Annotated in this window: 62 protein-coding genes (1 of these 62 running past the window's edge); 13 read left to right on the top strand and 49 right to left on the bottom strand. The window is 36.0% G+C overall.

Going from position 1 to position 57,671, the window contains the following annotated elements; all coding sequences use genetic code 11:
* From SKM54_RS00310 to acnD, 15 genes are all read right to left on the bottom strand, one after another.
* A protein-coding gene (locus SKM54_RS00310) for a nuclear transport factor 2 family protein (protein WP_321089487.1) crosses the window boundary here: on the bottom strand, positions 1–4 show its 5' portion. It extends 410 nt beyond the left edge of the window; the window shows 4 of its 414 coding nt (coding positions 1–4); it begins with the start codon at positions 2–4; its stop codon lies off the left edge, out of view.
* Between the two features lie 203 nt (positions 5–207).
* Positions 208–540 (bottom strand): YegP family protein, encoded by a 333-nt coding sequence (locus SKM54_RS00305; RefSeq protein ID WP_154772709.1) that lies wholly within the window; start codon positions 538–540, stop codon positions 208–210.
* Positions 541–747: 207 nt separating this feature from the next.
* Positions 748–1,116, bottom strand: a complete 369-nt coding sequence (locus tag SKM54_RS00300) for a 5-carboxymethyl-2-hydroxymuconate Delta-isomerase (protein ID WP_321093528.1) — start codon at positions 1,114–1,116, stop codon at positions 748–750.
* 146 nt (positions 1,117–1,262) lie between these two features.
* Positions 1,263–1,607: a zinc ribbon domain-containing protein YjdM gene (locus SKM54_RS00295; protein WP_321093525.1), complete on the bottom strand. Its 345-nt coding sequence runs from the start codon at positions 1,605–1,607 to the stop codon at positions 1,263–1,265.
* A gap of 171 nt (positions 1,608–1,778) precedes the next feature.
* Complete coding sequence (locus SKM54_RS00290) at positions 1,779–2,159, bottom strand: ribonuclease E inhibitor RraB (protein ID WP_248102030.1); 381 nt, start codon at positions 2,157–2,159, stop codon at positions 1,779–1,781.
* A 116-nt stretch (positions 2,160–2,275) separates the two neighbouring features.
* Positions 2,276–2,941 (bottom strand): pseudouridine synthase, encoded by a 666-nt coding sequence (locus SKM54_RS00285; RefSeq protein WP_321093523.1) that lies wholly within the window; start codon positions 2,939–2,941, stop codon positions 2,276–2,278.
* A gap of 87 nt (positions 2,942–3,028) precedes the next feature.
* Positions 3,029–3,871, bottom strand: coding sequence for a GGDEF domain-containing protein (locus SKM54_RS00280; protein ID WP_248102033.1), 843 nt, complete (start codon positions 3,869–3,871; stop codon positions 3,029–3,031).
* A gap of 620 nt (positions 3,872–4,491) precedes the next feature.
* A complete protein-coding gene (locus tag SKM54_RS00275; protein ID WP_154772703.1) occupies positions 4,492–4,752 on the bottom strand; it encodes a hypothetical protein in 261 nt (86 codons plus the stop codon).
* A gap of 88 nt (positions 4,753–4,840) precedes the next feature.
* Entirely contained in the window at positions 4,841–5,554 is a 714-nt protein-coding gene (locus SKM54_RS00270; RefSeq protein WP_321093521.1) for a hypothetical protein, read from the bottom strand.
* An 84-nt stretch (positions 5,555–5,638) separates the two neighbouring features.
* Positions 5,639–5,845 carry a hypothetical protein gene (locus SKM54_RS00265; RefSeq protein ID WP_248102168.1) on the bottom strand — a complete coding sequence of 69 codons (207 nt, stop codon included), beginning with the start codon at positions 5,843–5,845 and terminating at the stop codon, positions 5,639–5,641.
* 197 nt (positions 5,846–6,042) lie between these two features.
* Entirely contained in the window at positions 6,043–6,621 is a 579-nt protein-coding gene (locus tag SKM54_RS00260; protein ID WP_321093519.1) for a DUF4126 domain-containing protein, read from the bottom strand.
* A 110-nt stretch (positions 6,622–6,731) separates the two neighbouring features.
* Positions 6,732–6,875 (bottom strand): zinc ribbon-containing protein, encoded by a 144-nt coding sequence (locus tag SKM54_RS00255; protein WP_248102045.1) that lies wholly within the window; start codon positions 6,873–6,875, stop codon positions 6,732–6,734.
* Between the two features lie 114 nt (positions 6,876–6,989).
* Complete coding sequence (locus SKM54_RS00250; RefSeq protein WP_321093517.1) at positions 6,990–7,544, bottom strand: hypothetical protein; 555 nt, start codon at positions 7,542–7,544, stop codon at positions 6,990–6,992.
* 56 nt (positions 7,545–7,600) lie between these two features.
* Positions 7,601–8,251 (bottom strand): hypothetical protein, encoded by a 651-nt coding sequence (locus tag SKM54_RS00245; protein ID WP_321093515.1) that lies wholly within the window; start codon positions 8,249–8,251, stop codon positions 7,601–7,603.
* A 96-nt stretch (positions 8,252–8,347) separates the two neighbouring features.
* Entirely contained in the window at positions 8,348–10,951 is a 2,604-nt protein-coding gene (acnD, locus tag SKM54_RS00240) for a Fe/S-dependent 2-methylisocitrate dehydratase AcnD (RefSeq protein WP_321093513.1), read from the bottom strand.
* 259 nt (positions 10,952–11,210) lie between these two features.
* Between acnD and ygfZ the strand changes: the two genes are divergently transcribed.
* The gene (gene ygfZ / locus SKM54_RS00235) at positions 11,211–11,936 is read left to right on the top strand and encodes a CAF17-like 4Fe-4S cluster assembly/insertion protein YgfZ (protein WP_321093510.1); all 726 of its coding nucleotides are present in this window, start codon (positions 11,211–11,213) and stop codon (positions 11,934–11,936) included.
* A 314-nt stretch (positions 11,937–12,250) separates the two neighbouring features.
* The gene (locus SKM54_RS00230; protein ID WP_321093507.1) at positions 12,251–13,054 is read left to right on the top strand and encodes a tetratricopeptide repeat protein; all 804 of its coding nucleotides are present in this window, start codon (positions 12,251–12,253) and stop codon (positions 13,052–13,054) included.
* Positions 13,055–13,155: 101 nt separating this feature from the next.
* Here SKM54_RS00230 and SKM54_RS00225 read toward each other — a convergent pair whose 3' ends face one another.
* From SKM54_RS00225 to SKM54_RS00210, 4 genes are all read right to left on the bottom strand, one after another.
* Positions 13,156–13,401: a hypothetical protein gene (locus SKM54_RS00225; protein WP_154772694.1), complete on the bottom strand. Its 246-nt coding sequence runs from the start codon at positions 13,399–13,401 to the stop codon at positions 13,156–13,158.
* 91 nt (positions 13,402–13,492) lie between these two features.
* A complete protein-coding gene (locus tag SKM54_RS00220) occupies positions 13,493–14,425 on the bottom strand; it encodes an AEC family transporter (protein ID WP_321093505.1) in 933 nt (310 codons plus the stop codon).
* 80 nt (positions 14,426–14,505) lie between these two features.
* Complete coding sequence (locus tag SKM54_RS00215; protein WP_321093502.1) at positions 14,506–15,615, bottom strand: NADH:flavin oxidoreductase/NADH oxidase; 1,110 nt, start codon at positions 15,613–15,615, stop codon at positions 14,506–14,508.
* 104 nt (positions 15,616–15,719) lie between these two features.
* Positions 15,720–16,979 (bottom strand): carbohydrate porin, encoded by a 1,260-nt coding sequence (locus SKM54_RS00210; protein WP_321093499.1) that lies wholly within the window; start codon positions 16,977–16,979, stop codon positions 15,720–15,722.
* Between the two features lie 379 nt (positions 16,980–17,358).
* Between SKM54_RS00210 and mutM the strand changes: the two genes are divergently transcribed.
* Both mutM and SKM54_RS00200 read left to right on the top strand, forming a co-directional pair.
* Positions 17,359–18,198 carry a bifunctional DNA-formamidopyrimidine glycosylase/DNA-(apurinic or apyrimidinic site) lyase gene (gene mutM / locus SKM54_RS00205; protein WP_321093497.1) on the top strand — a complete coding sequence of 280 codons (840 nt, stop codon included), beginning with the start codon at positions 17,359–17,361 and terminating at the stop codon, positions 18,196–18,198.
* Positions 18,195–18,479: a peptidylprolyl isomerase gene (locus SKM54_RS00200; protein WP_321093494.1), complete on the top strand. Its 285-nt coding sequence runs from the start codon at positions 18,195–18,197 to the stop codon at positions 18,477–18,479. Before mutM ends, SKM54_RS00200 begins: the two co-directional genes overlap by 4 nt.
* A gap of 135 nt (positions 18,480–18,614) precedes the next feature.
* Here SKM54_RS00200 and mscL read toward each other — a convergent pair whose 3' ends face one another.
* Positions 18,615–19,049, bottom strand: coding sequence for a large conductance mechanosensitive channel protein MscL (mscL, locus tag SKM54_RS00195; RefSeq protein WP_321093491.1), 435 nt, complete (start codon positions 19,047–19,049; stop codon positions 18,615–18,617).
* Positions 19,050–19,201: 152 nt separating this feature from the next.
* On the bottom strand, positions 19,202–21,040 hold the full coding sequence (gene typA / locus SKM54_RS00190) for a translational GTPase TypA (protein WP_154772688.1): 1,839 nt from the start codon (positions 21,038–21,040) through the stop codon (positions 19,202–19,204).
* A 174-nt stretch (positions 21,041–21,214) separates the two neighbouring features.
* Between typA and SKM54_RS00185 the strand changes: the two genes are divergently transcribed.
* From SKM54_RS00185 to SKM54_RS00175, 3 genes are all read left to right on the top strand, one after another.
* On the top strand, positions 21,215–22,585 hold the full coding sequence (locus SKM54_RS00185; protein WP_248102083.1) for a uracil-xanthine permease family protein: 1,371 nt from the start codon (positions 21,215–21,217) through the stop codon (positions 22,583–22,585).
* 63 nt (positions 22,586–22,648) lie between these two features.
* Positions 22,649–23,674, top strand: coding sequence for a class I SAM-dependent methyltransferase (locus tag SKM54_RS00180; protein ID WP_248102087.1), 1,026 nt, complete (start codon positions 22,649–22,651; stop codon positions 23,672–23,674).
* Positions 23,675–23,683: 9 nt separating this feature from the next.
* Complete coding sequence (locus SKM54_RS00175) at positions 23,684–25,153, top strand: amino acid permease (protein ID WP_321093487.1); 1,470 nt, start codon at positions 23,684–23,686, stop codon at positions 25,151–25,153.
* Between the two features lie 75 nt (positions 25,154–25,228).
* On the opposite strand, the gene SKM54_RS00170 is transcribed toward SKM54_RS00175, so the two are convergent.
* On the bottom strand, positions 25,229–25,690 hold the full coding sequence (locus SKM54_RS00170) for an OmpA family protein (protein WP_248102092.1): 462 nt from the start codon (positions 25,688–25,690) through the stop codon (positions 25,229–25,231).
* Between the two features lie 121 nt (positions 25,691–25,811).
* Positions 25,812–26,861, bottom strand: coding sequence for an outer membrane protein Omp38 (omp38, locus tag SKM54_RS00165; protein WP_321089469.1), 1,050 nt, complete (start codon positions 26,859–26,861; stop codon positions 25,812–25,814).
* 474 nt (positions 26,862–27,335) lie between these two features.
* Between omp38 and SKM54_RS00160 the strand changes: the two genes are divergently transcribed.
* Together SKM54_RS00160 and SKM54_RS00155 are read left to right on the top strand one after the other, a co-directional pair.
* Entirely contained in the window at positions 27,336–27,755 is a 420-nt protein-coding gene (locus SKM54_RS00160) for a GspH/FimT family protein (protein ID WP_321093484.1), read from the top strand.
* 109 nt (positions 27,756–27,864) lie between these two features.
* Complete coding sequence (locus tag SKM54_RS00155; protein WP_321093481.1) at positions 27,865–29,040, top strand: thiolase family protein; 1,176 nt, start codon at positions 27,865–27,867, stop codon at positions 29,038–29,040.
* A gap of 154 nt (positions 29,041–29,194) precedes the next feature.
* Here SKM54_RS00155 and SKM54_RS00150 read toward each other — a convergent pair whose 3' ends face one another.
* The 10 genes from SKM54_RS00150 to rpe all read right to left on the bottom strand — a co-directional run bounded on the left by SKM54_RS00150 (position 29,195) and on the right by rpe (position 38,746).
* A complete protein-coding gene (locus tag SKM54_RS00150; RefSeq protein ID WP_321093479.1) occupies positions 29,195–30,181 on the bottom strand; it encodes a diaminopimelate dehydrogenase in 987 nt (328 codons plus the stop codon).
* Between the two features lie 187 nt (positions 30,182–30,368).
* Positions 30,369–30,860: a DUF934 domain-containing protein gene (locus SKM54_RS00145; RefSeq protein WP_321093477.1), complete on the bottom strand. Its 492-nt coding sequence runs from the start codon at positions 30,858–30,860 to the stop codon at positions 30,369–30,371.
* A complete protein-coding gene (locus tag SKM54_RS00140; protein ID WP_321093474.1) occupies positions 30,853–32,496 on the bottom strand; it encodes a nitrite/sulfite reductase in 1,644 nt (547 codons plus the stop codon). The genes SKM54_RS00145 and SKM54_RS00140 overlap by 8 nt, the downstream gene beginning before the upstream one ends.
* A gap of 216 nt (positions 32,497–32,712) precedes the next feature.
* Complete coding sequence (locus SKM54_RS00135; RefSeq protein WP_321093718.1) at positions 32,713–33,339, bottom strand: nuclease-related domain-containing protein; 627 nt, start codon at positions 33,337–33,339, stop codon at positions 32,713–32,715.
* A gap of 58 nt (positions 33,340–33,397) precedes the next feature.
* Positions 33,398–33,877, bottom strand: a complete 480-nt coding sequence (locus SKM54_RS00130; protein ID WP_321089462.1) for a methylated-DNA--[protein]-cysteine S-methyltransferase — start codon at positions 33,875–33,877, stop codon at positions 33,398–33,400.
* Positions 33,878–34,034: 157 nt separating this feature from the next.
* On the bottom strand, positions 34,035–34,352 hold the full coding sequence (locus SKM54_RS00125) for a DMT family transporter (RefSeq protein WP_154772676.1): 318 nt from the start codon (positions 34,350–34,352) through the stop codon (positions 34,035–34,037).
* 232 nt (positions 34,353–34,584) lie between these two features.
* Positions 34,585–35,415: a copper resistance protein B gene (locus SKM54_RS00120; RefSeq protein ID WP_321093473.1), complete on the bottom strand. Its 831-nt coding sequence runs from the start codon at positions 35,413–35,415 to the stop codon at positions 34,585–34,587.
* On the bottom strand, positions 35,402–37,174 hold the full coding sequence (locus SKM54_RS00115; protein ID WP_321093471.1) for a multicopper oxidase domain-containing protein: 1,773 nt from the start codon (positions 37,172–37,174) through the stop codon (positions 35,402–35,404). The genes SKM54_RS00120 and SKM54_RS00115 overlap by 14 nt, the downstream gene beginning before the upstream one ends.
* Positions 37,175–37,219: 45 nt before the next feature.
* Entirely contained in the window at positions 37,220–37,663 is a 444-nt protein-coding gene (locus SKM54_RS00110; protein WP_321092106.1) for a hypothetical protein, read from the bottom strand.
* Positions 37,664–38,059: 396 nt separating this feature from the next.
* The gene (rpe, locus tag SKM54_RS00105) at positions 38,060–38,746 is read right to left on the bottom strand and encodes a ribulose-phosphate 3-epimerase (protein ID WP_154772672.1); all 687 of its coding nucleotides are present in this window, start codon (positions 38,744–38,746) and stop codon (positions 38,060–38,062) included.
* A 196-nt stretch (positions 38,747–38,942) separates the two neighbouring features.
* On the opposite strand from rpe, the gene SKM54_RS00100 reads away from it, so the two are divergent.
* Positions 38,943–39,224 carry a DUF2218 domain-containing protein gene (locus SKM54_RS00100; protein WP_321092109.1) on the top strand — a complete coding sequence of 94 codons (282 nt, stop codon included), beginning with the start codon at positions 38,943–38,945 and terminating at the stop codon, positions 39,222–39,224.
* A gap of 73 nt (positions 39,225–39,297) precedes the next feature.
* On the opposite strand, the gene SKM54_RS00095 is transcribed toward SKM54_RS00100, so the two are convergent.
* From SKM54_RS00095 to SKM54_RS00055, 9 genes are all read right to left on the bottom strand, one after another.
* Positions 39,298–40,347, bottom strand: coding sequence for a M48 family metallopeptidase (locus SKM54_RS00095; protein ID WP_154772670.1), 1,050 nt, complete (start codon positions 40,345–40,347; stop codon positions 39,298–39,300).
* 12 nt (positions 40,348–40,359) lie between these two features.
* Positions 40,360–41,466, bottom strand: coding sequence for a YjgN family protein (locus tag SKM54_RS00090; RefSeq protein WP_321093467.1), 1,107 nt, complete (start codon positions 41,464–41,466; stop codon positions 40,360–40,362).
* A 146-nt stretch (positions 41,467–41,612) separates the two neighbouring features.
* Positions 41,613–42,449 (bottom strand): S-formylglutathione hydrolase, encoded by an 837-nt coding sequence (gene fghA, locus SKM54_RS00085; RefSeq protein ID WP_248102133.1) that lies wholly within the window; start codon positions 42,447–42,449, stop codon positions 41,613–41,615.
* Positions 42,450–42,466: 17 nt separating this feature from the next.
* On the bottom strand, positions 42,467–43,876 hold the full coding sequence (locus SKM54_RS00080) for a C13 family peptidase (protein ID WP_321088549.1): 1,410 nt from the start codon (positions 43,874–43,876) through the stop codon (positions 42,467–42,469).
* Positions 43,877–44,001: 125 nt separating this feature from the next.
* Complete coding sequence (locus SKM54_RS00075) at positions 44,002–44,817, bottom strand: class I SAM-dependent methyltransferase (RefSeq protein WP_407060915.1); 816 nt, start codon at positions 44,815–44,817, stop codon at positions 44,002–44,004.
* Positions 44,811–45,635, bottom strand: coding sequence for an undecaprenyl-diphosphate phosphatase (locus SKM54_RS00070; protein ID WP_321088550.1), 825 nt, complete (start codon positions 45,633–45,635; stop codon positions 44,811–44,813). The genes SKM54_RS00075 and SKM54_RS00070 overlap by 7 nt, the downstream gene beginning before the upstream one ends.
* A 12-nt stretch (positions 45,636–45,647) precedes the next feature.
* Positions 45,648–46,310: a tRNA (adenosine(37)-N6)-threonylcarbamoyltransferase complex dimerization subunit type 1 TsaB gene (gene tsaB / locus SKM54_RS00065; protein ID WP_154772664.1), complete on the bottom strand. Its 663-nt coding sequence runs from the start codon at positions 46,308–46,310 to the stop codon at positions 45,648–45,650.
* 136 nt (positions 46,311–46,446) lie between these two features.
* Positions 46,447–46,977: a gamma carbonic anhydrase family protein gene (locus SKM54_RS00060; protein WP_154772663.1), complete on the bottom strand. Its 531-nt coding sequence runs from the start codon at positions 46,975–46,977 to the stop codon at positions 46,447–46,449.
* A 25-nt stretch (positions 46,978–47,002) separates the two neighbouring features.
* Complete coding sequence (locus tag SKM54_RS00055; protein ID WP_321092126.1) at positions 47,003–47,602, bottom strand: CoA pyrophosphatase; 600 nt, start codon at positions 47,600–47,602, stop codon at positions 47,003–47,005.
* Between the two features lie 124 nt (positions 47,603–47,726).
* Here SKM54_RS00055 and SKM54_RS00050 point away from each other — a divergent pair, with 124 nt between their 5' ends.
* Positions 47,727–48,275 carry an NUDIX hydrolase gene (locus SKM54_RS00050; RefSeq protein ID WP_321093716.1) on the top strand — a complete coding sequence of 183 codons (549 nt, stop codon included), beginning with the start codon at positions 47,727–47,729 and terminating at the stop codon, positions 48,273–48,275.
* 157 nt (positions 48,276–48,432) lie between these two features.
* Positions 48,433–49,731: an anthranilate synthase component I family protein gene (locus SKM54_RS00045; RefSeq protein ID WP_321093465.1), complete on the top strand. Its 1,299-nt coding sequence runs from the start codon at positions 48,433–48,435 to the stop codon at positions 49,729–49,731.
* A gap of 77 nt (positions 49,732–49,808) precedes the next feature.
* On the opposite strand, the gene hisC is transcribed toward SKM54_RS00045, so the two are convergent.
* Both hisC and hisD read right to left on the bottom strand, forming a co-directional pair.
* A complete protein-coding gene (gene hisC, locus SKM54_RS00040) occupies positions 49,809–50,897 on the bottom strand; it encodes a histidinol-phosphate transaminase (RefSeq protein ID WP_321093463.1) in 1,089 nt (362 codons plus the stop codon).
* Between the two features lie 184 nt (positions 50,898–51,081).
* A complete protein-coding gene (gene hisD / locus SKM54_RS00035) occupies positions 51,082–52,383 on the bottom strand; it encodes a histidinol dehydrogenase (RefSeq protein ID WP_321093460.1) in 1,302 nt (433 codons plus the stop codon).
* Between the two features lie 170 nt (positions 52,384–52,553).
* Here hisD and SKM54_RS00030 point away from each other — a divergent pair, with 170 nt between their 5' ends.
* On the top strand, positions 52,554–53,183 hold the full coding sequence (locus SKM54_RS00030) for a hypothetical protein (protein WP_321088554.1): 630 nt from the start codon (positions 52,554–52,556) through the stop codon (positions 53,181–53,183).
* Positions 53,184–53,238: 55 nt separating this feature from the next.
* On the opposite strand, the gene hisG is transcribed toward SKM54_RS00030, so the two are convergent.
* From hisG to SKM54_RS00005, 5 genes are all read right to left on the bottom strand, one after another.
* The gene (gene hisG, locus SKM54_RS00025; RefSeq protein ID WP_154772658.1) at positions 53,239–53,934 is read right to left on the bottom strand and encodes an ATP phosphoribosyltransferase; all 696 of its coding nucleotides are present in this window, start codon (positions 53,932–53,934) and stop codon (positions 53,239–53,241) included.
* A complete protein-coding gene (gene murA, locus SKM54_RS00020) occupies positions 53,934–55,190 on the bottom strand; it encodes a UDP-N-acetylglucosamine 1-carboxyvinyltransferase (protein WP_321093458.1) in 1,257 nt (418 codons plus the stop codon). Before murA ends, hisG begins: the two co-directional genes overlap by 1 nt.
* Positions 55,191–55,197: 7 nt before the next feature.
* The gene (gene ibaG / locus SKM54_RS00015) at positions 55,198–55,449 is read right to left on the bottom strand and encodes a BolA family iron metabolism protein IbaG (RefSeq protein WP_154772656.1); all 252 of its coding nucleotides are present in this window, start codon (positions 55,447–55,449) and stop codon (positions 55,198–55,200) included.
* 137 nt (positions 55,450–55,586) lie between these two features.
* Positions 55,587–55,919, bottom strand: a complete 333-nt coding sequence (hpf, locus tag SKM54_RS00010; RefSeq protein ID WP_248102162.1) for a ribosome hibernation-promoting factor, HPF/YfiA family — start codon at positions 55,917–55,919, stop codon at positions 55,587–55,589.
* A 172-nt stretch (positions 55,920–56,091) separates the two neighbouring features.
* Complete coding sequence (locus SKM54_RS00005; RefSeq protein ID WP_321093456.1) at positions 56,092–57,549, bottom strand: RNA polymerase factor sigma-54; 1,458 nt, start codon at positions 57,547–57,549, stop codon at positions 56,092–56,094.
* Positions 57,550–57,671: the final 122 nt, after the last annotated feature.

Genomic DNA, 57,671 nt, shown 5'->3' with positions numbered 1-57,671 from the left:
ACAAAAGATTTACCCCATCCAAATCCTTATTATTTAGTTTAACTTATCAATAAATGCAATAAAAAATATGTTACTTATCATGTATTTTTAAACATCTACGCCAGCCTTATTCTACTTATAAGTAAAACAAAATCTTAAAATATTCATTTCTCAATAATAAAAAAAGCATGCCTAAGCATGCAATTTTCAATTCACTACAACGAATAATCAGGTTAAATCTTTAATAACTGTTTGTATTCCATTATTTTTAACAGAATCTATGCCTTTTTCTCGTGATTGCTCACTAGAATAAAGCTGACTTGTACCAATGACCTGATGATTAGCCGCTTTTAAATTAAAATAAGGTTTTCCATTTTTTGCAGTCAAACGTTCATAACGAGAATCATCTATACAATTTTTTTGAACCGATTCAATACCCACAAGTGCCGATGGCTTTGCTTTATAAAGTTCACTTGTAAGGATAGCTTCTCCATTACCTGCTTTTAAACTAAAGCGATATTGACCATCATTCGCTTGAGTGATTTCAAACCATCCTGACATACCACACCTCTTTTAATTGCTTTTATTTATGTGTATTTAAATAGACTAATCACAATTTATTCTATTCATATGAAATATAAATGACTTTTTATGAATAGAAAAGTAGCTTATTAAAATAAGTGTTTATTACACATCACTTTATTCAATATTTTTATTTATAAATGTCCGAAAAAAGGCAAAACCACCTATAAGTTTTGCCTTTAAATTTTAGTTTGAACTTACAATTTTTTTTGCATAAATATCACGTTGCATTTCCAAAACTTCCACACAAAACTGAACTGTGACATTAGATTGTTTAGGCGCTTTTTCACAAAGAACTTCAAGTAATTTTTCTGCAATTTCTTTTCTTAATTCGGCAGATCGTCCTGTTAACAAAGACAATTTAAGATGCATATATGCCTGATTTTGTTCATTATCACCAATCACATAATCTGTTTGGCAGATTGCACGGCTTTTTATGTCTAATCCCGCTTGAGCATATCCGCCTTGAATTAAGGCCTGATTCAATGAAATTAATAATGGTTTTACTTCTAAATTTTCAATATTGTCTGAATATTCAAGATGAATGTGTGGCATAGGATAATCTTCAAAATATTTTAATTAATTTATACCATGTTCATTTTAGTAAATCTGCATTAAAACCCATATCACTTATTTTATATTTTGATAGGCAATAAAAAAGCACAATGCATTGAATGACTGTGCTTTTTTTTAAAAAAAGCTTATGCTTTTTTCACATATTCTGACTTCAATTTCATTGCGCCAACGCCATCAATTTTACAATCAATATCATGTCCATCAGCAGCATCTGGTAATAGGCGAATATTTTTAACTTTAGTACCAACTTTTACTACAGATGATGAACCTTTAATTTTCAAATCTTTAATTACAGTTACGGTATCGCCATCTGCAAGTACGTTGCCATTTGCATCTTTAATAATAGCGTCAATTTCTGCTTCTGAAGTTTCGCCAGCTTTCCATTCGTGTGAACATTCAGGGCAAATAAGTAGGTCGCCATCTTCGTATGTGTATTCTGATTGGCACTGTGGGCAATTTGGTAAAGACATAAAAAATCTCAAAAAAAGAAGAAAAAATATAAAAATACACTATAACATTTTTATATTTCTTTGATGTAGTGAAAAGTCTTATTTAAAGTATGGTTTTTTATTTTTTAAATATATAAACAAAATAAAAAGCATGTCTATGGACATGCTTTTAATAATACTTAAATTCGCATTTTATGCAGGTTGTTCTGTGTCTAAATCTTCGTCTTCATCATCGTAGACGTAAGCCATACAGCCCCAACCATCGTATTCGCCATTATACTCAGTTCCAATTTTAGTGAACCATTCTTCTAAATCTACAATATCTGAATAGTCTGGTTCCATATAAACATAAATTGTAATGAACCATTCATCTGTTTCTTCGTCTTGGAATAACGAAATTTTTTGCTCTTCATTTAATAAGAAAAGTGCACATTTTTCCGCAGTTTCTTGGTTTTTAAATGCAATTGAATATTCAATTTCATGAGCAACAGTTAAATCATCACCATCTTCAGCCATTTGCCAAAGTACGTTGCCGTTGTCATCATCTGGGAATTGTTGATAATCGCGTGACATTGTTTTTCCTTATTTTGAACATATATTTCTATGGTCTAGATTAGCCTATATATGTTTCAATTTGGAGATTAATTACGACTTCGTACAATTAACTATTGATTTTGCAATGAACAATATCAAAACGGCACATTGCCTTTAATTTCAACTTCTTTACCACTTAATGGCTGCTTAAACGCCAAATAACTTGCATGCAACGCCATTCTATTTAATAAACTTAAATCTGGTTCAGGATGATAAATTTTATCGCCAGTAATAGGATGACCAATATGCATCATATGCACACGAAGTTGATGCGAACGCCCTGTAATTGGCGTAAGTAAAACGCGTGTAATATCTTCTTCTGCATTATATTCCAATGCTTGATATAAAGTTTTTGCAGATTTACCTAACTCAAAATGCACCATCTGACGTGGTCTGTTTTCCCAATCTGTAATTAAAGGAACCTCTACACTTCCCTCACCATCAAGCTTCCCTTGAACCAAAGCAATATAGTTCTTCGTTACAGTTCGCGCTTGAAACATCTTGCTAATAGCCACTTCAGCATCTCTATGTTTAGCAAACATTAAAATGCCCGAAGTTGCCATATCTAAACGATGCGTAATTTTTGCATTTGGATATTTTTCCAAAACACGTAAATATGCACTGTCATGGTGTTCAGGTAAACGCCCAGGTACAGACAACAATTCCGCAGGCTTTTCAATCACTACTAAATCATCATCTTCATAGACAATAGAAAGTGGTTCTTGCGGAGGCATATATACAAATTTATCGTCTAAAGGCATGAAATTACAGCATAGGGAGGAAAAAACGCAAAGTAGCAAGATGCATTTCGACTGTCAATCTTTCAGCTCATTTAGCCCTAACCGTTCTTAAGCAATTTGAATTGTCGTTTGTGATTTACCAAGTGCTTTGGCTTTATACATCAGCATATCTGCTGCATGTGTTGCATCATCTAAATCTTCAGGAAGATGATCGAACAAAATGATTCCCATACTAAAATCTACACCTGACTGTTCTTTTAAACCACTTTCATTAAAAGCGCGTCTTAAACGTGCAGAATACTCTTCAGCACCTTTGGCATCTGTTCTTTTTAATATAACAATAAACTCATCTCCGCCCATTCGCGCAACAATATCAGTACTTCTAGTGGCTTTTTTTAAAATTTCTGCAAACGCAACTAACACGTCGTCACCTTTAGAATGCCCTAAAGAATCATTGATTTTTTTAAAGCCATCTAAATCTATGACACCTACCGCAAAACCATGTGAAGATTTATGTGAATTTCTTCGAATATCATCATATTGCATTTGAAATGCACGAGAATTACTTAAAGCAGTTAGGCTATCTCTCATTGCCATTTTAGTCATTGCAATTAAACTTCCACGTACTTTAAATAGCAAAATAGCCACTACACTAAAAAATGCTAAGCGAACAAAAGCATTCCAATATGGCGCAAGTGTCTGCGTATATTGATGTCCCGAGCTAAAATCTGCATATAACCACATGCACGTTGCGCCTAATATAGAAAGAACAGTTACTTTAGTGTTGTCATACCAAACAGCGACAGAAACGGGAATTAAATAGAACACTGAAAAGGAATATTCATAGCCTGTAGCAAGATCTATCCACCCCATAATAAGCGTGAATAAAATAATAATACTTCGGCGAGTCAATGCACGTCCTGAAAGTAATTTTTCAACCTGAGTAAGCATCTAAAATATCCAGAACACTATCTATTAATCATCATCTTAATGCAATATTTCAAAATACCCTACCCTAATAGCTTAAAATTTAACAACTTAAATGTAACTTAAAAATTAGATATTAAGTTTTCTAGGTATTTAATTTAATTAAGATTTAATGAATGTTTGAATAATAAATTGAGAAATTATTTTTATATTTTATTCGGAAGAATTTTTTAGGGTGTTGGGAAAAACAGTGTTTTGTTTACTTCAACTATCATGACTTTGTAAGTTATGATCTTATAGCCTATAAACTTGTGATCTATAGCGTCCTAAGTCGAATCGAGACCTTTTGGGTAAGTACTGCACTCGCGTTTTGCGCCGCTCACAGCATGCTACTCTTTTCGATTCCCGTCACACCCTTGAAACATATAATAGTGAAAGGTCGCTGAAATTAATTTCCTAAGATCTTTTAATTTCTAGCTTATATAAAAATAATTTCCACAAAACACTCACATATAGAAAATATTTTTCAATAAGAACCCAATTCGACATTTTTTATCTATTTAATGATGCTTATTCAGGAATTCTTACAATCTACACTTACATATATTAATTGATGTATTTATAGAGAATAATCTAACGGGTTTTTAAGAAATTGTACTTTGTACCCACGTTGCAATAAACCACCATAAGCTTATAGCAGACATACCACATAATAAATTTGCCAAAACTTTTTGCAATTTACTTAAGGTTTGAGATTTATAAATTTTAAGATTAAGAATATAAGCGACACAGCCTAAAGCACCGCCAATAGCTCCACCAAACAGAACCAATAATAATGGCCAAGCCGCTATAAAATGTGCCTTTTTAGCTAAAGGGGCTTTTTCTAAAGTTTCTACATATTCCATATTTTACCTACTATTTTTTCATTTATTAAAAGCCAAATATGGTTTTTATATAGCAATTTTTAAGCCATTTATGCTGTGAAAAATGAAGTTATTCCATCATCAATTCATCAAAGTCTTTAATTTTAGATAAATAAATAGGTGCAAAATTAACTTTAGACCATGTTTCTTTAAAACGTGGATCTTCATCACCCACTTCATTCATATTTTTACGATACAGCTTTTTTCCTGTTAATAAATTTATGCTCGTTTCACTTGAAACATAAGGGCCATAATTACTTGAATTTTCATAGCCAATTAAGCGCATATCATTATTTTCTAGTCTAAAACTATAGCCCCACCATCCATAACGCCCGTGTCCATAATGAATAAACAATTTGTTTTTATTAATTTCCACACTAAGTTCAGGTGGGAAATAAACTCCACCTTCTTCATTTTCAGATGAAAAGGCTCTTAAATTTTGCACGATCTTTTTATATGCACCTTTTTCATTTAAAAGCACCAATATGCCACGGCGGTTACGGTCTAATTTCCCTTGATACTCATGCTCTGCCCATTGCTTTGCATCTGTACCTTTTACAATTAAAACTAAATCCTGTTTACCATCTTTATTTAAGTCGCCTTCTATAGCTTCAAATAGTACATAGTTTTTTGGCAAATACGCTTTGTATTTAATATTGTCTTTTTTTAGCTTAATTTCTTCAAAACTTTGCGTAGCTATATTTTCTGATGATGCTTGAGCAAATACCGCCTGCCCTGTAAAACATGTAGCAGCAAGTAAAATGCTTATTGTGATTTTTCTCATTATCTTCATTCTATTCAATTTATAAATTATAGGATTTATATAAATAAAACCCACCAATTGGTGGGTTTAAAATATGTTGTTTTATTAAACATCACAACATTTTTCACATGCTTCTACTTTCTCTCTTGGCCAGTTCATTCTTGCTCTTTTATATGCCAGTTCATAATTTGCAAAATAGCCTATTAAAATTTGGTCGCTTAGTTTTGGTAAGTTTTCACAACCTGCTGTTGCATTATGTATTTTATTAATACCATTTTCCGCAGGCTTTTCATCGACTATAAATTTTATCATCTGCATTTTTTGCCCCCCCCCCAAACACTTTTAAAGTTCAAATATGAACAAATCCATAAAGTTATTATGGTTTATAAATCACATATTAAAAATATGTCTTTTATGGGTGAAAATCAATCATTTTCTTGCATGAAATTTAAACTATTTTTCATGTAAATTTCAAAAAACATGAACAGATAAACATTTGTTTTTATTTACTATGATATTTCTGAATTTACTGTATTTTTCTTTTTCTCTCGAAACCATCTTACTGTAAAAATAGCCAGCACAATAATTAGAACAACCACAAGAACAGGCACAATTAAAGATAATATTGAAAGTAGAAATGCTCCAATCCATTCACCTGTTGATACAAGTGGATTTGCTACTCCGCCTGTTGTTGCTGTTGATACGCCACGAACTGCAACTGTGCTCATTTGTACTGCGCCTGCTGTACCTCCACCAATAATAATGGCTGCTGCCCAACTTGCGAATTGCGACATTTCTCCGCTACTTACTGCCATGGTGGTGAGTGTGCCTGCAATCATGGCAGCGGGAGTTGCTACGGTGTCTAGCATGTTGTCTACCCACGGTATGTAGTAAGCGGCAACTTCACATACGGTTGCGACTGCAAGCGCAATACAGACCGATGGCATTGCAAGCCATTCGAAGCCTTTCATAGGTTCGAACCATCCTAAAAGTGATGCAATACTCATAACCAATAGTGGTACGAATACTCGAAATCCGCAGGCTGCGCTAAGTCCAATACCTATACATAAGCCAAGTATGGTTTCCATGTGGTGTTCCTTTATTTTTCTTTTGCTGTTGTTTTATACGTTAACAAAAAAGCCCCATCGGGTGATAGGGCTTTTATTTAAAACAGTAAGTGCTGTTTTATGCGTGTTGCTTAGGCATTCTTATTGTTAAATTGAACGCCATGGCATTTGGTACACGGGGGTAATCGGTCTGTACCAATTTCTAAGTAGGCGCGGTGTCCGCATTGCACACAAAAATAGAAGCCTGTGCCAGGTTTTTGACCAGCTTGAACCATTTTTGCTCTCCTTGGGTTTAGAAATGGTGAGACCAATATAACCGAATATTTATGACTTTCAATTAGCCATTTAGTCGAATGATGATGTCAGAAAGGCGAAGGATTACCTAAACTTCAATCTATAGATTCTAAATTTATTCCAGCAAATATATAGCGAGCATTCCACTTTTGATACAAATGATCTTGCTCATCGTAATAACCCTGAGGCATTTGAGATGTAAGCTTTTTTGACCGTAGAAGACCATCTTCCTCCTTAGTTATTGTTGTATAGAATATATTTTCATCTAATATCGCTTGCAACTTTTCAATACTAAGTGGGCTAATCTTATGCTCATTTTCTATTATCTTAATGACCACTCTTAACGGAATGGTGTGGTCACGAGTTACCATTCTATCTCTTTCTTTTTTTAAACTATTACGTTTAGTAGTTTCATTTTTATATTTTATTAGTTTTGTTTCATATTCATAAAATACTTTTTTTGCTTCATTCGATATCTTCTGAGTCCAAAGCAAATTTTGCCATTTAGCATTTCCATTTTTATTTATAAAATTATTTGAATAGCAAAAATATGAGTCTATAAAATGTCTCATATGATGTGTTCTATTGCTATTAAGTTCTAATAGTATATGTTGTAGCTCTATTTGTGCATTTTTTAAATGATCTTCCATATTCCCTCATCAAGATTTTTAAATCAATTTAAACTAATTTACATTGATTACATCACTTATTGAGGTATATGAGAAAAAATTAAACTTAATACTTTTATGTTCGAGGCATTTTCAGCATGTCTATACTTATCGGATTCTTTTAAATCATTCCAACCTGTTAATGTAGTCGGATCAATACCCTTATCAATTAAAATATCTTCAGGGGTAAAAGTTACTATTGAGTACTGAAATTTCTTAATCAAATCATCTTGTTGTATATCACGTGAAATAGTTAATGAAGTAAGCGCAACTTTACAGATAATATTAAAAATATAATTTGAGATTAAATCATAAAATAATTCGCAATTATCATTCTCTGTAAATGGATATAACCGATCATTATCTGGAAATTTAAAGTTGTACTTAGATAAATTCTTATGTGCAAAATAATTTCTTAACTTACGAATTCCTATCTGTTCATCATTCAAAAATTTGTATTCTACTTCAGTGATTAAAGACTCTTTATAAGCAAATTTTATTACATTTATAAAATTACATTCATAGTCATCTTTATAAGCAAGAAGAGCATTTTCCAAAAGATTAGTTAGATAAATCAAAGCAACAACAGCATTCTCAGATTTAAGCTGTTCTAAAAAAGTTAATTGGTTTCCGTAATATTTGGAGTATTGCCATACTATGTCTATTACTTCTCCTTTATTTAACTGCATGAAATCATCCTATTTTAAATAGTAAATCCACCCTAACCCTCCTTTAAAAAAGGAGGGAGTTCCCCCTCTTTCTAAAAGAGGGGTTAGGGGAGATTCTTAAACATTCCCCTCTAAAAAATCCTGCGCAAAGCGTTGTAACACCCCACCTGCTTCATACACATGAACTTCTTCTTCCGTATCTAAACGACACGTTACAGGCACTTCCATAATTTGGTTCATACCTTCAGGTGTAGAACGCTCAATCACCAAAGTTAAAGTTGAACGTGGCGCAATGTTCCCAATCACGCTATACAACTCCGTACCATCTAAGCCCAAAGTTTTACGGTCAGTTCCTGCCTTAAACTCAAGCGGTAACACGCCCATACCTACCAAATTGGTACGGTGAATACGCTCAAAACCTTCTGCAACAATTACTTCCACCCCTGCAAGGCGAACACCTTTAGCCGCCCAGTCTCGGCTAGAACCTTGTCCGTAATCTTTCCCTGCAATAATAATTAAAGGCTGTTTGCGGTTCATGTAAGTTTCAATGGCTTCCCACATACGCATTACTTCGCCCTCAGGCTCTACACGCGCTTTTGAACCTTGCTTAATTGTGCCGTCCGAACGAACCACCATTTCATTAAACAATTTTGGGTTAGCAAAAGTTGCACGTTGCGTCGTTAAGTGATCACCACGGTGCGTTGCATAAGAGTTAAAGTCTTCCTCAGGCAAGCCCATTTTTTTCAAATATTCCCCAGAAGCACTGTCTAACACAATCGCATTCGATGGAGATAAATGATCTGTGGTGATGTTATCGCCCAAAATTGCAAGCGGACGCATATTTGCCAAAGTACGTGGCGCAGCCAAAGCACCTTCCCAATATGGCGGACGGCGAATATACGTACTTTGCGGTCGCCAATCATATAAAGGACTTGATGCTTTTTCAGCAACGCCTAAATCGAACATTGGAATATACACTTTCTTAAATTGTTCAGGCTTCACCGCTTCTTTCACCAAAGCATCAATTTCAGCATCAGACGGCCAAATGTCTTTTAAGTAAATTGGATTTCCATCTTTGTCGTTACCTAACGAATCGGTTTCAATGTCAAAACGAATTGTCCCTGCAATTGCATACGCCACAACTAAAGGTGGCGATGCTAAAAATGCTTGCTTCGCATAAGGATGAATTCGACCATCAAAGTTACGGTTACCCGAAAGTACCGCAGTTGCGTATAAGTCTCGATCTATAATTTCTTGCTGAATTTTCGGGTCTAATGCGCCCGACATACCGTTACACGTAGTACATGCATACGCCACAATACCAAAACCAAGTTGTTCTAAATCTTTTAAAACGCCTGCTTCTTCTAAATACAACGCTGCCGCTTTAGAACCTGGTGCAAAAGATGATTTCACCCAAGGTTTACGCACCAAACCAAGTTCATTTGCCTTACGTGCAAGTAAGCCTGCTGCAACGGTATTTCGTGGGTTAGATGTATTGGTACATGAAGTAATGGCAGCAATAATAATTGCACCGTCAGGCATTAAACCATCGGTACGGTTTTCTACAACGCCTGCAATGCCTTTTGCTTTTAAATCGCTTGTTGATACGCGCGCATGCGGGTTCGATGGTCCTGCAATGTTACGTGTAACGGTAGATAAATCAAAACGTAATACACGTGGATACTCAGCTTTAGTCATATCGTTTGCCCAAAGACCAATTTCTTTGGCATAGTTTTCTACAAGTTTCACTTGCTCAGGCTCACGACCTGTTAGAGTTAAATAATCTATGGTGTTTTGATCGATATAGAACATGGCAGCCGTTGCACCATATTCAGGTGTCATGTTGGAAATAGTCGCTCTATCTCCTACAGACATACTGTCTGCACCTTCGCCAAAGAATTCTAAATATGCACCAACTACACGTTCTTTACGTAAAAATTCTGTTAAAGCTAAAACGATGTCTGTTGCAGTAATACCTGCTTGGCGTTGTCCTACAAGTTCTACACCAATAATGTCGGGTAAACGCATCCATGAGGCACGACCAAGCATGACATTTTCAGCTTCTAAACCGCCCACACCAATTGAAATAACACCTAAAGCATCGGTATGTGGCGTATGTGAATCTGTACCTACACAAGTGTCAGGGAATGCAATACCATCTCGGTTTTGAATCACGGGTGACATTTTTTCTAAGTTAATTTGATGCATGATGCCGTTCCCTGCAGGAATCACATCGACATTTTCAAAAGCTGTTTTTGTCCATTCAATAAAATGAAAACGGTCTTCATTACGACGGTCTTCAATGGCACGGTTTTTTTCAAAAGCATCTGGGTCAAAACCGCCAAACTCCACCGCCAATGAATGATCGACAATAAGTTGAGTTGGCACAACAGGATTCACTTTAGCAGGGTCGCCACCTTGTTCTGCAATGGCATCACGCAAACCTGCTAAATCGACCAAAGCCGTTTGTCCCAAAATATCATGACACACCACACGCGCAGGATACCAAGGGAAATCGTGGTCTTGTTTACGGTAAATTAGTTCTTTTAAGGACTGTTCTAATATTGCAGAATCACAACGGCGTACTAACTGTTCTGCAAGCACTTTAGAGGTATAAGGAAGTTTTTCATAAGCGCCTTGCTCAATGCTTTCTACGGCTTGTCGCACGTCAAAATATTCTAGCTGGGTGCCTTGCAGTGGTTTACGGAAGTTGTTATTCATAGCTTGCCTGCCTTTCAATTCAATCTTTTATCAGCTTTTGTTGTTGCTTGTTTTTCAATCCATCTCAGGCATACTACACTGCCAAAACACCATTTCCCAAATGTTATATTTTTCATAAACTTAGGTTTAAAAACTACTGTTTTTTTAATATTTTTGAATATCAATCTCAAAATTTAGCTGTTAAATGTGATTTTTTTCAAAAAATAGCGGAAAATAGACCTCATTCTTTAGTATTAGATATAGTTTTAGAGATTAAAAAATGAGCTTACCTGCATTTTCTTCTTTCACCTTAACAGGTGTAGATGCGCAAAAATTCCTACAAGGTCAAGTGACTTTGAATGTTGAAAAACTTACTGAAGGAACAACTCGTTACACAGGTATTTGTAGCCTAAAAGGTCGTATTCAATACGGTTTTTGGCTAAAGAAAATTAACGCAGAAAGCTTTGAAATTATTAGCCCTGCGAACTTAGCCGAAGCACTAAGTAAACATATTAAAAAGTTTGGTGCTTTTTCTAAAATGAAACTTGAAGAAGCTAGTACGGTTTACCCAACAATTGAGGGTATTCACACTGTATTTGGAAGTGCTGAAACCAATATTGAAGCTTGGCAATTACAAGCTATTGAATCGGGTCAATCTTGGATTGAAGCCAACACATCGGAACTTTTCCAACCTCAAGAATTACGTTTGCATCAACGTGAGGGCGTTCATTACGACAAAGGTTGTTATTTAGGTCAAGAAATTGTGGCGCGCCTTTGGTTTAAAGCAAAACCGAAAAGTTGGTTGCATTTGGTTCAAGGCACAGGAGATGTTCCTGCATTTGCAACTCAGCTAAGTCCAAACACAACTGTTGTAAACAGTATTGGTATAGATGGTGGTTATAAAGCTTTAGTGGTGGCTAAACCTGAAGTTTTAGTTGAGTTAGGTTTAACAGTTTTAGATTTACCTGAAGCTTTAAATGGTGATGTGGCACGCCCGCAGTCATAAATCTAAATGTTTCTAAATATGTAAAAATTAAGCCTCCTTTCAAAAGGAGGCTTTTTTTACCTTATTTTTCAAGGCTTGTTATTAATTCTTATACATTGGAAACAATGTAAACACATTTCAGCCAAACACACGCTAAGAAACATAACATTAATATTCTATTAAGTTTTTTACATTAATTTAACTTGGTAGATATTCCTAAAGTTATTCGCAAACTGAATAATTTTTTACTCTTAATATATATTTCAACGCTATACCATCTTTTATATTAAATACTTAGCTTGGATATTTATCGTTAATTTAAGGTTTTTAATTTTATGAAAAAAATACTTCTAGCAAGTTTAATCGCAGTTTCTTCTCAATTTGCACTAGCAGACAACGCTCCACAAGTTGACCCTGCTTTTGCAAAAATTGAAACTTTAGTAAAAGCAAAAAACTTTAATGAAGCATATAAAGAATTAGACAAGCTTGCTCAAACAGGTAATGCACAAGCGATTTATGATCTTGGTTTTTTAACTCAAGCAGGTCAAGGCACAACTAAAAATGATGCTAAAGCGCTTGAATTATTCAAAAAATCTGCAGATAAAGGCTATCCAACTGCAAACTACCTTTTAGGTAAAACTTATATTTCAGGCGGTTTAGGTGTTAAGCCAGACCAAAAAACAGCAATAAACTATTTAGAAAAAGCTGCAAAACAAGGTATTGAAGAAGCAAATGTAGATTTAGCTGCACTTTATCTTGGTGAAAACAAAGATGCATCAACAAAGAAAGCACTTAAACTTTTAGATCCACTTGTGAAAAAAGGTAATCCTCAAGCGCTTCATCTTCGTGCTTTGTATGACATCAATACAGGTATGAAAGAGAAAAAAGATGCGAGTGTTAAAGCAGGCTTAGACAGCATTCAAGCACTTGCACAAAAAGGTTATGTGCCTGCACTTATGGAAGTAGGTAATATTTTAGCAACAGGTAAATTGGTTAAACAAAACTTACCAGAAGCGAAAAAAATCTTTGGAATGCTTGCAGAAAAAAATGTCCCGCATGCAAAAGAAGCTTTAGATGCCGTAACAAACTTAATGGCTCAACAAGCGAAAGCGCCAGCTTCTACAGCTAAAAAAGGTTAAGTTGAATAAAGTAAATACAATTCAACTTAAATAAGAAAATCCCTTAAGCTAGCAATAACTTAAGGGATTTTTTGCTCATGAGATTTACATATAAAAATAAATTAAAAACCATGAAATAGTTTATTCATATCTTTCACAACATAATCTTTAAAGTGATATGCACGTGCATGTTTTGCATCAAATTTTACAGTTAAGTCGTCTTTTTGGAATACATAAACACGATCTTCAGAACTAATTAAATAATCTTTGCCTAATGCTTTAAGTAAGGCATCAATTTTGTCTTCATCTGCAATACTTTCATCGGCATTAATTTTATCGTAATTGCGTCTAATACCTTTGACAAACATCTTAAAAACTCACTTCTTCACTTTTATCAACAACGTTAAGTTTAACCGAAAGCATTCACTTTGCACGATCATCTAAGTGCAAAAATTATATTTATGCCCACCACATAGCAATTAAAATACTCATCACGACAAATCCAACAATAGTGCTCATAAGTAATGGTGTTAAGGTTTTTTCACTTAAACCATAAGCCTGTCCGAGCATTGCAAATATGGTTGGCATAGGAAGCGATGCGATAATTGTTCCTGCATACACCATTTCTTGGCTTACATTTGTGAAATAAGTTAAACCTAAAAATACCAAAAGAGGGAAAATTAGATTATTTGAAATAACCAAATACACACTTTGCGCATTCACATATTTTAAGCTCAAACCTACTATGCCTCCACCAATTGCAAATAAAGCCAATGGTGATGCAGTTTGTCCAAGCATTAACAAAACTTGGTTTATTTGATGTGGAATTTCAATGTGTAATGCCGAAAATAGTATTCCAAACACAACCGCCATAAATAAAGGATTTTTCACTAAAGTTAAGACTGTATTTTTTATAATTTTAAAAACATTTACAGACTTCGAATTTTTAGAATTTAGCTCTGCCAAAACCAACACAGCAGGAATTAAAAATACACTTTCAATAATAACTACAAGGGAAATATAGGTCATCGCTTTTTGCCCCATTAAAAGTGTAAGCACCGCTGCACCAATTAAGCCTGTATTAGACATAGATGCACCTAATGACAAAATGGCTGTATCGGCTTTAGGATTTTTAAAATAATGCGCAAGAATATAAAAAGCAGCAACATATAATATAAAAGTTGTACCGCCATAAACTGCAAAATATTCAGGAAACCAAATTTCATGTAAATCTTTGGCTGCCAAAGACTGTAACAACAAAGCAGGCAAAGCGATTTTTATAACAAAAGCACCCACCGCAGCAATTTGCAGTTTAGATAATAAGTTCAACTTTACAGACAAATAGCCAAGTGCTAAAAGTAAGAAAATTGGTCCAATTATCGTCATAATCATGAAAAAAGTGTCCTATTAAAATCACTTCAAAAAAAGAAGAGCAGATTTTTAATCTGCTCTCTTTTTAAAAGTAATTCAACTTAAAATGATGTAAATAAATCTTTTAAACCATGTGGGTGGCAACGTAAATATTGTGGTGATACTGCTATTTTTGCACCCAATTCTGCGGCTGCTTGCCACGGCCAATTCGGTTGATACAAAATACCGCGTGCAATGCCAATAGCGTCTGCTTGTTCATATTGTAGCACTCCTTCTGCCTGCATTGGCTCTTCAATTAAACCAACAGCAATCACAGGAATATTCACCGCTTTTTTAATTGCATGTGCAAATGGCACTTGGTAGCAACTGTGAATATCGATGTTTTGTTTGGCATCTAATCCGCCACTTGAAACATGAATATATACAGCACCTAATGCTTCCAAAGCTTTAGATAATTCAACTGAAGATTCCACATTCCAACTTTCTACACCATCCATCCAATCTGTTGCAGAAATACGAATGCCAACAGGATAATCTTGTGGAACAGCATTTTTAATAGCTTGAAATACTTCTAGCGCCAAACGAATACGGTTTTCAAAACTCCCTCCATATTCATCTGTACGTTTATTTGAAATAGGCGATAAAAATTGATGCAATAAATAGCCATGTGCAGCATGTAATTCTATTAAATCGAAACCAACATCTACTGCCCGTTTTGCTGCATCTGCAAAATCTTGAATGAGTTTTTCAATTTCATGCTTTGTTAGTGCATGTGGCACTGTATCTGTTTCATTAAAAGCTAACTCACTTGCAGAAACTGTTTGCCATCCTAAAGTATCCTGCGGGTGTAACTGCCCTTTTCCAGTCCAAGGATAATCTGTAGATGCTTTTCGCCCTGCATGTGCCAATTGAATAGCAAATGGCATAGGTGAAATTGTTCTTATTTTATTCAGTGTCAATTTCATTTTTTCAGCTTGAGTATCGTTCCACAAACCTAAATCTGCATGGCTAATACGTCCTTCAGCTTGTACAGCCGTTGCTTCTACAATAGTTAAACCTGCACCCGATAATGCATATTTTGCCCATTGTTGCTCATGCCAAAATGTCACCTCTGCATCTGAAGTTGCAGAATATTGACACATCGGTGCAATAATAATTTTATTGCTTAGGTTAAGTGTTCCAAATTGAATTGGCTGAAATAACAAAGACACTAAAATCCCCTCATTTTAATCATTCATTTTTCAAATTTTACTCTAGCTTAGAAAAACAAAAACAGGCTCCGAAGAACCTGTTTATTTTTAGATTATTTTATAACTTAGAAAACAACTTTAGTGCTTAAACCCAATACAAATGCATCATCTACATTATTTGTAGAACCTGGATTAATCACATATTGTAAGTTTGGTCTTAACATCAACCATTTTGTTGGATTGTAGCTATAGTTCAACTCAACATTATATTCAGCGTTTGCATTAAATGGTTCTTTCACACTTGAAAGACGATTATTTACGTGTACGCGGTTTACAGCCAAACCAATATAGTCATTTGGCAATGCAGTAGATAAACCTACATATTTCAAACCAATTTGTTGTGTGTTATCTACTTTATTTGTTGTGCGATCATGCCATGTAAAGTTTGCAAAACCATGTAAACCTTGTTTGCCAGAACCTGTAGATGTTAATTGCTGTTCTACAGCCAACCAACCTGCAAATGTACGGTCTTCAGGTGCGCCTGTTTGAATATCTTTTTGGTTTTCAGGATTATCCGCTGTGTTATACATTGCACCTAAACGGTAACTACCAGCTAAACCATTCACCAATGATTTTGGTTGCCAGATTACTTCTACAGGAATTGTCACACCATCTGCATTATTTGTATCTAAATTCCAACCATGACGTTCTTTCGCATTTTCAGGGTTAAATTCATAAACACCTACTTGAACCGCAACGTCAGTGGTTAATTGTTGTTTTACACGTAAGCCCCACTGTGAAACAGGTGTATTCATCCAAATGCCGCCCTGCCATTTACCCATTTGCGCAGCACAAAATGCAGTATTAGCAAAATCACACGCCATTACGTTAAAGTCCATGCCTAGACCTAAACGACCAGCTTTAATACTTAAACCTTGATCTTTAAAATTCTTTTCAACAGATAATTCACTTAAACGACTTTTTTGATTACCACGTCCATAAGTACCTTGAACGTTTGCCATTTGTGGAACTTCACCTGAAATATCATCTACGGATGTACTTTTACCTTGACGTGCGGTCATTACCGCACGAACAGTTACACCGTTCCATCCTGCAAGCTTTTCCATATCTAAAGCTGTGCCTAACCACAATTGACCCGCAGTAGTAGGATCAGCATGTTCATTGCGTCCACCATTTGCCAAATAAGCAGTGTCTGTTGCAATATTCGCTTCAAACTTAACACCTTGTTGTGCAAACTCGGTACGTTTACCCGACCAATCCCCAAGCATATATTGACCTTTCGAATCAAAAGCATCTTCTGAATGAGCCTGAGACATAACTGTCATTAAAACAGTTGGCAGAATTGCTAAACTAATTTTCTTCATGATGGGAACCTAGTAGGATAAATACCTGTTACAAAAGACTTTCTTTGTAAATTTCACGTGAAAACTACCTAATTTTTCTATTTTTTGCTCAGCTTTATTTTTATTAGTCTGCATACTTTTATTTATATAATTGATTAAAAGACTAAATTTACTTTCATAAAACCATTAATTTACATATATTTCAGCAACTTAAAATTAAAACTTATCACTATTAACGATTAAGCATTTTGAATAAATAAATTTACAACATCTAAAATTTACTCTTTATTTTTATTATTTAAGTACTTACATTCACTTATCTTCAGTCATTTTTAATTTAGGCTTGTAATCTGAAAGCGATAACCCGATATTAGTCACATCCTCATATATTTAATGTCAGATGCCTGAATTACCTGAAGTTGAAACCACAAAAACCAGTTTATTGCCTCTTTTGAATGAAAAAGTCATTCGTGTGACTGTTCATCAATCGAGTTTAAGATGGCCAATTCCAAATGATATTCAAAAGTTAATTGGGCAAAAACTCATTAAACTCTCTAGACGCTCCAAATATATTTTGGCGGAGTTTGAACAAGACTCTATGCTTTGGCATTTGGGTATGTCAGGAAGTTTCCGTATTTGTGAAACCACTGAAGAATTACGCAAACACGACCACCTCATTATTCAATTTGAAGATATGGAGCTTCGTTATCACGATCCGCGTCGTTTTGGTTGCATTCTTTGGTTAGATGACCAATCCCAAACTAAACTCATTGATACGCTAGGGCCAGAACCTTTAAGCGATGTCTTCAATGCAGACTATTTAGCAGATAAATTAAAGTCTAAAAGTACAGCAATTAAAGTTGCCATTATGGACAACCATGTTGTTGTTGGCGTTGGCAATATTTATGCAACAGAAAGCTTATTCAATTTAGGTATTCATCCTGCACAACCTGCATCATCACTGAGCAAAGTTCAAATTGAAAAGCTTGTGATTGAAATTAAGCGAATTTTGAAACAAGCCATAGATTTAGGTGGTTCAACCTTACGTGATTTCACGAATGCAATGGGTGAAAATGGCTATTTCCAACAAACACTTTTAGCGTATGGACGGGTTGGTGAAATGTGTGTGAACTGTGAAACCACCCTAGAAAATATCAAGCTAGGTCAACGAGCAAGTGCATTTTGTCCACAATGTCAGCCATTAAAGAAAGTAAAACAGATTCAACGAGGTAAAAAATGAAAAGCGCAATTGCTCGCCACATTTTAGTGAAAGATAAAGAACTTGCAGAACAGCTCAAGAAAAAAATTAAAGATGGTGCCGATTTTGCAAAAATTGCAAAGCAACATTCAACTTGTCCATCTGCTAAAAAAGGCGGTGAATTAGGCGATATCAAAAAAGGTCAATTGGTTGCTCCAATTGATAAAGCTGTTTTTACTTTAGCTGAACGTGAATTACACGGCCCTATTAAAAGCCAGTTTGGTTGGCATTTATTAGAAATAAAATTCCGAATAGATTTTTAAGTTCCTTTAATATCCCCTCTCCTTTTAGGAGAGGGTTAGGGAGAGGTAAATCTCTAGAAGTAATGCTACTCATCTCTCATCAGGCTGAAAATAAAAAAACGGTGCATTTCGCACCATTTTTTTATTTTGAATGAATTAACCTTTACGTTTTAACTCATCGCGAATTTCACGAAGTAATTCAATATCTTCTGGTGTCGCAGTTGGAGCTAGTTCTTCTGCCGCTTTTTCACGACGCATTTTATTCATTAACTTAACTAACCAAAATACAACCCAAGCCAATAAAATAAAGTTAATTAAAATTGTGAGAAAGTTACCATAAGCAAATACATTCAAACCTGCTTCTTTTGCAGCAGCTAAATTCGTAATGCTATTTGGATTATCACCCAACACTAAGAACCAATTTGAGTAATCAACATCACCGCCCAAAGTCCAAGTAATTAATGGCATAAGTAAATCAGCAACTGCTGAATCGATGATTTTTCCGAAGGCACCACCAATAATTACACCAACAGCCAAATCCATTACATTGCCTTTTACAGCAAATTCTTTAAATTCTTGAATAACGCTCATATGTTCTCCAATTTTTTGTTATCAAATTTAATGTGACTAAGCATACATTATTGATTCAATTATTTCCGTGCAAATTACTTGGATTTAATTATTTTTAACAAAAAAACCGCCAACATACGTTAGCGGTTTTTTTAATTACTTAAAAAGTAAAATTATTTACCAGAACGGTTACGTTTACGTTCGTTCTCAGTCAAGTGACGCTTACGGATACGAATTGACTTAGGTGTTACTTCAACTAATTCATCATCTTCAATGAATTCAAGCGCTTGTTCAAGCGTGTATTCAATTGCAGGAACTAGCGTTAACGCTTCGTCAGTACCAGATGCACGTACGTTTGTTAACTGTTTCGCTTTAGTTGGGTTAACAGTCATGTCGTCAGAACGTGAGTTAATACCAATAATCATACCTTCGTAAACTTCTAACTGAGGTTTAGCGAATAGACGACCACGATCTTGAAGTGTAAACAATGCATAGCCCAAGCAAGTACCTTGAACCATAGAAATCAACACACCGTTTTGACGTTTCGCAACAGTACCTTGTTTCATTGGACCGTAATGCGAGAAGCTTGACGTCATGATACCAGTACCAGAAGTCATCGTAAGGAATTCTGAACGGAAACCAATTAAGCCACGTGAAGGAACAGTTGCTTCAATACGGATACGGCCTTTACCGTCAACTTCCATATTTGTCATTTCGCCTTTACGGTGACCCATTTGTTCCATTACAGAACCTTGATGCTGTTCTTCAACGTCAAAAGTAACGTTTTCGTACGGCTCTTGTTTTTCGCCATCAACTTCTTTCAAGATTACTTGTGGACGTGATACGCCCATTTCGAAGCCTTCGCGACGCATGTTTTCAATAAGAACTGAAAGGTGAAGTTCACCACGACCAGAAACTTTGAAACGGTCTGGACTATCAGTATCTTCAACACGAAGTGCTACGTTGTGAATTAATTCGCGGTCTAAACGTTCACGGATGTTACGTGAAGTTACGAATTTACCTTCTTTACCAGCAAACGGTGAGTTGTTTACTTGGAATGTCATTGTCACTGTAGGTTCATCTACAGAAAGTGCTGGAAGTGCTTCAACTGCTTTCGGATCACAAATTGTGTCAGAAATATTAAGCGCATCAATACCTGTTACACAAACGATATCACCTGCAGATGCTTCTTCAACGTCTACACGGTCAAGACCATGGTAACCCATGATTTTTAAGATACGGCCGTTACGTGTTTTACCATCTTTATCGATAACAGTTACTTGAGTATTCAATTTAACTGAACCGCGCTGGATACGACCAACACCGATAACACCAACGAAGCTGTTATAGTCAAGTGAAGACACTTGCATTTGGAATGGACCATCAACGTCAACAGCAGGTGGTTCAACGATGTCTACAATTGTTTGGAACAATGGAGTCATATCTTCAGCTAATTCTTCTGGAGAAGGACCCGCTACACCACGTAAACCTGATGCATATACAACTGGGAAGTCTAACTGTTCGTCAGTACCGCCTAGGTTATCAAATAAATCGAATACTTGGTCAATAACCCAGTCTGGACGCGCGCTTGGCTTGTCTACTTTGTTAATAATTACGATTGGTTTTAAACCACGTGCGAACGCTTTTTGCGTTACGAAACGAGTTTGTGGCATTGGACCTTCTTGAGAGTCTACAAGAAGAAGTACGCAATCTACCATCGACATTACACGTTCAACCTCACCACCGAAGTCGGCGTGTCCTGGGGTATCTACGATGTTAATGCGATATTCAGTGTTTGTACGTGCATCAGTCCATTTAATTGCAGTGTTTTTTGCAAGAATGGTAATACCACGTTCACTTTCAATAGCGCCCGAATCCATCACACGTTCGATCTCGCCTGCGCGATCACCAAGAGCACCTGATTGTTGTAAAAGTTTGTCTACAAGAGTGGTTTTACCATGATCGACGTGCGCAATAATGGCGATGTTACGGAGAGTTTTAATATCTGACATGTAAATTCAATGCATATGTAATTTGAGGGCAAATTATACAGAAAAATAATCAGTTTTTATAGTGACAGTTTATTGACATTACCGATTTTTTTTAACATTCCATCGTTATTTGGTTTTGATATGCTGTCTATCTCGATTAGAATAGCGCCATCTTGCCACTATTTGCCTTGATTCATGTCCGATTTAAATCATTCTCCTGATCAAAAAGATCAACTCGATTTAGTCTACGGTCTAAATGATCGACCTAAACCATTCATCGCTTTTCTTGCCGCTTTCCAACATCTTCTTGCAATTATTGTCCCAATTGTGACCCCTGGCCTACTTATTTGTTTGGCTTTAGGAGTTTCAAAAGAAGATACCAACATGATTTTATCGATGTCTTTGGTAATTTCAGGGATTGCAACCTTCCTTCAATGTAAAAAAGTTGGCCCGTTTGGCGCAGGTTTGCTCATTGTTCAAGGTACAAGTTTTAACTTTATCGGTCCAATTATTGGTATTGGTTCTGCAATGGTTGCAGCAGGCACGCCTGTTGAATCTGTTATGGCTGCTATTTTTGGTGTTGTAATTGCGGGCTCATTCATTGAGATGGGTGTGTCCCAAATTTTACCTTGGGTAAAAAAACTGATTACACCATTAGTGACAGGTATTGTTGTTCTTCTTATTGGCTTAACGCTTATTAAAGAAGGCTTAATTAGTATGGGCGGTGGTTATCAGGCAATGGGCGATAAAACTTTCGCAAATGCTGACAACCTTATTATGTCTTGTACAGTTCTTGCCCTCATTATTATTTTGAACCGTATTCGTGTGACTTGGGTAAAAAGTTCGGCAATTTTAATCGCATTAGTTGTTGGTTATATTCTTGCAGGCTTTATGGGACATTTAAACTTTGATGGTTTAAAAGATGCACCGTTAGTTCAAATTCCTACACCTATGCATTTTGGTTTAAGCTTCTCTTGGAGCTTATTCATTCCAATGGCATTCATTTATATTGTTACTTCATTAGAAGCAATCGGTGATATCACCGCGACATCTAAACTATCTAACCAAGCTGTAGATGGTCCAAAATGGATGGAACGCATTAAAGGCGGTGTACTTGTAAATGGTGCAAACTCTTTCCTAGCGGGTATTTTCAACACATTCCCAAGTTCTGTATTTGCACAAAATAATGGTGTAATTCAGTTAACCGGTGTTGCTAGCCGCTATGTTGGTATCTGGATTGCGGTATTATTAATATTATTAGGTTTATTCCCTGCTGTTGCAGGCATTATTCAAGCTGTACCTCAAGCTGTACTTGGCGGTGCTGTTATGGTGATGTTTGGCGCAGTAGCAGCATCTGGTATTAATATTTTATCAGGTGTTCACTTAGACCGTCGCGCACTACTTATTATTGCAATCTCTTTAGCGCTTGGTTTAGGTGTTGCTCAAGTTCCACAAATTTTAGAGCATCTTCCTGAATTATTCCGCAACATCTTCAGTTCTGGTGTTGCAACAGGTGGTATTGCAGCCTTGTTATTAAACATTATTCTTCCTGAAACGAAGAAATAATTTCATTTCAGTATCAACTATGCCCAGCATTGTCTGGGCATAATTGTTCGATGGAGAGACAAAATGGATCCAAGAAGTGAAGTTGTCATTCGACAGCATGAATATCTTTCTGGTCGCATATTATTAGTTAACGCTCCCACAGATGATTTGCTTTCGAATTTAGATAAAGATATCGAGCCGATTGTTTGGACTTGGAACTTTAACGAATTCCAATACTTTCAAAATCAACAAGCCAACGTTCATTTTGGTGTTGATCTCCCAGAAAGTACGTTCGATCAAGCAATTGTTTTCGTACCAAAATCTAAAGAATTACTCAATTACGTTTTACATAATGTGGTAAGCCGTTTAAATGCTGGTGCATCTATTTTCTTAGTTGGTGAGAAAAAAGGTGGTGTTGAGCGCGCAGCAAAACAATTACTTCCTTTTGGTTCTGCATTAAAACTTGATAGCGCACGTCATTGCCAAATGTGGCAAATGACAGTTGAAAAGTCAGTTATCGCAAAATCATTGGCAGATTGGGCTCAAGAATATAAAGTACCAACACCAAATGGTGATTTAACTATTTGCGCTCTCCCAGGCGTATTTAGTCAAAAAAGCTTAGATATTGGTACTGCTGTTCTACTTCCATATTTATCTCAAGTAACCTCAGGGAAAATTGCTGATTTTGGATGTGGTGCAGGTGTAATTAGTGCTTATTTAGCAAAACTTAATCCTAAAAATCGTATTTTTGCGATGGATGTAGATGCTTTTGCACTTGAATCTACACGTATGACTTTTGCTAAAAATAATTTAGTCACTGAACAACTTGAAGTAAAAGCTGTTACAGGAATTGAGGATGCACCTCTCTTCTTACATGCTATTGTAAGTAACCCTCCTTTTCATCAAGGAATTAAGACCGACTACAATGCGAGTGAAAACTTATGTAAAACTGCGCGTCGTCATCTTAAATCTGGTGGTGAATTATGGGTGGTTGCAAACCGTTTCTTAAACTACCCAATATTGATTGAACAGAATTTTGGTCAATGTACAACAAAAGCCGACCAACAAGGCTTTAAAGTGTTATTCGCTAACACTCAAAAAAAATCATAAGGAAATTCAATGAGCGAAACAGGTCAAACACAGCAACTAAAGCGCAAGCTTAGTGCACGCCATCTGAATATGATCGCCATTGGTGGTTCTATTGGTACAGGCTTATTTTTAGCATCTGGTGCAACCATTGCCAATGCAGGACCAGGCGGTGCTTTGCTTGCTTATGGTCTAATTGGCATCATGATTTACTTTTTAATGACAAGCCTTGGCGAATTAGCAACGCACAACCCTACTGCTGGCGCATTTTTTACTTATGGTACTAAATACGTTGAAGGTGGTTTTGGTTTTGCCTTAGGTTGGAACTATTGGTACAACTGGGCAATTACCGTTGCTTTTGAATTGGTTGCTGTCCAATTTATTATGAAGTTCTGGTTTCCAGACATTCCAGGTTTTTACTGGAGTGCTATCTTCCTTGCTATTCTTTTTGGAATTAATGCACTTACTGTCAAAGGATTTGGCGAAAGTGAGTTTTTCTTCTCCCTCATTAAAGTTCTAGCAATTATTGTATTTATTATTATTGGTATCGCCATGATTGCAAAAATCATGATGACACCGGGTATGAGCACTTTTGCTAACTGGACTAAAGGCGATGCACCTTTTGTTGGCGGCTTTCAAGCACTGATTGGTGTTGCAATGATTGCCGGATTCTCGTTCCAAGGAACAGAGATGGTTGGTGTTGCCGCAGGTGAATCTAAGAATCCGAAAAAGACTATTCCTGTTGCCATTAAACAAATTTTTTGGCGAATCTTATTGTTTTATATCGTGTGTATTTTCATTATCGGTACTTTAGTTGCTTATGATGATCCACGTTTATTACAAGCTGCTGCAAGCGAAGATATTGCACTTTCACCATTTACACTGCTATATGAACAAGCTGGTTTTGCTTTTGCTGCAAGCTTAATGAATGCTGTAATTTTAACGGCAATTCTTTCTGCTGGTAACTCTGGCATGTATTCATCTACACGTATGCTATTTAGTATGGCACGTGAAGGACGAGCACCTAAACTATTTGCAAAATTAGATTTACGTGGCGTTCCAATGAATGCACTTTACGCAACAACTGCTGTAGCAGCACTATGTTTCTTGACAACTTTCATTGGTGAGCAAGCCGTATTTAACTGGCTTCTTAACATGTCAGGCATGTGCGGCTTTATTGTATGGTTAGGTATTGCGATTTCACATTACCGTTTCCGTAAAGGCTACCTTGCTCAAGGTTACAAGTTAGATGACTTAGCTTATAAAGCAAAATTCTTCCCATTTGCACCTTGGTTTGCTTTCATTTTATGTTCAATTATTATTCTTGGACAAAACTATGAAGCACTTATTGGCGGTAAAATTGATTGGTTAGGCTTACTTTCTACTTATATTAGTATTCCACTATTCCTTGCTATTTGGTTTGGTTATAAATGGAAGTATAAGACAAAATTTGTGCCTTACCATGAAATGGATGTTCAACCAGCCAATTTAGATCGTGAATAATCCTTGAACATAAAAAAACAGCCAATTGGCTGTTTTTTTTATGTCTGTGATTTTATCTAAAATAATAAATGTTATTTAAGGTGTCACTAAGGTTACTGTTGCTCGACGATTTGTTGCACGCCCTTCTGCTGTCGAATTTGAAGCAATCGGTTGTGTTGAACCAAAACCTTCTGTGATTAACTGATCTGAGTTAACACTGTGTTCTGTAACTAATACTGTTGCAACAGAATTTGCACGTGCAAGTGACAATTTTTGATTTACTGCCTTAGTACCAGAACCATCGGTATGCCCATCAATTTTAAGTTTAAAATCTGGACTTTGCGCTAAACCTTTAGCAGCTGATAAAAGATAAGGTTGATATTGAGGATCAATTTGACTTGAGTTGTTTGCAAAATGAATAGAAACCCCATTTTTTAATTCTGTTAAAGCATTTTGTACTTCTGCTTTTTCATCCGTAGTATTTTTATTTCCTGAAGTTGTAGCACACCCCACAAAAAAAGCACTACTTACAATTACAGCTAATATTTTCTTATTCATATTAATACTCTACTTTTAGTTGATTAATTAATAACCAAAAAAAATATAACATACTTTTACAACTTTACAAATTTTCCAAAAAAAAACGACTCCGAAGAGTCGTTTTTTTTACTTTAACAGATTATTCAGCTGTTACAGTACGGCTGCCAGAAATAGTCGCGAATACACGACGGTTCATAGCACGACCTTCTTTAGTTTTGTTGTCAGCAATCGGTTGATCCCAAGCGAAACCTTGAGTAGACAAACGAGCTGGATCTACGTTGTATTCGTTTACAAGAGAAGTTTTAACAGAGTTAGCACGAGCTAGAGATAAACGTTCGTTTAATGCACGTGGACCAGTGTTATCTGTGTGGCCTTCGATGTTTGCAGTAGCGTTTGGATATTCAACTAACTTTTCAGCAACTTTAGCAATTTCTGGCTTGTATTGATCTTTGATGTTTGATTTGTTTGTATCAAAGAAAACACGAAGTTCCATGCTTAGGTCTTCAGTTAACTCTTGTGGAGCAACTGGAGCTACAGGAGCAACTGGAGCAACGTCAACAACAGGAGCAGCTGGCTTCAAGTGACCGCCTAAAACTACGTTAAGACCAGCTAAAGCTGTGTAGTTCCAGAAAGATTCGTCGAAGTTATAAGTACCACGAGCTTCTGTACGAAGAGATAAAACGTCATTTAAACGGTAGAATGCACCGATACCAGCATTAGCTAAAGTACCTTCTTCTTTAAGACCACGACCTTCACGACCTAAAGCAGTTTCATCAGCACCTGAGAATTTGTATTTGTAGTGACCAGCACCCGCTAATACATAAGGCTTGAACTTGCTGTCGTAGTTCTTAGTGATCAAGTCAGAAGTAGCAATGAAGTTACCGTTGATTTGAGTTTGTTTGTATTCGCCATTTACAACGTCAGCGCTACCTTCAAGGTCACCTTTAACTTGATTATATTCAACTTCAAAGTTTAACCATGGAGTTAATTCAACACCAACAGCTGCACCAGCGAATAAATCATCTTTTAAATCAGCACCAGAAGCGTCGCTTAAATGATCTTTACCGTTGTTGTTTTTAGTATCTTGGAATGTGTAACCAAGCATTAATGGAGTAACAGTTACGCCTGCATTTGCAGCGGCTAACGGAGCAGCAACAAGCATAGCTAGTGCAATACGACTCATTTTCATGGATTTATCCTCCAGAGATAAACAATTGTTTTCAAGTTTAAGCCTAAATTATATCTATCCTGAGATAGGCTTTTATACCCCAGTTGTTTTTTTAAGCTATTCACGTGCATCATACAAACACTTTTCACGTTTTCCAAGTGCTTGAATTAGTAAATCGAACAAATTATGACAAAATTACTTACAATTTCCGTTGTAATTCGGTAATTATTTATCCAATTATACGCGCAAATCGCTTATTTTCACTTGTCTTTAATTCTAACATTTTTATTAAAATTTAAGTAACAATTATTTTAACAAAAAAAACATTAAAAAACAAAGCTTTAATATTAAACAATCATTTACCCTATTACCAAAAAGTCTTATAACATTATGTTTTATAAAAAATATTCAGGATTCTCTCTAATAGAGATTGTAATTTGCTCCATAATAATTTCGATTATCTATTTCTATACTATTCCTTATTTCCATCAATATATGGCGCAAGAAGAAATAAAAAAAGTTAAAAAATTACTGAGTTATAGTAATTTAACTGCAAAAAGTCATGCTTCAACATATAGAGCCAATGTTGTTATTTGCTCGACAGATAATGGTGAGCAATGTCAAAAAGCACAGTGGCATACTGGTCTGTTAATTTTTCAAGATACGAATCAAAACAAGCAAGTTGATTCGAATGAAAAAATTATCTTGTATGAAAAAACCAAACTGAAATACGGCACTTTAGATTGGCGCGGAACGCTTTCATCTCCTCATATAACTTTTATGGCAAAACATGATGGATTACCAATAGGCTCTAACGGAAGTTTCTTCTATTGCTCTTTTCACAATTTATCCAATAAGCGCATTGTTTTGAGCAAAATGGGACATATTCGAATAGAGGATAGTAAAAATTGTTAGAACTCATTAGTCCAAAGGATCTGTGGTTTTTAACTTTATTCATCAACTTTTTTTTATATACTGCTTAAAACTGAAAAATATTGATTAGAACTTAAACGGAGATACAACAATGACAGATATCGTAATTGTAAATGGTGCTCGTACTGCAATGGGCGGCTTTCAAGGAAGTCTATCAAGCGTAACTGCACCCGAATTAGGCGCGGTAACGATTAAGGCTGCAATTTCTCGTTCGGGTTTACAACCAACTGATATCGAAGAAGTCATTATGGGTTGTGTTCTACCCGCAGGTCTAAAGCAAGGTCCTGCGCGTCAAGCAATGCGTCAAGCAGGTATTCCCGACTCAACAGGTGCTGTAACGATTAATAAGCTGTGTGGTTCTGGTATGAAAGCTGTCATGCAAGCAGCAGATATGATTAAAGCAGGATCTGCCGAAATTGTTGTTGCTGGCGGTATGGAATCTATGAGCAATGCACCCTATGTTTTACCCAAAGCACGTAGTGGTTACCGTATGGGACATGGTGAAATTAAAGATCATATGTTCCTAGATGGTTTAGAAGATGCTGAAACTGGTCGCCTTATGGGTTCATTTGCACAAGATATGGCAAATAGTCGTAAATACACACGTGAACAAATGGATGACTTCGCGATTCATTCATTGAAGCGTGCGCAAACAGCAATTAATGAGGGCTATTTTGCAGATGAAATTACACCTGTAACGGTATCTACTCGTAAAGGGGATGTTATTGTAGATAAAGATGAACAACCTTTTAATGCTAATATTGAAAAGATCCCAACGCTCCGCCCTGCTTTTGCAAAAGATGGAACAATTACCGCTGCCAATGCGAGTTCAATTTCAGATGGTGCTTCTGCACTTGTTGTAACTTCTAGTGAAGTTGCTTCTGCCAAAGGTTTAAAACCTTTAGCTAAAATTATTGCTTATGCGTCTAACTCTCAACATCCATCTGAATTTACTATTGCGCCTGTAGGTGCTATTCAAAAAGTTTTAAATAAGACTGGTTGGAGTGCTCAAGATGTTGACCTTTGGGAAATTAACGAAGCATTTGCAATGGTAACCATGTGCCCAATTGATGATTTCAAATTGGATGCTGAAAAAGTAAATATTCACGGTGGTGCTTGTGCTTTAGGTCATCCTGTTGGTTCTACTGGTTCTCGTATTATTTTAACTTTGATTCATGCGCTTAAACGTACTGGCGGTAAACGCGGTATTGCATCACTTTGTATTGGTGGTGGTGAAGCAACGGCTGTGGCGATTGAGTTGCTTTAAGCTTTTAAGAACTTCTTTTTTTTAAAAAGATATTTATAAATACCCCCCTAACACCTCCTTTAATAAAGGAGGGGAAATTTAAAAGATAAAAAAGCCTCCAAGTGGAGGCTTTTTTTATCATTCAAATTAAAAGTAGAACTTTTAACTTTAATGCTTAAAGAATTTCTTTACGTAATTGCTCAGGTGATTTCATAGAAAGTAAACCTGGCGCAACATCAAATGCTGTTTTAGCACCGTACTGCCCTGTTTGATTCATACGATAACATGCACGTGCATAAGCAACTAAAACACTTGCCGTAAATTCAGGGTTACTATCTAGCTTCAATGAAAACTCAATCACTTGATTTTGTTCAGCACTACTATTCCCACTACGAATCACAAAACCACCATGTGGCATGCTGTTATGTTCTTTACGCAGTGTTTTTTCATCAATGAAATTAACTGTTGTGTTGTAGTCTGCAAAGTAGTCTGGCATGGTGACAATTGCTTGTTCAACTGCTTTCGCATCTGCACCATTTTCTAGCACAACATAACATTCACGTGTGTGCTTATCTTTTGTGCTTAATTGTGGACGCGAGCCACTACGTACTTTTTCAATTGCATCTGTAGATGGAATTGTATATTGAACACCTGCTTTAACACCGTCAACACGGCGAATCGCATCTGAATGTCCTTGGCTTAAACCTTTCCCCCAGAATGTATACGTTTCACCATCAGGTAATAATGCTTCACCAAATAAACGGTTAATTGAGAACATACCAGGATCCCAACCAATCGAAATCATCGCTGTTTTCTTGTTTGCAAGTGCTGGCACATTTACTGCATCAAAGAATTCAGGAATACGTGCATGCGTATCAAAACTATCAACTGTATTGAATTGACTTGCTAATTGAGGTGTTTGTTGTGGTAAATCATCTTTCGAACCACCACATAAAATAAGCACATCAATTTTATCTTTAAATTCTGAAAGTGAATCCATGTGAAATACAGAAGTTTCTGCAAAACATGGCTTAACCGTTTCAGGTGCACGACGTGTAAAAATACCAACGAGCTGTAAATCTGGATTTTTTTGAATAGATGTTTCTACGCCACGACCAAGGTTGCCGTAACCCACAATACCAATACGAATTAAATTTTGCATAACCACAGTGTCACTGAATAAATAAAAGGCTTATGAATCTATGTTGCACCAAAAATGATCAACATAGTAAATCTTATACTACAGCACTATCTACAAATTTAAAGTAAATTAAGCATATAGATAAGAAATCAGTTAGTAATGAAATAAAAAAGCCCGCTTTAAAGCAGGCTTTTTTATGAAGGTACAATTACTTTTGCGAACCTGTTTGATAACCCGCATTCACAACCGCAGTTGATGCTTGGTACGGATTTTTAAAATCATTCAAACCTGCAGCAGCTTCAGCAATATCTTTACCTTCTTTAACAATGAAAGTATCGAAACCTGAACGCTTCATGTAGTTTAGAACGTCTTTAAATACATCACCTGTTGCACGAAGTTCGCCTTGGTAACCTTGGCGACGTAACAATGCTGCAAATGAATAACCACGACCATCGTTAAAACCAGCAAACTCAATAAAAATTGCATCTAACTGATCAAGCGGAAATTCATTGGTTTCAGGAGAAGCATCAACTGTTAAGTACAATGCTTTTTTACCCGATACATTTTCAAGTTGATCTAACTGTTCTACTGTTAAAACAACATCACCTTGTGGCAATACGCCATCTTCACCAATAAGTTGGTAAGTGTTGTCTGCAATTGTGCCATCCTTAGAGAGCACTTGAAGTGCGGTATTAAGCATATGCACGCTCCTTGAATGGTTGAATGCCAACACGACGATAAGTTTCTACAAACTCTTCACCTTCTTGACGTAAATCAAGATAAGTATTCAATATTTCTTCTACAACATCAGGTACACGGTCTGCTGCAAATGATGGCCCTAAAATGTCACCAATTGAAGCATCATGATCTGCATTACCACCTAAAGTAATTTGGTAGAATTCTGCGCCTTTTTTATCTACGCCTAAAATACCAATATTACCAACATGGTGATGACCACACGCGTTCATACAACCTGAAATATTTAGATCTAATTTACCTAAATTGTAAATTGTATCTAAGTCATCGAAACGACGTGAAATTGCTTCTGAAATTGGAATAGATTTCGCATTTGCTAATGAACAGAAATCACCACCTGGGCAGCAAATAATATCGGTAATGAAACCAATATGAGCACGCGCCAAGTTGTTCGCTTCAAGCGTTTGCCAAACTTCAAATAAATCTTTTTGTGGTACATCAACCAAAGCAATGTTTTGCTCATGCGTTGTACGAAGCTCACCAAATGTATGTTTATCTGCAAGATCTGCAATAACATTCATTTCTTCAGTGGTCATATCACCAGGTGCAATACCTGCACGTTTAAGTGAAATCGTAACAATACGATATCCTTTAACTTTGTGTGCATTGGTGTTGATGTTAAACCATTGTTTGAATTTAGGATGAGCAGCAAACAATTCTGTAAAGTCTTCATCTGCATAATCTTGATAATTAAACGGTGTAAATTCTTCGTCTAATTTTTTCAAAATTTCAGGCTGAATTTTTAAAGTTTGAACTGTATGTGCAAACTCTGCTTCAACTTTCTCTGCAAATACTTCAGGTGTTAAAGCTTTTACTAAAATCTTAATACGTGCTTTGTATTTATTGTCACGTCGACCATGTAAGTTATATACACGAAGTACCGCTTCTAAATAAGCAATTAAATCTTCACGTGGCAAGAAGTCACGAATAAAGCTACCAATAATTGGAGTACGACCTAAACCGCCACCCACTTTAATTTTGTAGCCAATTTCGCCTGCTTCATTACGAACAATGTAAACACCAATATCGTGGAATGAAGTTGCAGCGCGGTCAGTTTCTTCAAGTGCAGAAACTGCAATTTTGAACTTACGTGGCAAGAAAGCAAATTCTGGGTGGAATGTAGACCACTGACGAATTAACTCACACGTTGGACGTGGATCTGCAATTTCACCCGCAACTACACCTGCGTATTGGTCAGTTGTTGTATTACGAATACAGTTACCAGATGTTTGAATCGCGTGCATTTGTACAGTCGCAAGCTCAGCCAACATATCTGGAACATTCACTAGCGCAGGCCAGTTAAACTGAATGTTTTGACGTGTAGATACGTGTGCATAACCACGGTCATATTCTTTTGCCAATGACGCAACTTTGCGTAATTGATTAGAATTCATTAGACCGTAAGGCACAGCTACACGCAACATTGGCGCATAGCGTTGTACGTATAATCCATTTTGTAGACGTAGCGGACGGTATTCATCTTCCGTCAATTTACCCGCTAAATAACGTTCCGTTTGATCACGGAATTGTGCAACACGTTCGTTGATCAGTTGCTGATCAAAATCAGTATATAAATACATGGCGTACAGCTAGTAGTTTCTATTATATCGAAACACAGCATAACGACATTTAATCTATCAACAAAATGCGTTTTTTACATATTTCATAGCGGTTTTTTTGATAAGCATGCCTAAGAATCACTGATATATGGTGATTTACCAACATTCGTATACTTATTCACCTCAATTGATATTTTTATAAATTCTTTAGCACTTTTTTATATATAGAAAATCTAATTAAGAAACATCTCGTTTATTTCTTAAATTACTGACATGAGCTCGATTGGTCTGCCATGACTTTTCTAAAACTTCTTTTTCTATGCGAAGCTGAATACGCTTAAGTTTCATTGGCGAAATAACCTCTTCTTTATATTTTTTTACATGATCTGTCCAAGATGCACCTCTAAATACATTCTGTGGCATTTGAGTTTTAAACTCACAATCTGGCATAAAAACCACTAAAGAATGAATATAACTAGGATCCACAACATCGGCTAAAACATTCTCTAATACTTTTACATGTTTATAATTTTGATGCAGCGGATTTTGGAATTTAAAGCTTTGTTTAAATAACTTTTGCGTCCATGTTTTCTGATATTCCCCACCAAAAATCCAACCTTTATAATTCTTAGTTTCAATCACAAATATGCCATAGGGGCTTAGAAGAATATGGTCAATCTGTGTTGTCCCCTTTTCATCATCAGGCAAAGTACAATCATTGAGTACAATATATTTTTCTTTTAAATAAAGTTTCACATGTAGTTGAACTGCAAATTCACCTGCTTTTCCTTTAATTACAGGTTTTAAAATTTTAATTACAGTGATAAAAACTGAAAAACCAATTGCCATCCAAAGTAATGGCATTAATGCATCGAACAAAGTATTCCCCAATATTTATTTCTAATTATTGGATTTATAACATTTATTTAGACTCTAAATTTAATAAAATATCTTTATTTTTCAAGCCACCTGCAAAACCAACAAGCTTTCCATTTACACCAATCACACGATGACAAGGCGCAATAATAGAAATAGGATTTTTTCCATTTGCAGCCCCTACAGCACGTACCGCTTTTATATTACCAATAGATTCCGCAATTTCCTTATAACTTCGAGTTTCTCCAAATGGAATTTGAAGTAATGCCGACCATACAGATTTTTGAAATGCCGTACCTTGAAAATCTAATGGAATATTAAATTGAGTTCTTTGACCTGCAAAATATTCTACAAGTTGCTTTTCTATTTCTACTAATAAAGGATGTTCATTCTGTTCAAAACTTTCAGAAAGTTTAACACGCATAGGATCATCATTTTCCCAAAGCACAGCAACCAAAGCTTGATCATGTGCAACCAAGGTCAACTGCCCAACGGGTGTTTGAATTTTCTTGTTATAAAGCTGCATACAAAATCTCACATTAACTTGAAGAAGATACTAACTTTCATACAACATAATACAAAATAATAAATTCTGAATTGTATGAATTCCGCATAAATTTAAATCATCTTCAAATAAAAAATCGCCAGTAAAAACTGACGATTTTTTTTGCTTATTTCTAAACTTATGAAGAGGAAAGTTTCATCAATACAAGACCAGAAATAATAAGCACTGCTGCAAGCATACGCATTGCTGTTGCAGGTTCACCTAAAATAAAAATACCAACAAGAAACGAACCAATAGCACCAATTCCTGTCCAAATTGTATAAGCCGTACCTAAAGGTAAAGTCCGCATTGCGTATGAAAGTAAACCGAAGCTTAAAATCATAAATCCAATTGTAACAACCGTTGGTGTAACTTTAGTAAAACCATCTGAAAGCTTCATAGAATAAGCCCAAACAATTTCAAAAAGTCCTGCTAATAGTAAAGTAATCCAAGCCATGTGCCTGTCTCCACAAATTATGTAGATGTCAGGTCGTCCTGACTTTTTAATACTTATTAGAAAATGCTGTAATGATTTTCCGAATAAGGGGTCGTCCCTTTGAATACGCTAAGTATAAATTATTCCTTCTTTTTATTGATCTTTCTTTTACATTTTTTGACTATTTAAAAACACTAAGCTGTATATAAAAAAATGAACCATGCTATTGATTTCAATAACATGGTTCGAGTTATTAAAAGTTAAACTGAATACCAGCGCCATATAACCATTTCTTTTCAGAAGATGATTCATCTTGCCAGTTGGTCTGTTTATCACCTTTTTCATAACCGTATGAAACATCAATATATGGCATGATGTTTTTGGTGATTTCATAACGCGTTTCTAAACCCAAGCTTAAACTTGTTAAACCATTGGATTTCGCATATTTAGATTCATCACTTATTACAACCTCAGCATCTAAATATGGCTTTAGAACCAGTTTTTGCGTAATTAAAAAATCACGATCTGTTTCTAAGCTTGCAAACACTTGCTGATCTTTTCCGATATACATATAAATATCAGTATCAAAAAAGTATGGCGCAAGACCATTCAAACCAAATGCAGCATACGTTTGATTTTTTTCCTCCACTTTTTCAGCATCACGGATATATCGAATACCTGCTTGAATATCCCAAAAATCTGCCATCGCACGGCTATACATAAATTTAGTATCGTAATTGGTATTTTCAGACTCAGTTTTCTCTGCATTTAACTGCACAAAAAGTTTGTTTTCATCTGTTCCAATACGACTTTCCAATTGTGTTTGCCAAACACCTTGTCCCGCATCATCATTCAACCATTTGCTTGTAAATTCACTTGATTGATAAATTTCTCCACCATGTTCATTCATATGTTCTGATGAAGATATTTCATGTGAAGGAGGTTCATGTTTTACCATAGGTTGCATGAATGAATGATCATGTTGTTGAGTCAGCATTTCATTGTCTACCTGAGCAAAAATCTGCCCACTTGCCAGTAAAACCGATATGCCTAAAACATGCTTATTCACATTAATGATGTTCATGTTGACCTCCCTCTGTTGTTGTACTCTGATGAAGACTTGTTGAACTTTTTATTGTTTTAGGCTCAAGCCCCTTGTTCTTAGCATCTTCATCTACATTCGCTACAATTAATTTACTCATCATGCCTGCACTCATGTGATACAGCAGATGACAATGAATTGCCCATTCGCCCAATTCATTAGCTGTTAATAATGCCGTCATCGTTTTACCTGGCGGAACGACAATCGTATGCTTATTCGGTAAGTCAGATAACGCCTGTCCATTTTCCAACTGCATAAACATGCCGTGTAAATGCATTGGATGTGCCATCATGCTATCATTGACAAATTTCAAGCGGATACGCTCACCATATTTCACATTTAATGGCTCTGCTTCATTGAACTTTTTACCGTTAATTGTCCAAATATAGCGCTCCATTGTTCCGCCTAAATGAATCTCTAATTCACGTGTTGCTTCACGTGTATCTAGTTGTGGTTTTAATGATTTTAAATCTGCATATTGCAGTGCTTTGTTACCCACAGGTGTAGATGCATTTGCCCAACCTTGCACAGTTTTTATATTTTCATTTTCCTGTTCATGTTGATCTTCTAATTGTTCATGCTTCATTTTTGAATGATCCATTTGATCATCTTGCATCGACATTTTCATATCTGAAGTATCATGGCTCATTTCCTGCATTGAACCATGCCCCATATCTTCCATTGTTAATAATGCACGCGGTCTAGATTGAGGAATTTGGACTGAATGAGATGATGGAACTTGCTCATTTTGAAGCGATGCCAAGGCAAAACCTGTTCGATCAATTGACTCTGCTTGAAATTGATAATGATCTTGTTTTGGCTGAACAATGACATCGTAAGTTTCAGCAGCACCTATACGAAATTCATCCACATTTACAGGCTGAACAGCTTGTCCATCTGCACTTACAACTGTCATTTTTAAGTTTGGAATACGCACATCAAAAAATGACATTGCCGAAGCATTAATAATTCTTAAGCGTACTTTTTCATTTGGCTTGAACATTCCTGTCCAATTTTGTTCGGGCATTTTGCCATTCACTAAAAAGGTATAGCCTGTAACATCAGACATATCTGTTTTTAACATACGCATTTGATTCCACATGGCGCGATCATTCCATGTGTTTTTTAAGCCACTTTTTTTAATTTGAGCGAAAACATCTTTTAATGTTTCACGTTTATTTTGATAAAACTCAGAAGATTTTTTCAAGTTTGCCATAATTTGCGCACTTGAAGATTCATGAAAATCGGACAGCATAATCACATAATCACGATCTGCTTTTTCATGCGCTACCAATAGCTTTTTATTTTTAGGATAAATGACTAAAGCGCCATATAAGCCATCTTGCTCTTGCCCTTTAGAATGTGCGTGATACCAATATGTTCCGTTTTGGCGAACCTTAAATTTATAGGTAAAATTTTTATTCGGTTTTATTGCTTTAAATTGATTGAAACCTGGTACACCATCCATTAAACCTGGCAACAATAACCCATGCCAATGCACGGAAGTATCTTGCTTTTTTAGATGATTATGTACATGAATAACAGCATCATCACCCTCTTTAAACTCTAAATTAGGTGCAGGAAATTGACCATTCACAGTAATACGCTTAACTGCTTTTCCTGTGATATTTACCGTTTGTTCATCAATATTAAGGTGATATTCCTTCACTGCTGAAAAAGCAAAAGAGGATGCTAATAAACCGACCACAATAACGAGGTGCTGATGTAATTTTAAAGACATGACTTATCCTTGAGTTTTGAAAAATGAAATTTCTAAAAATCAGGATTAAGCTTGTGGAGGGCGCAGAATATCTTGTTTAAAGTCGGAAGAATGGAATATTCCATAAACCGTATTTAATACGTCATTCGAATTAAATGCCGAAAAATTAAATGAATGTGTTTCTAATAAATTGAAGCTAGATACAGAGTTATGACATTGAAGTGTTGAACAATCTTGGCACGGCGCATGTGAGTTTTGATGATTTACATGATGCTTTTCAACTTGTTCACAATGTGATGGAGAAAGATTAGTATCATGTTGATTTACATGATTTGTTTTCATATCAACTAACTTTTCACAATGATCAGAATCAAACTTATGATGGGTTTGCATTGATACAGAATGAGCATTTGAAGATGCAGGCACGAAAGCAAAGGCAATACCTGTCCAACTCATAACAAACGTTACAAGTAAAACAAATGTAATGCTTTTACTTTTCATGAACTGCATAGGTATAGCCTTATAAAATAGCTCAGGTCTATTGGCTGAATGTTGTTCCTCATTCGTGCTTGAGAATAGCGGAGTGTTGTTTTTTACACAATTTTTAAATTTATAATTAACAATACAGCAACAAAGTGAAAAACTGGGATTAAAACAATAAAGCTATTTATTCACCAGTCAATTATTAAGCTAAAGCTCAATAAAAAAACAGACCACCACAGGCTTTTAAAATAAAAAAAAGGATTCAATTGAATCCTTTTTAGACATATTTTGTATAATTCTCAAACTATTGATGCACATATGTTTATAAATTAATCGAGTTATCCATATAGTTATAAACACAGATATCCATATAGTTATAAACAAATTTATCCACAGATTGTAGATAACTTATTCAAAATAGTCTTATGCTTGAACTGAGCCTACTTTTGCAAGTTCTGAACGCATTTCGTTAATCACAGCTTGATAATCAGGCTTACCAAAAATAGCTGAACCTGCAACAAACATATCTGCACCTGCCTCTGCAATTTCACGAATATTTGCAGGAGTAACACCACCATCAACTTCTAAGCGAATATCACGACCTGAAGCATCAATAATTTTTCGTGCTTCACGTAATTTTTCTAAAGTCATTGGAATGAATTTCTGACCACCAAAACCAGGGTTCACGCTCATCAATAAAATTTGGTCAACTTTATCAATAACATAGTCTAAATAATGTAATGGTGTTGCAGGGTTAAATACTAAACCAGCTTTCGCACCGCCTGCTTTAATAAGTTGTAAAGAACGATCAATATGATCTGATGCTTCAGGATGGAAAGTAATAATATCTGCACCAGCATCTAAGAAATCACCAATCATACGATCTACAGGTGAAACCATTAAATGCACATCAATAGGTGCTTTAATTCCGTAGTTTTTTAGTGCCTTACATACGCCTGCACCAAAAGTTAAATTTGGTACATAGTGATTATCCATAACATCAAAATGAACGACATCTGCACCTGCAGCAATAACGTTTTCAACTTCTTCGCCTAAACGTGCAAAATCTGCCGATAAGATTGATGGCGCAATTAAATATGGCTTGGACATGTAAGGGAACCTTGCTGGTATTTGGATTGATCCTTAGATTATAGCAAATTGTGAATTACTTCGTGCCTTTGATTTTTATTATGAGCATTCCATAAGCTGTTCTATTTCTATTACATAATGTTTCAAAACGAGAATTGTTCTTATTTATAATTTTTCCTAATATAGCCCTATATATGAATGACAAAGAAAATTTAAGATGAAAAGTATTTCAAATATTCAAACACAACAAGCTGCAAAAATTGCCAAACGTTTACTCAATCATTGGAAACATAAATTTGATGTTGCCAATACAGAAGATCATTACGAAATTTTCATGCCTTCTGCCACAGTTTCACTTACTCCAAAAGAAAACCATCTTCATATAGAAATTGACTTTAAAACAGATGATGTTGACCAAGTTAAACTAGAACAAGTTGTAATTGATCATTTAGTTCGAATGGGACAAGAAGAATTAAATGCTGAATGGTCACGCAGCTAAACGTTAAATTGAATATATAAACCATAAAAAGGGAAGCTAATGCTTCCCTTTTTTTAATCGCTTTTACTGCAATTTATTTCTGCTTTTGAGCATCAAATTCTTTCACAGCATCAATACGTGCTTTCGTTGCAGGATGGCTCTGCAAAAAGTCGAATACTGAAGACTCATCTGCATCCTTTTCATTCTTAGATGTTTCATCTGTACTGTCGTCTTCTAAGCGTTGTAAAAAATTAGCAAAATGAACAGTTGGAATTTTATGTTGATGCATCGTATTTAAAGCATAGCGATCTGCTTCAGACTCAAAATCACGTGAATATTTAGCACCAATTAATGCAACAGGAACTGTGGTCACTAAATCTGATGCATCTCCTGTAATCGCAATTAAAATTACACTAAAACCTAAACTTGATAAGGTTTGTTGCAAACTATGACGTTCAACTAAATGTCCTTGTTCATGCGCAAGTACACCTATAATTTCATCATCATTTTTTGCAAGCTCAACCAATTCATCAGTCAAAATAATGGTGTTATTTGGAATAGCTAAAGCATTTGCACCTATACTTTTCCCTGCTCTAAATATCACTTTTGCAGGCTTATCTTCTGCAATAATACGGTTATATTTAGCAAGAATTTGCTTTTGACGCGCATCCGATAAAGTCGTTTCACCTGTCACAGATACCACATATTCTTCAGCTTCATCACCAATGCTCTTGAGCGTATCTGCTGGTAAATTTTTCGCAACATAATATGCTGCCGTTGGTACGCCCCATTTCACGGTTGCAAAAATAAGCGCAGCCACAAATATCGCACTAAATAAAATCAAGCTTGGCGATTTTTCAAGTTTCCAAATAGAGTGATATGTCTTTTTAGTATTCAGCTGAAACCACTCAGGTAAAACATCTTGAAACTCTAATCGGGCATCATCTTTTAATTCAATAACAGGATGAATTTTTCCAAGAGCACCAATGAGCGTCATATCTTCATATGAATAACGGCGCTCCAATTCAAGCTGCTCACCATAACGAACTAAAACTGTTTGTTCATCTACTGCATGAATTTGCGCATGCTGTGGCTTCGAGCTGAAACCATCATAAAATACGACTTCTACGTTTGATGTTGTCATATTTGGCTTCCGTTATAGTGAAACATCAAAATCAAACACATCACTAATTTCTTCAGCAATGGCGCTATGATCTTCTTGAATACGGTTAATCATTGAGTCTGGATCATTTTTCAAATGCAAGCTGAGTGATTCAACTTGGTATCTATATAATCGAATTGCTGCCCAAGGTGTCATAAAACCAATAGTGATAATTTTCATGAACCAGTTACTTACAATAATCCAAGCATATCGCCACTGATTACAAGTAGTTTGAAATTCACTTCGGCTTACTGTTGTACTGTTCCAAGTTGCAATAAAAGTTCGTGCAGAAATTAAAGGCCAAATAAACAATAAGCCAGTGAGATAAATTCCGACAAAAATATATCCTATCGTTTGTGCACCAAGATTTAACAATGAACCAGAGAACATCCACAGTACAACGCCTGAAATAGCAATAAGCGCAATAAAGGCTAAAAATGGATAATAAAATGCACCCATAAATGCAGACCATTCTGCACGTAATTTAAATCTTAATTGTCCAACGTATAAATTATCTAAAGAATACTTTTTGAATAACCAAACTGCGACTGGATAAAATAATCCTAATGTAAAAATAGTCAGTAGAACTGCTTTGAAAAAAACCAAATAAATTTCTTTATTAGTTCCTGAAAAATAAAAGCGGTTATTACCAAATTTACTATTTCTTGCTTTAAAGCGTAGCGTTGAGCGAATTAACCACGGCATCACAAAATAAATAACCAAAAAACCAATTAAAGTCGCTTTCCATGAATAATTTGAAACGACTGTAAAAGCAATATAAAGCGCCAAAGCAATTAAACGACCAATCAAGATTTTACGTGGAATACCTGTAAAGTCGAAACGGCGTTTAAAAAACTCTGTATTTCCATAAAAATAGCGTAAACGACGTACTTTTGCCCAAGGTGCATATAAGCCTAAAGTAACGATGGTTAAAAGAATATTGACAATCCAAATACCAAAATATTCAGATGCTTTCCCATGAAAATAGAAAGATTGTTTCTTTCTCCAACGCGTCACTTCATTTTGTTCAGGTGGCAATTGCGGTGGAAATGGTGGCTCTATAAATGGTTCATTGACTATATTACTTTCTGGTGTTTGCATGAAAAATCCAGTTGTTTTTAATTTTGTTATCAGAAAAATAATCTATTTTATATAGATCAAAAAAAATGCGTTCAACCCTATTAAGATCAAACGCATTATCTATGAATCATAAAAAACTTACAAATAAGAGATTGAGCAATCTATATTTAAGCGTGTAATTGGGCGTGATGAAATTTCAAATGATCTTCAATAAAACTTTGAATGAAGTAGTAGCCATGATCATAGCCTTCATGTTCACGCAATGTGAGTTTTTGCCCTGCGCGTTTACATGATTGTTCAAATAATGCAGGATTTAGCTGAGAATAAAACTGATCTTTTAAGCCTTGATCAATTAAAATATCTGTAAATAAAGCACCTTTTTCCTCAACCAATGCTGTTGCATCGTGCTTTAACCATTCTGTTTTATTTTCACCTAAATAATTTGAAAATGCTTTTTCACCCCAAGGACATTGGCTTGGCGCACAAATTGGTGCAAATGCAGAAACAGATTTAAATTTTTCAGGATATTTCAACGCAAGTGTTAAAGCACCATGACCACCCATTGAGTGACCAAAGATTCCTATTCTATTTTGCTCAATTAAAAATTCTTGGTTCACCAAGCTATAAAGTTCATCTGCAACAAACGTTTCCATTTGGAAATGCTCACTCCAAGGTGCTTGCATCGCATTAATATAAAAACCTGCACCTTGCCCAATATCCCAATGATCACCCTGTTCTACATTTTCACCGCGCGGTGACGTATCTGGTGTAATTAAAATAAGATTGAGTTGAGCAGCCAATTGCTGTGCATGTGCTTTAATTGCAAAAGTTTCTTCTGTACAGGTTAAACCTGCTAAAAAAAATAATGCAGGACAAGCTTCACCATTCAAGGCTTTTTTAGGAAGATAAATACCGAATTTGCTTTCGCCTTTTAAGCTTTTAGAATTAATCTTATAAATGCGCTGTTCGCCATTAAAACATCTATTACTTTGGATTAATTCCATTCGATTCCCCTTTTTAATTAATGAATATTTAACGGCATTTCCACATTTGGTGTCGTTTTTACAGCGTTTACCTGTGGAAATAAGCGTTGCTCTAATTGTGGCAACATCAATTCCATATTTTTACCAATTGCCCATTGTGGTTCAGATGGCTCAAATCCTTGCGCGCTTTCCCACTTAGCAACCGTCTCTTTTGCTTGATTAAATGCATCAAACATAGAGTGTTGTTCACGCATTGCTTGATCAAAGAAAGCTCGACCAAAATAAGTATAATCTGCTTCATTTGAACATCCGAATGATGCTCGATCCGCTGCAGATGCAGTAATCACCAAGGTATTTTCATCTTGTAATTCAGAGACAAAACTGCCTGAATAACATGCTGAAATCACAATAACACGCCAACGGATTCCAGACTTATCTAAAGTGTCTTTTAACCATTTAGGATCGACTTGTTTCAAGTCTAATGGCGCATTTTCCATTTCAAATTGATTTGGCAGACCGTGTGATGTCATATATAAAAACAACACATCACTTTCACGGTTCATCTGCTGTCCCATACGGCGTAGCGCCATTTCCATACTTGTTCTTGTTGCAATAGGAATGACATTTCGTGTCATTGGATTATTCACAAGAATCATAGAACGTGAAAAAGTGCCAAAACGTGTGTCGAATTGTTCTTTTATTCGCTCGACTTCAGACATAAACACATCTTGATAACTTGCACCTGCAACGCCTAAAAAGTACCAATGCGATTGTGCAAATTCACCAAATTCAATGCCTTCAAGTGCTTTATTTAAAATTCTATTTTGCGTATAAAAAGATTCTTCACTAAACGATGGAGGAACATCTTCAACCTTCCAAATTGGCTGACTTTTCACAGACATTTGCCACACAACTAAAGTAAATAAAGTTGCTGCAATAATAAGTGCGCGCTCCCACCACGGCCATTGAAGCTCACGTGCAAATACCCAAACCACCGCCAAACTTTGCCATACAAATAGCACCATAAACAAAATAGGCAAATAGTCGTAAAGCGTATAAGGCAATACATCTATCATGCCTAAATATTGAATAAGGCTTTGTAATAACGCAATGTGCGTATCTAGAACCAACCAAAGTAAGGCAGGAACAAGCATTAAGCGTGGGTTATTTACACGTTGAGATAAAAAGATACCAACAATAAGTGCAATGAAGGGCCAAAGTGCATAACTAACTAAACCTTGCGGGTTAAAATCGCCAATTTCACCTGCACTTAACCAACTGAATAAGGTATTTGCAGCACCACCTAATATTCCCCAAAAAATGAGCTGAAAAATAGATGGATGTACAATTTGTAATGAGCGTCTAGAACCTAAGAATAGCCATAACCCTGCGGTCTGATTGCTTTTAAAATCGTGCCAAAAATTTATGGAGGGTTTGAAATCAATCATAGGTTCAACGTGTTGTTATAGACCGCAATTTGAATAATAAGTTTATGCCTGATAATTTTTTTATCAATGACGTTTTTTCACTATATCTCAAATCTTTATAGTTTTTTGAAGTAATTACCAAAATACTAAACAAGATCATGTTGGAAGTAAGCATCAAAACGACAGGCATCTCCTTGCCACTGATGATTTGGCTCTTTATTTGCTAAAAATACTGCAAGTCTCGGGCGTTTTACCACAACTCGTTTTGCTATTTTTTGTGCCAATTCAAGTAAATTATCACCTAAATCCATTTCACCATCTTCAGGCAAAATTAAATGCAACAACTGCATTTGCTTTTTCACCTGCGCTTGTTTCTTTTCCGCTTGTTGATTTTGGTCACGTTGTGGAAACATTGGATCTAAATAAACAACATCGACAACTTTGTTCAGTTTCGCTTGCTGCTCTAAATAATCTGCTGAATCTGAAAACACCAATTGAATTCTGCTCACAGCTTTATTTAAAAAAGCATCATCCATTGCCATTCGATGTGCATCTTCCAATAAAGTAAATAAGACAGGATGACGCTCTACAAGTGTGACTTCTGCACCTAACTGCGCCATAAGTAAACTGTCATGCCCAAGTCCTGCTGTTGCATCTATAAGTTTAGGTTTTTCACCTAAATTACAAGCGCGAGCAATCATTTCAGACTTTAAAGATGCTCTTTTTAATCGTCCAACTTCGGCTTTCCAATCAGGTTGCATTTTCATACCATTGGCACATAGCCATAATCCGCAGGCATCTACACACAAAGCAAGTTCGGGGTTTAAACGTAAAAAACGAGCATTTAGTTTTTCAACTAGCTCAATATTTACCAGTACCCCACGAGAAGAAAGCACAACAGCGTACTGTTGTGCTTTCTCTTGGAATTCTTGTTCTGTATATAAGCGAATTTCGCTTACCATAATTTCCAGCCTGTAAATACAAAGAGTAAAATCAATAAACCTGAGAAAATGCGATACCACGCAAAAACCATGAAATCTCGCTTAGCAACATACGCAACCAATACGCGAATAAGTACAAGCGCGGAAATAAACGACACCAATAAACCAACCCCAAGAACCATCCAGTCTTGATTGGTTTGGAACACGTCATAGCTTTGGTAAAGGTCAAGTAAGCCTGCCCCAATAATAACTGGTATTCCTAAAAAGAAGGAAAATTCAGTTGCCGCTTTACGAGATACACCTAAGAACATTGCACCAATAATGGTTGCACCTGAACGTGAAGTTCCTGGAATTAAAGATAAAACCTGAATTAAGCCAATCCAAATCGCATCTTTAAATGTTAAATCTTCAACTTCTTTTGCACGAACGATAGGTGGATTTTTTTCAATCCAAATAATAATGAAACCGCCCACAATTAAACCAATTGCGACTGCAACATCATTAAACAACAATGCTTTTACTGTTTGACCAAAAGTCAGCCCAACCAACATAATTGGAATAGATGAAAAAATAAGTCCTAAACCTAAACGGCGACCTTTTTCCTCACCTGTAATTAAGCCTGTTGCTGCACCCCAAAGGCGTGCCCAATATTCATAAATTACAGCTGCAATTGCACCTATTTGAATAGCGATTACGAATACATCACTTTTTTCTTTTGTCCAAAAATTCATAAGTTCAGCAGCTAAAATTAAGTGCCCTGTACTCGAAATCGGTAAAAATTCAGTGATACCTTCTACAATACCCATAATCGCCGCTTTGAGCAGCAGTAAAAGATCCATAGACAATCCTAATTATTTGCCCTGTTCTGGGATTTTCTTCCAAGCGTCATCACGTAAATATACGGGTAATGCAAGTTCTGCATCTAACCATTTTCCATGCTTCGCCAATTCTCGGGCAATAGTAGCAATATCTTCTGCTGTTGCACTTAAGCCTTTGTATTGTATTTGTTCTTCATTCACCAAACCTGCACCCGAGCCTATAAGTTGATATTTCACAGCATTTTGTGCTTTCTCATAACTTAGTAGTTGCTCATCATCTACAGCTTGCATAATGTTGTTTTCATCAAGCTTAAAACTTGCAATATAAACTTCACTCATACGTGCATCAAGAACGGCTGTAACTTCTGTTAAACCTGCTTCTCTATACGCATTTTGTGCTAAAGCTTGCAGTGTAGATACAGGAATTACAGGAATATCATTTGACCAAGCCAAAGCTTGTGTTACTGCAGCATTAATACGAACACCGCTAAACGAACCTGGTCCACGACTAAATGCAATTGCGGTCAAGTCGGATGTTTGAATTCCAGTTTGTGCAAAACCCTGCTCAATCATGGGTAAGATGGTTTGCGTTTGGGCTTTTGCTCTTGTATCTAACTGAAAAAATAACGCTTGAGCTTCATCTACAATTGAAACGGAACACTGCTCATTGGCAGTTTCCAATGCCAGCAATTTCATGCACGACCTTAAGAATAAATCTGATAAATATGGTGGCTATAATACTCCACTCATACGTTGTTCGCGAGACATTCTAATCAGTGAAACTTAAAACTCGCTTAAATTTTATAGCTTCCAAAATACAAAGTTAATAGATTTAAAGACTCACTTCTTCTAAATGAATGAACTTTTTAAAATGCTCTGCATAATGCAATGCGCTTCTTTTCAACATTGCTTCACCAGTTTCATCTAAAGTTTTGACCACTTTGCCGGGTGAACCCATCACCACAGAATTATCGGGAATAATTTTGCCTTCAGGAATTAATGCATTTGCACCAATAATGCAATTTTTACCAATTACAGCATTGTTCAGCACAACCGCATTAATACCAATTAAGCTGTTATCGCCAATGGTACAGCCATGTAACATTGCTTGATGTCCTATGGTCACATAATTTCCAATATTCACCTCAATACCTGCATCGGTATGAATCACGGCGTTTTCTTGAACATTGGTAAAATCACCAAGTTTGATTTTACTGTTATCCCCTCGAATGACAGCACCAAACCATACGCTAACTTCTTTTCCTAACTCAACTTGCCCTAAAACTGTTGCATTATTTGCAACCCAACCATCCCACGGTAAATGTGTTGCCTTAGGTTGATGTCCTTGAAATTTATATAACATGCTTTCTTCCTGAAAATTGGATGTTTTATTTAAGATTCAAATGTGGTGAATTTACAAGTAAGGGCCATTCTTTTTTATAATCTAAACCATTTTGAAATAACGAAACCAACATTCGCGCTGTTAATCCCCACACCACTTCATCTTCCACCTGCATACTTGGAAAATATAGTTTTTGTTGTGCATATTGCACTTCATACGGAATAGTCGGTGCATCCATTAAACTTTTTAAAGATGCAAAAAAAATGCGGTCAATTTCGGTTGGCTGTGGCTGAAGTTCTATATGTGGTGGAATTAATCCAACAATGGGTTTTACGGTTAATCCATTTTTAGATTTTTGCATCGGCAAATCGCCAATAAGCTGAACATCAAACGGATTTAATGCTGTTTCTTCTTGAGCCTCTCTTAGCGCGACCACAATATTACTGGTATCAGAAGGATCTCGTTTTCCACCTGGAAAAGACACTTCGCCTGCATGACTATTCATTAAAATTGAACGGCGTGTTAATAAAACTTTAGGATCTTGCTCATTGGTAATCGCAATTAATACAGCCGCTTGAGCTTGTTTGGCTTTCGCCTCAAAGCGCAATCTTTCCTGTAATAATTGTGTCAATGAACTATGGTCCATAAAATTTTTATCCTTTTTTTGCCTTAACTCCATCATAGCTGAATTTCTACTCAATGAAAGAGAGATGATGCCAAAGTCCTAAAATTCAGTTATTCTGAAAGCATCTTTACCCGTGACGATAACTATGAATTTCTGTGGCAATTGTGGACATAAAACAACTGAAAAAATCCCTTTAGGTGATCATCAGCTTCGTCGTGTTTGTACACAATGTGGAAGTATTCATTATGTGAATCCGAAAGTAATTTGTGGTGCTCTTGCACTGTGGGAAAACAAAGTTTTATTGTGCCGTCGTGCTATTGAACCACGTTATGGTTTATGGACGTTGCCTGCGGGCTATATGGAACTATTTGAAACTATGGAACAAGGTTCAGCGCGTGAAACTCGTGAAGAAGCTGAAGCTGAAATTGAGATAGAAAAACTTTATTGCATGTATAACATTCCACGTATTGGTCAAATTTACGTGCTGTTTAAAGCCAATATTATTGATGGAAAATTTGGTGCAGGCGAAGAAACCATTGAATCTCGCTTATTTAGTGAAAATGAAATTCCTTGGAATGAACTTGCTTTCCCAAGTGTAGAACGTACTTTACGCCATTATTTTGAAGATCGTAAAACCAATGAATTTCCAACACATTTAGAAACCTTAGGTTCGCGTTTAGACCACACAGGTTAATCATCTCATTGTATTTATATATTCAAGCTCATCTAATAAGTGGGCTTTTATTTTATTTAGCTGTGCGGATGCTTAATTTGTATTGCTTTTATCGTGTCTAAATATTGGTTTCATGTAAAATAACAGTGAAATTCAATGACGTGTTTTGCTGTATATGATGAACTCCCCAACATTCAAACAAGTTTTATCTCAACAAGCGTTTTCTACTCAGGAACTTCTTGAATGTTTGCAGATCTTTCATCATGTTGTTTTTCTAAATAATAACCATCAACCAATCATTGGTTTTTCAGCGCAACATAGCGTTTTAATTCAACAAAATCAAACGCATTTTTCATCTACAAAATTCAAATCATTAAATGATTTTTTTAATGCAAGTTTAAATACTCAAGAACCTTGTTTAACAATGGGGTTTGTCAGCTATGACTATGCAGTAAATCAACAAGTTCAAGCACAAACAAAACCTCAACCAAGTTTGTTTTTGGGTCAATTTCAGCATTATTTAAGCTTTGAAAATGATGCATGGTATTTCAATAGTTTTGACACTCAAGTTTTCAATACTTTTCAAGAAATTGAACAGCTTATTCAAAATAAAGTATCTGCAAAAAAACTTGAGCTACAAGCACCGTGCCAAAGCCGTTGGAATAAAACTCAATACACAAATGCATTTCAAAAAGTGCAAGATTACATTGTTGCAGGCGATTGCTATCAAATTAATTTAACGCAAGAATTTACAGCACAAGCAAAAGGTACATTGCTTTCAACTGCCGATGCATTTTGGACACTCACCAACGCACCTTATGCAGGTTATTTGCGTATCAATGAGTTCGAATTACTTAGTTGTTCACCTGAATTATTTATTGATTTTGAAGCCAATAAAAAGATTATTACCAAGCCAATCAAAGGCACAATGCCACGTTATAACGATCCAATTTTAGACGAACAATCAAAAAATACCTTAAAACATTCGAAAAAAGATCAGGCTGAAAATGTCATGATTGTTGATTTATTACGAAATGATTTAAGTGTTTATGCAGAAGTTGGCTCAGTAAAAACACCAAAATTATTTAATATTGAAAGCTTCAATCAAGTTCACCACATGGTCAGTGAAATTGAAGCGACTTTAAAAGAAGATGTGCAACCGTTTGACGTTTTGATGTCTGCGCTTCCTGGTGGTTCAATTACAGGTGCACCGAAAATTCGTGCCATGCAAATTATTAATGAACTTGAACAAGGTGCACGCGGTGCTTATTGCGGTTCAATGGGGTACTTCAATTCAGATGGTACAGGTTCTTGGAACATACTTATTCGTTCAATTCAAAAATTCCAAAATGAACTTTCTGTTTGGGCTGGTGGTGGTATCACCATTGCTTCAGATTGTGATGCTGAATATCAAGAATGCTTCGATAAAGTTTCTGCACTTTTAGATTTGCTTAATACTTGGCAAAAACCTAAATAAATAAAAAAAACGACTCTTTTGAGTCGCTTTTTGAATCTCCCCCTTGCGAAGCAATGCTCCTCAAGGCGAGAATTTAATTAACCTAAAATCTCATTCTTCAACGTATCTACTAAACGCTGATTTTGCTCATCTGTACCAATCGTAATACGTAAATATTGATTAATACGAGGCTTGTTAAAGTAACGCACAATAATGCCACGCTCACGTAATTCAGCAGCTAACTCACCTGCATCTTTAGATTCTAAGGTTGCAAAAATAAAGTTTGCGCTAGAAGGTAAAACTTTAAAACCAATCTCTTCTAATTGAGCAACTAAAGTTTCACGGCTAGCAATCACTTTAGCATTTTGCTCTTCAAAGTAAGCTTGATCTTCAAAAGATGCAACCGCAGCAGCAATGGCAAAACGATCAATTGGATACGAGTTAAAACTGTTTTTTACAGCTTCAAGTGCAGTAATTAAATGTGGCTGAGCAATCGCAAAACCAACACGTAAACCTGCTAAAGAACGCGATTTAGACGTTGTTTGGCAAACTACTAAGTTTTCGTATTTCTCAACTAAACTTACCGCAGATTCTGCACCAAAGTCGACATAAGCTTCATCAATCACAACTACAGAATTTGGGTTCGCTTGAAGCACTTCCTCAATTGCCGAAAGTCCTAACGCAATACTCGTTGGCGCATTCGGATTGGTGATAATAATACCGCCATTTGCTTGCTTATAATCATCAACCACAATTTCAAAAGCATCATTCAATGGTAAAACTTTTGTTTTAACCCCAAAGAATTGGCTATATACAGGGTAAAAACTATAAGTAATATCGGCATAAAGCACAGGCAAATCTTGAATAAAAAATGCTTTAAAAATATGTGCTAGAACTTCATCTGAACCATTACCCACAAATACATTTTCAACAGCAACATTCTGCTGTTTAGCAATCGCTTGTTTTAATGCAGAAGCATCAGGGTCAGGATATAAACGAAGTGCATCCGCTGAATTTGCTAAAACCGCTTGAACAGCTTCAACCACTTTAGGCGATGGTGGATACGGATTTTCGTTGGTATTTAGCTTTAATAAGTTTTGAATTTTAGGTTGCTCACCCGGAATATACGGTTCTAATTCACGTACTTCAGGGCTCCAAAAACGCATTTGTTCATTTGTAATATTCATTTTTAAATCTCAAAGTTCCCTCTCTTTCTAGGAGAGGGTTAGGGTGAGGTTACAATCCCTCTCCTAGCCTCTCCCATAGGGAGAGGAATTTAAACCCCTTGCATCATTTTCAGCTTATCTCTCATTCAATCATGCAAATTCCCTCTCTTTTTAGGAGAGGGTTAGGGAGATGTTTTAAAATTAGTTACTGATAACGATAACGAGCTGAACGTGCATGTGCATCTAGATTTTCCTGCTGTGCAAGAATATCTGCTGTTTTCGCTAAGGTTTTCACGCCATTTTCAGAACACATGATTAAGCTTGAACGCTTTTGGAAATCATACACACCCAATGGAGATGAGAAGCGTGCTGTACCTGATGTTGGTAGTACGTGGTTAGGACCTGCACAGTAATCACCAATCGCTTCAGGAGTATAACGTCCCATGAAAATTGCACCTGCATGGCGAATATCTTGAGACATTTCTTCAGCTTCATCTAAACATAACATTAAATGTTCAGGTGCAACTTGGTTAATGAGTTTTGCACCTTCTGCACGGTCTTTAACCAATACCAATGCACCACGGTTCACAATTGAAGTACGTGCAATTTCAGCTTTTGGTAAAGCTTCTAAATGCTTTTCAATCCACTGTTCAACGTCATTTAATAATTGCTCATCAGGCGTAATGAAAACAGCTTGTGCAACAGTGTCATGCTCTGCTTGTGATAATAAATCCATCGCAAGCCATTCAGCATTATTCTTGCCTTCTGCATACACTAAAATTTCAGAAGGACCTGCAATCATGTCAATACCGACTTGACCGAATACCGCACGTTTAGCCGCAGCTACAAAACGGTTACCCGGACCTGTAATTTTATCTACAGCAGGAATGGTTTCTGTGCCATATGCCAAGGCTGCAACAGCTTGTGCACCACCAATTGTAAATACACGGTGTACGCCCGCTAAATGCGCTGCTGCCAATACTAGCGGATTCAATTCACCACTTGGAGCTGGTACAACCATAATAATTTCAGCGACACCTGCAACATGCGCAGGAATTGCATTCATTAACACTGAAGATGGATATGATGCCAAACCGCCAGGTACATAAATACCAACACGGTCAAGTGGTGTCACTTTTTGACCCAATGTATTGCCCAAAGCATCTACATAAGTCCAGCCATCTTGCTTTTGTGCTTGGTGAAATTCACGCACACGGTTTGCAGCAAGTTCTAAAGCTTCACGAGTTTCTGTTGTTAAACCATCGAATGCAGCTTTTAACTCTTCTTGAGTTAATTCTAATTCTGAAAATTGATGTGCTGGATGTCGATCGAATTGTTGAGTGAGTTTAAGTACATGTGCATCACCATGTTGGCGTACATCTGCAATAATTTGGTCTACAGTTTTTAAAAGCTCAGGGTCACTCACAGTTTCAAAAGCTAACAAGTCTTTAAATACTTGCTTGAAGTTCGGCTCTTGAGTCGATAAACGTCGCATCAATTTACCCACACGGATAGTTAGGAAAGATTTAGTTTACCTTGTTTTGTATAATTTGTGGGTATGATTCAACGCTTGAAGGCTGAGTTTTATTGAAAATAACATTTGGTTTTATTGATGAAATGATTATTCTTCCATATGAATAATTTATAACTGATAAATATCTTTTGTATGGGGCGAAGATGAAAGAAATTGAAAAATATATTGGCTATTATTTATTGGTCTATTTGGTTGTATTAGCCTTTTGTGGTTTCTTTCAATATATGTATGAATGCCAAGGGCAGTCTTTAAGTTGTGCATTTAGTAAAGATGGCTTCAATACTATTATTACAACAACTGCTTATGTTCTCACTCCAATTGTGGCAATTATTGGTTTCTTAAATTGGAAGCAACAACACAACAAATTAATTCTCGCCGATGAGGCTAAAAAATTATTATTAGCTATTAATAATGATATTAAGCTATTTACAGATATTTCAGGTACGCTAAGAAATAAGAATAAAAAAGTGCTAATTCAAGATATTTATGATGAAGCTCTTTCTAAAAGAATCCGTGATCTCAGCGACAACATTACAAATGTATCCTCAAAGGCATTAATACTCTATGAACTAAGTCACGATGATAATCTTAATTGTTTTCGCTATGACTATTCAAAATTTATGCATGACTTTCATTGCCGAATAGTTAACGATTTCCAAAACAATCTGCCTATTCAAGATATTTTAGCAATGATAGACTTTAATAAACCTGCTTTTTTCCAAAACAATGCAACATATAAACAATTAGTTAGAAATTATATAATTGTAAAATAAAGCTTACTCATAAAAAAACCGCCCTTTCAGGCGGTTCTTCAAATAAGTTTAAAACTTATTTTTTCGCTTCACGCTCTTCTACAGCTTTTTCAAGTTGCGCAAGAATCGGGTTCAACAAAGCTTGCTTACGTTTAAAGCTCGCTTTATTTACAATTAAACGTGAAGAAACTTTGCAAATTTCTTCAAGTGGTTCTAAACCATTAGCACGAAGCGTATTACCAGTGTCTACAACATCGACAATGTAATCGCCTAAACCAACTAGCGGAGCAAGCTCCATAGAACCGTAAAGTTTAATCACATCAACTTGCTCGCCAAGGCTTGCATAATATTGACGTGTTAAATTTACATATTTAGTGGCAATTTTTAACCGACCTTTCGGACGTTCCATTCCAACCTTACCTGCTGTCATTAATTTACAAACAGCAATTTTAAGATCTAATGGCTCGTAAACATTTTGCGCACCGTGCTCCATGAGTACGTCTTTACCTGCAACACCAATATCAGCAGCACCATTTTCAACATAAGTTGGTACGTCAGATGCACGTAAAATTAAAATACGTACATGTTTATGTGTTGTAGGAAAAATTAACTTACGCGATTTATCTGGATCTTCTAATAAGTTAATCCCTGCTGTTTCTAGCAACGGTAAAGTCTCTTTTAAGATTCGTCCTTTACTTAATGCTAAAGTTAAACCATGATCAAAATTCCCCATTACATCAAAATTAGGATCATCGTTTCTCATATCGCTCATTAATCTACTCGCTTAATTTGGGCACCAATACCTTGTAATTTTGCTTCAATATTTTCATATCCACGGTCGATATGATAAATACGATCAATGATCGTTTCACCTTCGGCAGCCAAAGCAGCCAATACCAAAGAGAATGAAGCGCGTAAGTCAGTTGCCATAACAGGAGCAGCAGAAAGTTTTTCTACGCCAGTTACAACAGCATCATTACCTTCAACCTGAATGTTTGCACCCATACGTGCCAATTCAGGTACATGCATAAAACGGTTTTCAAAAATCGTTTCAGACACAGTTGCAAAACCACGACCAATCGCGTTAACCGCCATAATCTGTGCTTGCATATCTGTTGGGAACTCTGGGTGTGGCAATGTACGGAAGCTTACTGCTTTCGGACGTTTACCCATCATATCTAGCTCAATCCAGTCATCACCACGGGTTACTTCTGCACCCATTTCTTCAAACTTATCAAGCACAGCTTCCATTAGGCTAGGATCTGTATGTGTTGTTTTAACACGACCGCCTGTAATAGCAGCAGCAGCTAGATATGAACCTGTTTCAATACGGTCAGCTACCACGGCATATTCACAGCCATGTAAGCTTTCAACACCTGTAACAACTAAAGTATCTGTATCTAGACCTTCAATTTTTGCACCCATAGCAATAAGCATGTTTGCAAGATCTGTAATTTCAGGTTCACGCGCAGCATTACGAATAGTCGTAACACCTTCAGCCAATACAGCAGCCGTTAAGATATTTTCAGTACCGCCAACGGTAACCATATCAAAAACAACTTCGCCACCTTTTAAGCGACCGTCAACTTTGGCATGAACATAACCATTTTCGACTTGAATTTCAGCGCCTAAAGCCTCTAATGCTTTTAAGTGTTGATCAACAGGACGAGAACCAATTGCACAACCGCCCGGTAATGAAACCTGAGCACTACCATAACGAGCCAACAATGGACCAAGCACTAAAATAGATGCACGCATTGTTTTAACAAGTTCGTATGGAGCAAACTGATTGTTTAATGTAGATGTATCTGCAGTAACCGTATCACCTTCATATTTCATGGTGATACCAAGACCAGCAATTAACTTAACCAATGTATTTACATCTTTAAGATTAGGTACATTGGTTAATGTGGTTGGCGTCTCCGCAAGGATCATTGCTGCTAAAAGTGGTAATGCTGCATTTTTTGCACCAGAAATACGCACTTCACCTTCGAGCTTAACACCGCCCTGAATTAAAAATTTATCCATTAATTTATTAAGCTCCGAATAAGCTTGCTTTACGCCATTCTTCTTTAGTCATTGCGCGAATAGTAACTGCGTGTACTTCACCACTGGCAATATATGTATTTAAAGGTGCATAAACAGATTGTTGACGTGCAACGGGACGTTTACCTTCAAATTGTTCATCAACAACGCGAAGATCAAATTTTCCGCCCTGCCCACTTACAGCAACTTCAGCCTCTGGAAAAGCCGCTTTTAAAATTTCAGTGAGCTGTTCACTATTCATCACAAAGACCTCTTATAGGACCGACGGTGTAAAAACCTGCCATTTTACTATAAATACAAAAAATAATTCATCTGTCAGTTGCATTATACCAATAAAAAAAGAGGTTATTTAAAACCTCTTTTAGTTTAAACATTAAACTATACAATTAATGGTTGATATGTCAGTTGCATTTTGCGATGTTTTTCAAGTTGACGCTTTAATTTTTCCGTCATTTTCTTGATAGATGTATACATATCATCGGCACTTGCTTGAGCAAATAACTCAATACCTGGCAAACGAACAATTGCTTCTGCAATATGATTTAAACTACCGCCCTTTGAATGCTTATCCACTTGATGATCTTTAGATAGCTTTACTTGCATACTATTAACTTGATCTAGATGCTTTGTCATATCATTGAATTTACAACGAATATCTTCTTCTATTGCTGGGGTGATAGTTAAATGATGACCACGAATTATAATTTGCATAGTTCTATCCCTCACCTTTTTAGGAGTCGAAAAGTCATAGTTAAGACGATTCAATTGAGCGAAAGAATAAAAGTTCTCACAAATACAATTAAATCATTTTAACAATTCCTTAAATAAAAAGAGGTTCATCATGATGTCATAATGAGCCTCTAGAATAATCAGATTTTAAATTTCAGATCAAGACTTTTCTTTCAGAAGATGAGGGAATATGTAACGATTCTCTATATTTCGCAACAGTACGTCGAGCAACATCAATACCATCTTCTTTTAACATATTCGCAATCACATTATCAGACAATGGCTTACGTACATTTTCCTCTGAAATAATTTTTTTGATTTTTGCTCGAATCGCAATTGAAGATGCTTCTCCACCCGATGTCGTTCCAACATGACTTGAAAAAAAATATTTCAATTCAAATAAACCACGCGGTGTCAGCATATATTTATTGGTTGTTACGCGTGAAATTGTCGATTCATGTAATTCAACTTCTTCTGCAATTTCTCGTAAAACTAAAGGCTTCATTCCTTCAGCACCAATTTCAAAAAAACTTCTTTGATGTTCAACAATACAAGTCGCAACTTTTAATAAAGTTTTGTGTCTTTCATCTACGCTTTTAATAAAGTTCTTAGCTTCAAGCATCTGATTTCTTAAATATTGATTATCATCACTCTGGTCTGCTCTACGAATCATTCCCGCATAAAAAGGATTTACTCTTAGTTTTGGAAGAATATCAGGATTTAATTGTACCAACCAACAATCATCCTTCTTTAATACAACAACATCAGGAACCTGATAATCTAAATCTTTATTTTCAAAATCTGCGCCAGGATAAGCTTTTAAGCTTTTTAACAATGCAATAGCAGATTTTAATTGATCTGTATTCATTCCTGTTTGTTTTACAAGTTTAGATAATTCATTTGAAATCAATAATTCATAATGATTAAGCAACATAATCGCTTCACTTTTATAAAGCGTATTTGTTGGTAAGCTTTCTAATTGTAGTAACAAGCATTCTGCTAAATTTCTAGAACCAATACCAATTGGATCTAAACGTTGAATTGATTTTAAAACAGCAAGAACTTCATCATCTTCAACTTCATCATCATAATCCATCGATTCTAAAAGATGCTGAACAGACGTTGTAATCTCTGAAATTACACAATCTAAAAAACCCTTTTCATCAAGCGAATCAATAATGCAATGCGCAATTAATTTATCCACCAAAGAAAAATGTAATAGATTTACTTGCTCCTGCATATGTTCTTGCAAAGTCAAATATCCCTGACGATTATCCTCGCGCTCTTCATATTCCATCGAACCTAAACTTGTTGGCTGATGTGTGTATACATCATCCCAATCTGTATCGACAGGAAGATCATCTGGTAAAAAATCTGCATTTAATTCGTTGGTTAAATCTTTATCTTCTCTTTCTTGGGCTTCTATATGCTCTAAACTTTCAATATTACTTTCTTGTTCTTCAATTTTTTCTAATAAAGGATTACTGTCGAGCTGTAACTGTATTTCTTGTTCTAACTCTAAACTTGATAATTGAAGTAATCGAATTGCTTGCTGCAATTGAGGTGTTAATGACAACGAGTTTGCAACTTTAATCCCAACCGATAACTTCATAAAACCCTTTCTCTTTTATTACATACGCTTAAAGCAATATCTATGCCGCTTTAAATTTTTATATCATGTTTTTAATATTTTTTATACAAATTAGATGAATAATAAACCATTTTCCCTTCTTT

Source organism: Acinetobacter faecalis, assembly GCF_034187745.1.
GTDB classification, from domain to species: domain Bacteria; phylum Pseudomonadota; class Gammaproteobacteria; order Pseudomonadales; family Moraxellaceae; genus Acinetobacter; species Acinetobacter faecalis.
Note: the sequence above shows the minus strand (reverse complement) of the source record. Positions and strands in the feature narration are given on the sequence as shown.

What these genes read in the sequence shown, in the direction of transcription:
- SKM54_RS00075 (WP_407060915.1), bottom strand. Translation starts at nt 44,817, where the DNA reads ATGGTAAGCGAAATTCGCTTATATACAGAACAAGAATTCCAAGAGAAA.
- SKM54_RS00305 (WP_154772709.1), bottom strand. Translation starts at nt 540, where the DNA reads ATGTCAGGATGGTTTGAAATCACTCAAGCGAATGATGGTCAATATCGC.
- SKM54_RS00265 (WP_248102168.1), bottom strand. Translation starts at nt 5,845, where the DNA reads ATGATAAAATTTATAGTCGATGAAAAGCCTGCGGAAAATGGTATTAAT.
- SKM54_RS00255 (WP_248102045.1), bottom strand. Translation starts at nt 6,875, where the DNA reads ATGGTTCAAGCTGGTCAAAAACCTGGCACAGGCTTCTATTTTTGTGTG.
- SKM54_RS00230 (WP_321093507.1), top strand. Translation starts at nt 12,251, where the DNA reads ATGAAAAAAATACTTCTAGCAAGTTTAATCGCAGTTTCTTCTCAATTT.
- SKM54_RS00135 (WP_321093718.1), bottom strand. Translation starts at nt 33,339, where the DNA reads ATGCCATTACTTTGGATGGCAATTGGTTTTTCAGTTTTTATCACTGTA.
- murA (WP_321093458.1), bottom strand. Translation starts at nt 55,190, where the DNA reads ATGGATAAATTTTTAATTCAGGGCGGTGTTAAGCTCGAAGGTGAAGTG.
- SKM54_RS00185 (WP_248102083.1), top strand. Translation starts at nt 21,215, where the DNA reads ATGTCCGATTTAAATCATTCTCCTGATCAAAAAGATCAACTCGATTTA.
- SKM54_RS00100 (WP_321092109.1), top strand. Translation starts at nt 38,943, where the DNA reads ATGAAAAGTATTTCAAATATTCAAACACAACAAGCTGCAAAAATTGCC.
- mutM (WP_321093497.1), top strand. Translation starts at nt 17,359, where the DNA reads ATGCCTGAATTACCTGAAGTTGAAACCACAAAAACCAGTTTATTGCCT.
- typA (WP_154772688.1), bottom strand. Translation starts at nt 21,040, where the DNA reads ATGTCAGATATTAAAACTCTCCGTAACATCGCCATTATTGCGCACGTC.
- SKM54_RS00150 (WP_321093479.1), bottom strand. Translation starts at nt 30,181, where the DNA reads ATGCAAAATTTAATTCGTATTGGTATTGTGGGTTACGGCAACCTTGGT.
- omp38 (WP_321089469.1), bottom strand. Translation starts at nt 26,861, where the DNA reads ATGAAAATGAGTCGTATTGCACTAGCTATGCTTGTTGCTGCTCCGTTA.
- SKM54_RS00220 (WP_321093505.1), bottom strand. Translation starts at nt 14,425, where the DNA reads ATGATTATGACGATAATTGGACCAATTTTCTTACTTTTAGCACTTGGC.
- hisC (WP_321093463.1), bottom strand. Translation starts at nt 50,897, where the DNA reads ATGAATATTACAAATGAACAAATGCGTTTTTGGAGCCCTGAAGTACGT.
- acnD (WP_321093513.1), bottom strand. Translation starts at nt 10,951, where the DNA reads ATGAATAACAACTTCCGTAAACCACTGCAAGGCACCCAGCTAGAATAT.
- SKM54_RS00030 (WP_321088554.1), top strand. Translation starts at nt 52,554, where the DNA reads ATGAAAGAAATTGAAAAATATATTGGCTATTATTTATTGGTCTATTTG.
- SKM54_RS00095 (WP_154772670.1), bottom strand. Translation starts at nt 40,347, where the DNA reads ATGACAACATCAAACGTAGAAGTCGTATTTTATGATGGTTTCAGCTCG.
- SKM54_RS00225 (WP_154772694.1), bottom strand. Translation starts at nt 13,401, where the DNA reads ATGTTTGTCAAAGGTATTAGACGCAATTACGATAAAATTAATGCCGAT.
- ygfZ (WP_321093510.1), top strand. Translation starts at nt 11,211, where the DNA reads ATGAGCTTACCTGCATTTTCTTCTTTCACCTTAACAGGTGTAGATGCG.
- SKM54_RS00300 (WP_321093528.1), bottom strand. Translation starts at nt 1,116, where the DNA reads ATGCCACACATTCATCTTGAATATTCAGACAATATTGAAAATTTAGAA.
- SKM54_RS00050 (WP_321093716.1), top strand. Translation starts at nt 47,727, where the DNA reads ATGAATTTCTGTGGCAATTGTGGACATAAAACAACTGAAAAAATCCCT.
- SKM54_RS00110 (WP_321092106.1), bottom strand. Translation starts at nt 37,663, where the DNA reads ATGCAGTTCATGAAAAGTAAAAGCATTACATTTGTTTTACTTGTAACG.
- mscL (WP_321093491.1), bottom strand. Translation starts at nt 19,049, where the DNA reads ATGAGCGTTATTCAAGAATTTAAAGAATTTGCTGTAAAAGGCAATGTA.
- SKM54_RS00055 (WP_321092126.1), bottom strand. Translation starts at nt 47,602, where the DNA reads ATGGACCATAGTTCATTGACACAATTATTACAGGAAAGATTGCGCTTT.
- SKM54_RS00080 (WP_321088549.1), bottom strand. Translation starts at nt 43,876, where the DNA reads ATGATTGATTTCAAACCCTCCATAAATTTTTGGCACGATTTTAAAAGC.
- tsaB (WP_154772664.1), bottom strand. Translation starts at nt 46,310, where the DNA reads ATGAAATTGCTGGCATTGGAAACTGCCAATGAGCAGTGTTCCGTTTCA.
- SKM54_RS00250 (WP_321093517.1), bottom strand. Translation starts at nt 7,544, where the DNA reads ATGGAAGATCATTTAAAAAATGCACAAATAGAGCTACAACATATACTA.
- SKM54_RS00295 (WP_321093525.1), bottom strand. Translation starts at nt 1,607, where the DNA reads ATGTCTTTACCAAATTGCCCACAGTGCCAATCAGAATACACATACGAA.
- SKM54_RS00290 (WP_248102030.1), bottom strand. Translation starts at nt 2,159, where the DNA reads ATGTCACGCGATTATCAACAATTCCCAGATGATGACAACGGCAACGTA.
- SKM54_RS00125 (WP_154772676.1), bottom strand. Translation starts at nt 34,352, where the DNA reads ATGGCTTGGATTACTTTACTATTAGCAGGACTTTTTGAAATTGTTTGG.
- SKM54_RS00140 (WP_321093474.1), bottom strand. Translation starts at nt 32,496, where the DNA reads ATGTATTTATATACTGATTTTGATCAGCAACTGATCAACGAACGTGTT.
- SKM54_RS00285 (WP_321093523.1), bottom strand. Translation starts at nt 2,941, where the DNA reads ATGCCTTTAGACGATAAATTTGTATATATGCCTCCGCAAGAACCACTT.
- SKM54_RS00145 (WP_321093477.1), bottom strand. Translation starts at nt 30,860, where the DNA reads ATGCTTAATACCGCACTTCAAGTGCTCTCTAAGGATGGCACAATTGCA.
- SKM54_RS00170 (WP_248102092.1), bottom strand. Translation starts at nt 25,690, where the DNA reads ATGAATAAGAAAATATTAGCTGTAATTGTAAGTAGTGCTTTTTTTGTG.
- SKM54_RS00115 (WP_321093471.1), bottom strand. Translation starts at nt 37,174, where the DNA reads ATGTCTTTAAAATTACATCAGCACCTCGTTATTGTGGTCGGTTTATTA.
- SKM54_RS00180 (WP_248102087.1), top strand. Translation starts at nt 22,649, where the DNA reads ATGGATCCAAGAAGTGAAGTTGTCATTCGACAGCATGAATATCTTTCT.
- SKM54_RS00090 (WP_321093467.1), bottom strand. Translation starts at nt 41,466, where the DNA reads ATGCAAACACCAGAAAGTAATATAGTCAATGAACCATTTATAGAGCCA.
- SKM54_RS00245 (WP_321093515.1), bottom strand. Translation starts at nt 8,251, where the DNA reads ATGCAGTTAAATAAAGGAGAAGTAATAGACATAGTATGGCAATACTCC.
- rpe (WP_154772672.1), bottom strand. Translation starts at nt 38,746, where the DNA reads ATGTCCAAGCCATATTTAATTGCGCCATCAATCTTATCGGCAGATTTT.
- SKM54_RS00210 (WP_321093499.1), bottom strand. Translation starts at nt 16,979, where the DNA reads ATGAAGAAAATTAGTTTAGCAATTCTGCCAACTGTTTTAATGACAGTT.
- hisG (WP_154772658.1), bottom strand. Translation starts at nt 53,934, where the DNA reads ATGAGCGATATGAGAAACGATGATCCTAATTTTGATGTAATGGGGAAT.
- SKM54_RS00175 (WP_321093487.1), top strand. Translation starts at nt 23,684, where the DNA reads ATGAGCGAAACAGGTCAAACACAGCAACTAAAGCGCAAGCTTAGTGCA.
- SKM54_RS00270 (WP_321093521.1), bottom strand. Translation starts at nt 5,554, where the DNA reads ATGAGAAAAATCACAATAAGCATTTTACTTGCTGCTACATGTTTTACA.
- SKM54_RS00005 (WP_321093456.1), bottom strand. Translation starts at nt 57,549, where the DNA reads ATGAAGTTATCGGTTGGGATTAAAGTTGCAAACTCGTTGTCATTAACA.
- SKM54_RS00155 (WP_321093481.1), top strand. Translation starts at nt 27,865, where the DNA reads ATGACAGATATCGTAATTGTAAATGGTGCTCGTACTGCAATGGGCGGC.
- SKM54_RS00045 (WP_321093465.1), top strand. Translation starts at nt 48,433, where the DNA reads ATGAACTCCCCAACATTCAAACAAGTTTTATCTCAACAAGCGTTTTCT.
- SKM54_RS00200 (WP_321093494.1), top strand. Translation starts at nt 18,195, where the DNA reads ATGAAAAGCGCAATTGCTCGCCACATTTTAGTGAAAGATAAAGAACTT.
- SKM54_RS00130 (WP_321089462.1), bottom strand. Translation starts at nt 33,877, where the DNA reads ATGCAGCTTTATAACAAGAAAATTCAAACACCCGTTGGGCAGTTGACC.
- SKM54_RS00280 (WP_248102033.1), bottom strand. Translation starts at nt 3,871, where the DNA reads ATGCTTACTCAGGTTGAAAAATTACTTTCAGGACGTGCATTGACTCGC.
- fghA (WP_248102133.1), bottom strand. Translation starts at nt 42,449, where the DNA reads ATGGAATTAATCCAAAGTAATAGATGTTTTAATGGCGAACAGCGCATT.
- SKM54_RS00160 (WP_321093484.1), top strand. Translation starts at nt 27,336, where the DNA reads ATGGCGCAAGAAGAAATAAAAAAAGTTAAAAAATTACTGAGTTATAGT.
- ibaG (WP_154772656.1), bottom strand. Translation starts at nt 55,449, where the DNA reads ATGAATAGTGAACAGCTCACTGAAATTTTAAAAGCGGCTTTTCCAGAG.
- SKM54_RS00120 (WP_321093473.1), bottom strand. Translation starts at nt 35,415, where the DNA reads ATGAACATCATTAATGTGAATAAGCATGTTTTAGGCATATCGGTTTTA.
- SKM54_RS00260 (WP_321093519.1), bottom strand. Translation starts at nt 6,621, where the DNA reads ATGGAAACCATACTTGGCTTATGTATAGGTATTGGACTTAGCGCAGCC.
- hpf (WP_248102162.1), bottom strand. Translation starts at nt 55,919, where the DNA reads ATGCAAATTATAATTCGTGGTCATCATTTAACTATCACCCCAGCAATA.
- SKM54_RS00070 (WP_321088550.1), bottom strand. Translation starts at nt 45,635, where the DNA reads ATGGATCTTTTACTGCTGCTCAAAGCGGCGATTATGGGTATTGTAGAA.
- SKM54_RS00060 (WP_154772663.1), bottom strand. Translation starts at nt 46,977, where the DNA reads ATGTTATATAAATTTCAAGGACATCAACCTAAGGCAACACATTTACCG.
- SKM54_RS00275 (WP_154772703.1), bottom strand. Translation starts at nt 4,752, where the DNA reads ATGGAATATGTAGAAACTTTAGAAAAAGCCCCTTTAGCTAAAAAGGCA.